Here is a 54,081-nt window from a genome sequence, read left to right as displayed (position 1 = left end):
CAAATATTTATAACGTAGTCGATCAACATTGATGCGACGCTGTAGGAGTCGTTAGTTTTTTTACGTTAGTGCTATAATCATTGAAATCCTTCGGGTTTACTCCAAACCTTCTATCGTTCGTATATCATCATCCAGACCCTATGGGAGAGAGCTGGCGACCTTTTCCTTTAAATCATATATTTTATGACCTCGATGAGGTCAAATATTTATAAAATAGGTAATTAACACTAATGCGACTCTGTAGGAGTCGTATGTTTTTTGTATGATAGTGTTATAAACATTGAAATCCTTCGGATTTACTCCAAGCCTTCTATCGTTCGTATATCATCATCCAGACCCTATGGGAGAGAGCTGGCAACTTTTTCCTTTAAATCATATATTTTATGACCTCGATGAGGGCAAATATTTATAACGTAGTCGATCAACATTGATGCGACGCTGTAGGAGTCGTTTTGGTTTTTTGTACGTCAGTGCGATAAACATTGAAATCCTTCGGATTTTTGTTTACGTCTTCTCAGTTAATACTTAATTATCTAACACTAATTCCATTTGTATATTGGCACGGGCATAAGGGGTAGCCCTACTCACTACCTTTTTAAAACCTAATTTATGATACAAATTGATCGCAGGCTTAAGCAAAGTGTTGCTTTCCAGATAAAGTTTTTTGCCACCTAGTTCTTTGGTGGCCTGTACAATGGCATTGCCCAACAACCAACCAATGTTTTTGCCTTGTGCTTTTGGCGAAACCGCCATTTTGGCCATTTCAAAATCGTAATCGGGATCGTCCATTTTGATCAGTGCGCAAACCCCAACGGGTTCATCCTTGTAAAGCGCCACAAAAATTTTCCCCCCTCTATCTAAAATATAAGTCTGCGGATTATCCAAGGCCTTGTAGTCAGCTTCTTCCATTTTGAAATAAGTAGAAATCCATTCCTCGTTCAAAGCTTTAAATGCCGATTGATATTGCTCCTCGTATTCCACAATGCGTACATCTTTACTTTCCCTTAATTTTTTCTCCTCGTTCACCCTACGTAAAAGCGATTTATGATCTAACAAAAACTCCCATTCTGCAATAGCCTCCCAAAGGTTGTGCCTGGCTTCGGCTGTTAAGGTTTCTACCGCGGCTTCTACATCCAGCAACTGTACCCGCAGTTTTTCAGAAAGTTGCTTGCCCTTTTCGCTCAGTTTCACCACGTTGGTACGCTTGTCTGTCGATTTCAAATTAGAAGCCACTAGTCCTTCGGCGGCCATTTCTTTAATTATTTTGGTTACCGATGGTTGGGAGTGACCTATTTCTTCGGCAATTTCTGTAATGGTTTTTTCATGCGCTTCGGTCAAGGTGAAAAAAACGGGGAACCATTTGGGCGATAAGGGTAGGTTGTAAAGTTTATAGATCTCTACACCATCATCGGTAAATCTCGAAGTGAGCATTCTTAACCTGCTTCCCAAGGCCATTTTTCCTGTTTTTTCAAAAAAACGATTCATTTGTATATCTAATTACATAACTGATTATGCAAATATCTGAATATTCTATGAATAATCAAAAAATGAATAGATATAGGACATCATTTTTAATACAGGAATAGTGTAGGATTTTATCCTGTTACGATGTACGATATTAGCCTGTTTTAAGTCCAAATTGCTTTTGGCCATCAAAATACATAAGTTCAACCAAGAAAAACTAAAAAATATAAATTGCTGTTTTATAGATATTAAGGCTGTTTTTGAAGGTTTGTGTAAAAAAAATGAGCGGTTAATTAATCCTTTCCAAAACTTTCAATGTCTTAAAGAAGAACTAGACCAAGAGATATGAAAAGTAATATTCGTAATTTTTACTTGTGCGTAATTTTATTCTGTTGCGCTATTGTGTTCTCCTCATTTGTGCGCATAATGGGAGCCGATAAGGTAGCAATGCCTTATAAAAAAGCCGGATTGACCACGGAGCAGGCTGCCGCCCATCTATTAAGTCGTTTTACTTATGGCGCTGAGCCCGGACAAGTAGAAGAACTTACTAAAATGGGTTTAGATAAATGGCTTAGAAAACAATTGGAAGGTAATTTGGAGGATAAAGAATTAGACCAAATGCTATCTAAATATGATGCCATCAATTTCACCAACAGCGAAGTGGAAGATGTATTTCCACAGGGATTCAGGATTAACCGTTGGGCAATAAAAGATGGTTATCTCCATAAAGATTCGCTAAACAACGGAAATAGCAAAGCACAACGCGAAGCTGTCCAAGCGTTCATGAAAGATAAAGGTTATCGCCCTTTGCAAGAACTTTACAGACAGTTTATCAGTCAAAAGATATTAAGGGCCGCTTATGGGCAAAACCAGTTGAGAGAATTAATGACCGACTTTTGGTTCAACCACTTCAACGTAGCCTTGAACAAAAACCAATGTGCCAGTTTTGTACCTGCTTACGAGCGTGATGTGATCAGGCCAAACGTATTCGGAAACTTCGAAGACATACTGTTAAAAACCGCCAAGTCTCCAGCAATGCTGATGTACTTGGATAACTTTTCTAGCTCAGGGGTGAATGTACCTATGGAAGATCAGGAAATGATGTTGATGGCGGATGGAAACAAGATGAACGTAGAGGAAAAAGCGAAGAATAAAGCCCGAATCAATAAGATCAAACAGCAAATTCAGCAAAAGAAAAAACAAGGTGGATTAAATGAAAACTATGCCCGTGAGGTGATGGAACTTCATACCCTAGGCGTTGACGGCGGTTATACACAGAACGATGTGACCCAGGCAGCCAGAGTGCTTACCGGTTGGACAGTTGCCCCACTTGGAAAAGAAGGCTATGGTGTCGGCAATAGAAATATCATTGAACGTTTGGGTTCAAATGGATTAAGAGATAAAGGTTTTGTGCTTGATGGCGATTTCTTCTTTAACGCCAATAGGCACGACAATGGGGAGAAAGTGGTATTGGGGAAGAAGTTCCCTGCGGGCGGCGGATATGATGAAGGCGTGGAATTATTGAAAATGTTGGCGCACCATCAATCTACTGCAAAATTTATCTCTAAAAAATTAGCCGTACGCTTTGTAAGTGATGCACCCCCAGCGTCGTTGATTGATAAAATGTCAAAAACGTTCATTTCTTCTAAAGGTGATATTAAAAGCGTATTGGTTACCATGGTCAACTCGCCTGAATTTTGGTCACAAGATGCGCTAAGAGAAAAAACAAAATCGCCATTTGAATTAGCCATGAGTGCGGTTCGTAGTTTGGATGCACAAATTACCCAACCTTACGAATTGTATACTTGGATCAACAGAATGGGCCAGCAAATGTACTACTATCAAGCGCCTACAGGTTTCCCGGATAACGGGCAATATTGGATCAATACAGGCTCATTGTTAAACAGGATGAATTTTGGTTTGGCATTGGCCTCACAAAGAATCCCCGGGGTTAGCTTAAACTTAGCGGCTTTAAATAATCATAAAGAGCCCGAAAGCGTAGAAGCGGCATTGCTCACTTACAGTAAGTTGATCATGCCCGAACGTGAGCTGGGACAAACCGTGGCAAGGTTAAAACCCATGCTTAACGATCCTAACTTACAGCAAAAAGTGGCCAAAGCGGCCGAGCAAAATAGTGCCAACAAGCAAAACGGGGAAATGGCCGATCAGCAAATGGACATGAAACCAGATAAAAAGGAAAAAATGAAGCTTGGAAATGGCAAAAAGGCCATGGAAAATCCCACAATTAAGGAGCAGAAAGGAAATAATACCATGCTAGCTCAAGTAGTTGGTGTAATTATTGGTTCACCAGAGTTTCAACGTAAATAGTTTAAGATATGGTTTCTAGAAGAGGATTTTTAAAAGCAGGTGGTTTAGCCTTATTTGGAATAGGGCTGGGCGGTATTCCTGGATTTTTAGCCGATGCGGTAGCAAGCACCGTAACGCCATCATTGTTTAAGAAAAAGAAAATTTTGGTTTGCATTTTCCAAAGAGGAGCAATGGATGGCTTAATGGCGGTAACTCCCTTTACCGATAATTTTCTGAAAGCAGCTAGGCCTTCATTGTTCATGACCGCCGCCAAAGGAAATGGGAACGAAAAACCTTTAATTGATTTAGATGGCAGGTTTGGTTTGCACCCCTCAATGGCTGCCTTTGAACCTATGTTCAGGGAGAAAAGACTGAGCATCGTACACGGAATAGGATCACCTAATAATACCCGTTCGCATTTTGATGCGCAGGATTTTATGGAATCGGGTACGCCATTCAAAAAAGGTACCAGCAGCGGTTGGTTAAATAGGGCAGTAGGTCTTTTGGGGCATGAGGCCGCTACACCCTTCCAGGGAGTAAGCATTACCTCATCGTTGCCCAGGTCATTTTATGGAGAGAATCCAGCGGTAGCGATCAGGAACCTTGCCGATTTCAATATTCAGATGCGAGGCAATGTGGCCGGTGCTAAAATGGCTTCAAAAAGTTTCGAAGATTTATATGATCAAACTTCTTCAAGTTTATTGAAAAACACTGGTAAGGAAAGCTTTGATGCCATCAAAATGCTTCAAAAAACGGATGTAAAGAATTACAAGCCAGAAAATAACGTGGTTTATCCAGCTTCTGCGCTTGGAAATTCCCTGAAACAAATAGCGCAGCTTATTAAAATGGATGTGGGCATGGAAGTGGCTTTTGCCGAGTCGGGAGGTTGGGATACACATTTTAACCAAGGAAAAGATACGGGAGTTTTTGCCCGTAACGTGAACGATTTAAGTAACTGTATAATGGCGTTTTGGAATGATTTGGTAAAATATCAGGATGAAGTAACCGTGATGACCATGACAGAATTTGGACGTACAGTAGCACAAAATGGTACGGGCGGCACTGATCACGGGCGTGGATCTTGCAATTTTATTTTGGGCAATGGCGTAAATGGCGGTTTGGTTCATGGCCTGGTTAATCCCTTGGCTAAGGAAAATTTGGAAGATGGCAGGGATTTAGCGGTAACTACCGATTTTAGAAGTGTATTTAGTGAAGTGGCCGATACCCACCTGGGAATTAACAATGACAAAGTACTTTTCCCTGATTTTGAGGGTAAGAAAATTGGTGTAATGAAAGCATAAATGATGTGCAAAGTATAAACATCGCAGCATCAAACGAGGCCCGAAAGAATATTTCTTTTGGGCTTTTTTATACCGGAAATAACTTGCGGAGCTCTTGATAATTTGAATTACTTTTGTCAAACAAAATTGGAAAAATGAGGAAATTCATCGTATCAATTCTTTTGTTGGTTTGTTGTTGCCAAGGCTTGCTGGCCCAGGTTTTTTCACAACAAATTGAAAGTGGTAGGCAAAATAGCGAATTGCAGCTCAAAAAGCCTTATGTCATCTTTATTTCGGCCGATGGTTTTAGGTTTGATTATGCAGAGAAATATCACGCTAAGAACCTGCTAGGATTAAGAGAAAAAGGGGTTAAAGCCGTGTCAATGAAACCTTCCTTTCCATCGGTTACTTTTTCCAATCACTATACCCTAGCTACTGGGATGTACCCTTCTAGGCACGGCATTGTAAACAATTCGTTTTACGACCCTCATAAAAAACAGCTTTATGTTAAAACAGACCCTAGTGCCATTAAAGATAGTACTTGGTACGGAGGTGTGCCCATTTGGGTGCTGGCCGAGCAACAGCAGATGCTCTCGTCCGCATTTTATTGGCTAGGTTCGGAAACTCCGATTTTGGGCATTAAACCCACATATTGGTATAATTTCAACAATCAAATCCCAATGGATACCCGCATTGAAGCCGTAAAGCAATGGTTGTTGCTACCCGACGAAAAACGGCCACACCTGATCAGTTTTTATTTCCCTGAGGTAGATGTAGCGGGCCATCATTTTGGGGCCAACTCAAAAGAAACCGAAGCTGCGGTTAAACTGATAGACGATTGTGTAGGGAAAATGGTTCAGCTTACAAAAGACACTGGTTTGCAAGTGAACTTTGTTTTTGTTTCAGATCATGGCATGACCAATGTAGATCATGTCAACACCCTGCCTCTGCCTTCAATTATCGACATGGAGAAGTTTATTGTCCCCAACGGTGATGCACTTTTACAGATTTACGCCAAGAACAAAAAGGACATCAAACCATTATACGAAAACCTGAAAAAACAATCTGCGGATTTTGAGGTTTACCTTGCCAATAAAATGCCTAAACGTTGGCATTACCGTGCAAAAGATAATAAAGCGGGTAGAATTGGAGATCTTATCCTGATCCCCCGGCTGCCGAAGATTTTCAACCTGACGGGAAGGCCAACCACCGTTGGTAAGCATGGTTTTGATAATGACATGCCTGATATGCAGGCCGTTTTTTATGCTTGGGGGCCTGCATTTAAAGAAGGTTTAACCATCCAGCCCTTTGAAAATGTACACGTTTATCCATTATTGGCAAAAATTTTGGGTTTGCCCTTTAGCCATAAGATAGATGGGGATATTAAGGTGCTGGCCCCCATTTTGAAATGATTGTTAACAATTTAGGATATTTTATAATATTACCCCCTTCGGGGCTATGGTCCATTGGCCACCAGCCTGTAGGCATCAAATAACCATCAGTATCAGTAACATTTTAGTGTTAATTAGGTGTTTGCCTTTCACTTTGCAGATATTTATGGACAACAACCTTAAACCTTATAAGAATGAAGAAAACCATTACCATCGCTAGCTTAGCATTGGTGCTGTCAAACGTGGCGTTTGCCCAAAGAACCCAACCACAAGGTACTCCTCCTCCGCAAAGGACTAACGCAGCAAATGCACAAGCCCCAAAAGAAGAACCTGCATTAAAAATCAACAACAATATCGCTTCCCGAAACATAGTGCCAGAAAGTGCCGTGGTAACTAACCATAGTGTAAACATCAACGGCAAGGCGGTGCCCTATAAAGCTACCGCTGGAACCTTGCCCGTTTGGGACGAAGAAGGCAAAACCCTGGCAGGTCTGTTCTATACCTATTACGAACGAACCGATGTTTCCAATAAAGACAGCCGGCCATTGGTGATTTCATTCAATGGTGGCCCGGGCTCTGCTTCAGTTTGGATGCACATTGCCTACACCGGCCCCGTAGTACTTAATATCGATGATGAAGGCTACCCCGTACAACCCTACGGCTATAAAGACAACAGTACATCCATATTAGACGTGGCAGATATCGTCTACATCGATCCCGTAAATACAGGCTATTCCAGGGCAGTAAGTAAAGACGTGCCCACCAACAAGTTTTTTGGAGTAAGGGCAGATATCAAATACCTCGCCGAGTGGATCAATACCTTTGTTACCCGTACCAACAGATGGGCCTCGCCCAAATACTTGATCGGGGAAAGCTACGGTACCACACGTGTATCAGGCCTAGCTTTGGAACTGCAAAGCAACCATTGGATGTACCTAAACGGTGTAATTTTGGTTTCACCAACCGAGCTCGGCATTGAGCGGGGAGGCGTAATGGATGCTGCCCTGCGCCTACCTTATTTTGCGGCAACCGCCTGGTATCACAAAGCTTTGCCTACAGATCTCCAAGCTAAAAAACTAACCGACATGCTGCCCGAGGTAGAAACATTTACCATCAACGAACTAATGCCGGCCATGGCCAGGGGAGGCTTTATCTCCGCCGATGAAAAAAAGAAAATGGCGGCTAAAATGGCCCGTTTCTCTGGGCTCCCCGAAAAAGTAATCCTACAGAACAACCTCAATATCTCCACCAATTTATTCTGGAAAGAACTGTTAAGAGACAAAGGTTTTACTGTTGGACGATTGGACTCCAGGTATAAAGGTATCGATAAATCGGATGCGGGCGATCGCCCCGATTATAATGCCGAACTCACTTCATGGCTGCACTCCTTTACACCGGCCATCAACATGTACCTGCGCAACCAGTTGAATTATAAAACCGATCTAAAGTATAACATGTTCGGCCCAGTGCATCCTTGGGACAGAACCGGCGACAATACCGGCGAAAATTTAAGGGCCGCCATGGCGCAAAACCCCTACTTGCACTTGCTGGTACAATCGGGCTATTACGACGGTGCCTGCGACTATTTCAACGCCAAATATAACATGTGGCAAATGGATCCAAGCGGTAAACTAAAAGACCGAATGAGCTGGGAAGGGTACGAAAGCGGCCACATGATGTATTTACGCAAAATAGATTTGGCCCTGGGAAATGACCACATCCGGGAGTTTATCAAAAAATCTACCCCTAAACAAGGACAGCCAGCCAAATTTTAAGCCTAGAAGCGCAATTACCGGGCTACTGTCCAAGGCAGTCCCGCTTTCCGTTACAATCTTTTTGTGATCGCCAATGCCTAACCCTCGCAGGTTTTCAAAAACCTGCGAGGGCTTTTTTTGTGGATGACCTGCAGCAAAAAGTATTTTCACTTCAATCGGGGCTATTTTGCAAGGCCTTTGCCCTAACAAAACAACAACCTTCAGGGCCACTTAAACTTTACCCTAAATTTTATTGTTAATTGTTTGCAGATAAATGCTTAATTTTACCGCCCCATATGCAACAACTGAAAACATCTTTTGATTTCGAAAAGCCTTTGTCAGATTTGTACCAACAAATCGACAAGGTGAAGCAAATAGCCGACAAAACCAAAGTTGATATGTCGGCAACGCTGACAGAGCTTGAAGAAAAGGCTGAGCAAACCAGTAAAGATCTTTATTCGAACCTAACCGGTTGGCAAAAAGTTCAAATGTCCCGCCATGCAGAACGCCCGCAAACATTGGATTACATCAATGCCATTTGCGACGATTTTATCGAACTTCATGGCGACAGAACGGTAAAGGACGATAAGGCCATTATTGGTGGTTTTGCCTCCATCGATGGACAAACCGTTATGATCATCGGTCACCAAAAAGGCAAAAATACCAAGGAGCGCCAATATCGGAATTTCGGTATGGCTAACCCCGAGGGCTATAGAAAAGCACTGCGCTTAATGCGCCTGGCCGAAAAATTCAATAAGCCAGTAATTTCGTTTATCGATACCATGGGTGCCTACCCAGGCCTTGAAGCCGAAGAACGTGGACAAGGAGAGGCCATCGCCCGTAACCTGCTGGAAATGTCGGTCCTTAAAGTACCCATCATTTGCTTTATCGTAGGTGAAGGCGCTTCTGGCGGTGCATTAGGTATCGGTATTGGCGATAAGGTATATATGCTCGAGCACACCTGGTACTCTGTAATTTCTCCTGAATCTTGTTCTTCTATTTTATGGAGAAGCTGGGACTTTAAAGAAAAAGCTGCCGAATGCCTGAAACTTACTTCCGAAGACATGTTCAAAAACAAATTGATTGATGGCGTAGTGAAAGAACCCCTTGGCGGAGCACATCAAAATCCGGAAGAAATGGCCCAAACGCTAAAGACACAGATTTTGGATGATTTAAAATCACTGAAAAAGACCGATACTGAAAAACTGATCGCCAAGCGGATTGATAAATTCTGCGCAATGGGCGTAGTAAACGAAGGATAAAAGAGTTATATCTCACTAAAAGAAGCACAATCAGCAATGGTTGTGCTTTTTTATGCAGGTCATTTGAGTTGAGGCTTTTTTTATCGCCTATCTATTGTTTTCTCTGGTTTCTGAAAGGACTTTAATGGTGTACAAAGGATAAAATCTACGATGCCATAAGTCATGTTGTTAAATTAAAGTGCCTTATCACGCTGAGCATAGCGAAGAATCTTCGACAATTACAGGGAGATGCCTCGTAATCTCGACATGATAGTGGTTTTCAGACGGTTTCATCTCGGATAACTTATCGCATCTGCACTCCGCCTTTATTCAGTATATCCGTTCCTTTCCATCGTCCCGGCCTTGCGGAGAGATCTTTGAACCATATCGAAAGGCTAATCGAAAAAGATTATGCCACACTAAAAAATCACCCAAATATAAAGCCGCTTGAATCATTTCAAGCGGCTTTATATCTCAGAAGACATTCATCTTATAGTTTCATAAAATCTGGAGGCAGCTCGCCTAGGTACTGGGCAAACCCCCCATGGTTAAACAATGTCATAATCTGTTTTTCTAAATCCTTGGCCAATTTAGGCTGGTGGTATTGTTCCGCAACTTTTGCCATGGGCATCAAACCGTAAAATAGCCCAATTTGCACGGCATCACGGCCGATCATTCTTTCCTTGCTTCTGGTTACATCACCTAAGTAGGTAATTTCCTTGCCAATATAATCCGAATATTTCTTGATCAGTTGGGTTGCTCTTTCCGTTTCGCCTAGGATATAGAGATTTTGTGCCATGGTTGCTGCACTCATAGCCGCACGCATGCTATAAATCTTGCTTGGGATCACCTCATCATATCTCTTCATCACCTTTTTGGCATCCTCAAGCCTTCCTGCATGGATAAGGCCGGTGGTTAAGCTATTAAAAATATTGTTGAAAATAGAGATGTCATCAGCAGATTGGATATCCAAATATTTCGCATTTTTAATGTTGCCCCATTTGAACTTGTTCATGACATGTTCATACATAGGCTCCAAATTAACTGGCTGTTCCTCTTCAATTCTTTTTGAAGGATCTAAAGGCAATAACCTTAAGGCTAAACCTTCACTGTACAAATATTTGTCCAATCCGTTAAATTGGTCTGAAGGAATGGTGCTTGCAAAATAGATAGGGCGTTTCCAGTTGTTGTGCGCCAAAATATCAAGCATGGCCAAAGTCCCTTTAGTTACGTAACCTTTGTTGAAAGTCCATTCAATACTTGGCACAATTTCTCCGGCACGGCTGGCAGGCAAGGTTTTGGTATTGATCACATCCTGTGGATTAACGGTGAGCTTAAACTTCTTGGTAGGGATAAAGTTGGTTGATGTACCATCCTGCAACGGAAGCTTATCCCCGGCATCATCAGACAATAGCAAGTCTACAATCTGTTTAAGTTCAACAGGTTCTGCAATGCCCATTTCTTTGTAGTACATTACATCCCTTACGCCAGAAACATATTGTTTTTCGGTCATCGAGATAGGCAAAGCTTCCGATTCATGCACCTTGCGCTTCATGCCGTTGATATACCAATCCGTGTCAAATAAACTTAAATTTACCAATCTAATGTCAGGTCTGATGCCTTCAACCTCCTGTGCATACCAAAGCGGATAAGTATCGTTGTCGCCGTAGGTGAAAAGAATTGCATTTGGCGCACATGATTCCATATAACTAATGGCAATGTCCCTGGCCAGGGTTTTGGTAGAACGATCGTGGTCGTTCCAGCCTTCTTTGGCCATTAATACCGGTGCAACGAGCAAACCAATTGCACTTGCGGCAATGGCCCCGGTTTTTGGATCTAATTTTTTAAATAACCACTCCCTAATGGCAATAATGCCCAAGCCTATCCAAATGGCAAAAGCATAGAAAGAGCCCACGTAGGCATAATCTCTTTCCCTTGGCTCTAAAGGCTTTTGGTTAAGATAAAGCACAATAGCGAGGCCCGTAAAGAAAAACAACAGCCCAATGATGCCTGCATCTTTAGGATGGCGGCCAAAGTGCCAAACCGCACCGATAACGCCTAATATTAAAGGCAGGAAATAAAAACGGTTGTATGAGTTGCTGTCTTTAATAGATGGGGGTAAGTTACTTTGATCACCGTATAGCATGGCATCAATAGGTTTTACGCCACTAATCCACTGGCCCTCGTAAAGGCTGCCCTGCCCTTGTTCTTCGTTTTGGCGGCCGGCGAAATTCCAAAGGAAATATCGCATGTACATAAACCCAACCTGGTGGCGCATAAAGAACCCTATGTTATCGAAAAAATTAGGGAAATGATTTTCGTCAAAGCCCATCATGTCTTGATAATACTCAATATGCCTCTGTTCATCGCTGTACATGCGAGGGAACAGCACTTCGTGCTGAAGCCTGCGGATACTGTCGGGGAAGGTTTCGTTCTCCCCATAGATCCGTTTGCTCCTAGTTCCCGAAACTTCATATTTGGTATCGCCTTTGCGATAGGTTTTGCCCGTTTCTACGTAGATAGGAGCTGAACCATCGTCCTTATATTTTGGGATCGAATTGTAATTTGGACCAAAAAGCAAGGGCCTATCCCCATACTGCTCACGGTTCAGATAGCTTAAAAACGAAAATGCGTTATCAGGGTCGCTGTTGTTCAGGTTTGGTTTCGCCTGTGCCCTAATCAAGATCATGGCAAATGAGCCATAGCCAAAAATGATCAGTACCGTTGACAATAGAGCTAGATTTAAAACTCGTTTTTGATGTTTGATGGAGTATCTAATGCCCCAAACCAAGCCTCCAATAAGTAAAATTGCAAAAAACAATACGCCCGTTCCAAAGCCCAAACCTAGCGTGTTTACAAAAAACAGGTCAAAATAGGCGCCAAATGAAACCAAATATTGGATAATTCCATATTGTACGAAAGCCAAAATCAGGATGCCTACACCTAAGGTTTTAAATATGCCTGCAGTGGTAGGCTGCGGTGTTTTTTTGAAATAATATACAAAAGCAATCGCTGGGATGGTTAACAGGTTTAAAAGGTGTATCCCGATAGATAAACCCATAATGTAGGCGATGAACAGTAACCAGCGATCTGATTTAGGTTCTTCGGCAACGGCTTCCCATTTCAGGATGCCCCAAAATACAATGGCCGTAAATAGCGATGAGAGTGCGTAAACTTCTGCTTCAACCGCTGAAAACCAAAAGCTATCAGAGTAGGCGTAGGCCAAAGCGCCAACCACGCCTGCGCCCATAATGGTGATTAGCGTGGCACTTGAAATCTCTTCGCCTTTTTTCACCAGTACTTTTTTGGCTAGGGCTGTAATGGTCCAAAACAAAAATAGGATAGTTGCGCCACTGGCCACCGCAGAACCAAAGTTCATAAAGTAGGCAATCTTGGTTTTATCGCCCATGGCAAGTAAAGAAAAAAAGCGCTCGATCATTAAAAATAAGGGAGCTCCGGGTTGATGTACCACCTGCATTTTATAGGCTGAGGCAATAAATTCGCCGCAATCCCAAAAGCTTACGGTTGGCTCTAGTGTTAAAACATAAGTAATAGTGGCAATCAGGAAACAGGCCCAGCCAATGATATTGTTTACTTTTGAATAGTTCATATTCTGATATGGTTTCTTAACCCTTGGTTTTGATGCATTAAATGCTGCCGAAAATAAAGAAATAGATTGATATAGAAGTTAGCGAATATTCTTATTTAACAAAAAATAACTAAATATATCTGACAATCAGTGGAGGTAGAAAATATTTTAAAAATTTTTGCGCAAGATGTTTGCAAGTATCAAAAATGTGCGTACATTTGCATTCCCTTTCAGCAATACGCTTGAGAGCGCCGCTGAAAAGGAAGATTGTCCGATAGTATAAGGGTAGTACAACGGTTTTTGGTACCGTTTGTCTTGGTTCGAATCCAGGTCGGACAACAAAATCACGTCGGGTTGTGAATGAAACCGCAACCCGATTTTTTATTAACAAGCATTGATACCCGCAAATCATGCCATTGCAATTTAACCCTGTTAAAATTTTTGCTGGAAGTGGAACCAAAGACCTTGCCAGTAAAATAGCTGAAGAATACGGTAAACCCCTCGGAAATGTTACCTTAAGTAAGTTTAGCGATGGCGAATTCCAGCCCTCATTTGATGAATCGGTTAGAGGTAGTGATGTTTTCCTAGTGCAATCTACGCACCAACCTAGTGATAATTTAATGGAGCTTTTGTTGATGGTTGATGCCGCTCGCAGAGCATCTGCGCATTACATTACCGCAGTAGTTCCTTACTATGGTTTGGCCCGGCAGGATAGAAAAGATAAGCCACGTGTGGCCATTGGCGCTAAATTGGTTGCTAATTTATTGAAAGCGGCGGGAATCCACCGTATCATGACCATGGACTTGCATGCGGCGCAAATTCAAGGTTTTTTTGATATCCCGGTGGACCACCTAGATGGAGCGGTGATTTTTGTTCCTTATATCAAAAGTTTGGGTTTAGAAAACCTAACCATCGCTTCACCAGATATGGGCGGTTCTTATAGAGCCAGAACTTTTGCCAAGTTTTTTAATGCCGAGGTGGTGATTTGTGACAAACGTCGTAAACGTGCTAATGAGATCGAATCAATGTCGATCATTGGAGATGTGACCGGACAAGATATTGTGCTGATTGATGATATTTGTGATACCGCCGGAACTTTAGCTAAGGCGGCCCAGCTGATTATGGATAATGGAGCGAAGAGCGTAAGGGCAGTATGTACTCATCCTGTACTTTCGGGTAAGGCCTACGAAACTGTCGAAAACTCGGTGCTTGAGGAATTGATCGTTACAGATACCATTCCATTGAAGCAAAGCAGCCCGAAAATTAGACAGCTGAGTACGGCAAAGTTATTTGCTAAAGCTATTGCCAGCGTAAATGAAAACGGCTCAATTAGTGAGCTTTTTAGAGTGTAATTAAAGGTGTAAGGTAAAAGGTTTAAGGCGTAAGTCTTGATACTCGATACCAAATACTTGATACTAATAAATAAATATATAAACATGAAAACTATCGCTATTAGCGGTTCTCTTAGGGAGAACGTAGGGAAACGCGATGCCAAAGAGCTTCGCTACGAAGGTAAGGTTCCCGCTGTATTGTATGGAGGTAAAGAGCAAGTGCATTTTGCTGTTACCAGAACTGATTTAAACGGAGCTATCTACTCGCCAGAAGCTAACTTTATTGAGATCAACCTTGATGGTAAAGTTGTAAAAGCTATCGTTAAGGATACTCAGTTTCACCCATTAACTGATTTGTTGTTGCACGTTGATTTTCTTCAATTGTTTGACGATAAAGAAATCACCATGGAAATCCCTGTGAAATTAACCGGAACTTCTCCAGGTGTTAAAATGGGGGGTAAATTAGTTCAAAAATTACGTAAACTACGTGTGAAAGCATTGCCTAAAAGCATGCCTCAAGTAGTTGAAGTGAGCATTGCTAAAATGGAAGTTGGGAACTTGTTCCGCGTTCGCGACCTTGAAAAAGGCGAGTACTTTGTAACCAACACTCCAGAGGATACTATCGTATCAGTAGGAATGTCAAGAGCATTGAAACAAGCAGAAAACGCCGCTAAAGGCGGTAAATAATCCAAAGATTTAGGTCTTTGATTGACAAAATAAGATGGCATTCCTTAACGGGATGCCATTTTTGTTTACAGGCATTTCGCTTACAACTTTTAACTCGTAACTTTCCACTTTTAACGGTTAACTGCTTACCTTTGCGCACATGAAATTCTTGATTGTAGGTTTGGGCAACATTGGTGCCGAATATGTAGGGACGCGTCATAACATAGGCTTTGATATTGCCGATGAACTGGTTGCTGGCTTGGAAGGTAATTTTGAGCACGGCAGGTTGGCCTATCATGCCGAAGTTTCCCACAGAGGCAAAAAACTACATGTCATTAAACCAACTACTTATATGAACCTGAGCGGGAAGGCGGTGAATTATTGGATGAAGGAACTGAAGATAGCCCCCGAAAATGTACTGGTTTTGGTTGATGATTTGGCTTTGCCGCTGGGCAAGTTGAGAATGAAACTACAGGGAAGCAGTGCGGGCCATAACGGCCTAAAAAGTATTGAGGAAGTATGCGGGGGCCAAAACTATGCCCGTTTGCGTTTTGGAATAGGCGATGATTTTCCAAAAGGTAGGCAAGCTGAATTTGTGTTGGGGCAATTTGATAAAAATGAGAAAAAAGAACTGCCCGTGCTGGTAAACAGGGCAGTAAGTATGATTAAAAGTTTTGTAACGATTGGTGCGGCCCAAACCATGACCTTGTTTAATAAATAGCCGGTTTACCTTTTGGTTAGCGTGCTAATTTTCTCATGCAGCGTGTCAATTTTAAATGGCTTGCCAATAATATCATCGGCACCAACTTCTTTGGCCGTTTCCTTGTCATGGTCCAGCACCCCGGCAGAGAAAGATATGATAGGTGTTTTTTCCTTGCCGGGAATGTGGCCAGCCCTAATCTTTTTGATCGCTTCCAACCCATTCATCACGGGCATGTAGGTGTCCATCAGGACCAAATCAAAGTGTTCTTTTTCCAAGGCATCCAGTGCTGCGGCACCGTTGGTTACCACCGTAGTTTGTACCTTCCAATCGTTCAGGATTTTTACGATAAGAAACACGTTGATCGAATTGTCTTCGGCTACCAAAACCTTTAACCCGGTAAGGGCGGCCAATTGCTCCGGTCCTTTGCCAACCTTTATCTTTTCCTCTTTCTCTACCACATTGTACCACTTGGTGAAAGAGAAGGTGCTGCCTTTTCCAAGCTCGCTTTTCACATCAAGCTCACCACCCTTAAGTTCCGCAAGTTTTTTAACGATGGAAAGGCCCAGTCCCGTGCCTCCGTAAACTCTGGTATGTACGTTTTCTACCTGCTCAAAAGAATGGAAAATGGTTTCTATATTTTCCTGCGAAATGCCAATACCAGTATCAATTACCGAAAAGCGAAGAAAAGCAGTGCTTGGTTTTTCGTCCAAAACCTCTACCTTAAAAATCACTTCACCCTCATTCGTAAATTTTACGGCATTGCTTAACAAGTTCATGAAAATTTGGTTAAGGCGCAGGGAATCAGCCATGATAAACCGAGGTACGTTATCGTCAATCAGCAGTTTTAGGCTAATATTCTTTTCAATCGCTTTAATGTTTAGCAGGTTGGCCGCTTTGGAGGCCAAATCCTTGATATCGGTTTCCGCAAAGCTGATGCTATATTTGCCAGCCTCAATTTTTGAAAGATCCAGGATGTCGTTAATTACACCCAGGAGGGAGTTGGACGATACATCAAGCAAATTGACGATTTCATTTTGCTCATCGCTAAGGGCCTCTCTTTTGAGGAGATGAACAAGGCCGATAATTCCGTTAATAGGCGTACGTATTTCATGGCTCATATTGGCCATAAAGTTCTCTTTGGCTCTTTTGCCTTGTTCGGCATCTTCCTTCGCCTTAATTAAATCAGATTGGATTTTTTCCAGCTGGAGATTTTTGGTCTTGATCTCAATCTGGGTCTTCACTAGCTGTATAAACGAATCAACTTTGGCCGAAGTGATATAGGGATCCAGTGGTTTGTATAGATAATCTACCGCTCCGGCGCTTAAACCTTTGATGGCATATTTGGGTTCCGTGGAAATAGCCGTCACGAAAATGATCAGAATATCTTGCGTACGGGCATTGTTCTTTAGGATTTCTACAAGCTCAAAACCATTCATTTCTGGCATTTGGACATCAACAAGAGCGATGGCAATTTCTTTTTCCCAGCAAATACGGAGCGCATCATTAGGCGAAGTTGTGGTAATAATATTGATGTCGTTCCTATTTAAAAGGGCTTCCAAAGCAATAATGTTTTCTTGCTTATCGTCTACAATTAAAAGGTTTATCTTGCTCATTTTAGGGAAATTAGTTAATTTTTTGGTAAATGTTGTTCTTTTTGTCGATAGCCTTGAACTTTTTGGCCAGGTGCGGGTCTCGGATGGTTTCTTTTCCCCCAAGGCAAAGAAAGCCAAAGTTGGCCAAGCTCTCGTAAAATAGGTTGATTACGCTTCTTTGCAGCTCCGGATTGAAATATATTAGCACATTTCGGCATGAAATAACCTGGAATTCATTGAATGGCCCATCGGACACCAAATTATGCATAGAGAACAGTACATTTTTTTTCAGTTGTCGGGAAATAGAGGCTGCGTCATATTGGGCAACATAATAGTTGGCCAAGGATTTTCCACCGCCCAATGCCAGGTAATTTTCAGAGTATTGCTTCATTTTTTGTAGGTCGTAAATGCCCTCTTTTGCGGTTTCTAGCACTTTATAGTTAATGTCTGTGCCGTAAAAAAAACTTCGTTTATACAAGCCCTGTTCTTCAAATAGTATCGCAAAAGAGTATAATTCCTCCCCTGTAGAGCAACCCGCATTCCAAATTTTTACATGTTGGTAGGAGCTGAGGTAGGGGATAACGTTTTCTTTAACCGATTTGAAGAATTTTGGATCACGGAACATCTCGGTTACGTTCACGGTCACCTCATTCAAAAAATCATGGAAAAAGTCCTTGTTGTTGGTTAGGGTACTTCTTAAATCAAAGAAATCCAGTCTTTTGAGCACCATGATCCTATTGATCCTTCTTTTTAAGGATGCCCTGGAATATCCATCAAAATCGAAGCCATAGATGTTTCTGGTTACCGAAATGATTTCTTCTAGTTGTTCGTCTGTAATCGCGTCTTTTGTCATGTTCTCTAGCTTAGCCAAACCCTCAACATCGAAAGTAGTTTGTCGATATCTACGGGTTTAGAAATGTAATCGCTGGCTCCGGCCTCTATACATTTTTCGCGGTCGCTTTTCATGGCTTTGGCAGTGAGGGCAATTACGGGCAGGTTGGCCAAATGTCGCTGCGCCCTTATTTTCCGCATGGCTTCATAACCGTCCATTTCCGGCATCATAATATCCATCAGCACTAAATCTATTTCCGTATGCTGTTCCAGTTTTTCAAGTGCCTCTATACCGTTATTCGCAATGAGCACTTTTATTTTATAATCCTGTAGTGCCGATGATAGGGCGAAAATATTTCGCATATCATCATCGGTAATCAAAATGGTTTTATTTTCAAGCGCTTTTTCGATGGTTGGAGCATAATTTTTGGGGGTTTTGGCAATTTTGGGCAGTTCTTCTCTGCTGGGAGCATCGGCTTGTAGCTTGTTCATAAAAAGGCTTACCTCGTCCAGCAGCCTATCATTGGATTTGTTGCTTTTTAACACCATCGCCTGCGAATACCGCATGATGCTGGACATTTTGTCCTTGTCAAGTTCCATGGCCGTGTTAATGATCACCGGAACCTCCTTGGTATCTGGATTGGATTTAATTTCGTCCAACAAGTCGAAACCAGAAATATCAGGCAGTTTCAAATCTAAAATGATGCAATCGAAAGTACTTTCTTCCAGCATTTGCCTAGCTTCGGCTCCGGTATATGCCTGTGACACCTTAGCGCCTTTTTTGATGAGCTGCTCGGTGAGCTCGTTACTTTGCAATACTTGGTCTTCAATAACCAGTACGTTATGGAAATCATATTTGTACTGATTGGAAAGCAGTTCAAAGGCATGATCAAGCTTTTCTTTCTCTACGGGTTTTTTAAGGAAACCGATAGCGCCCTCTTTTTTGGCTTTGGCGGGTTTTTCGTCGCCAGCCGACATCATGTGGATGGGGATGTGTTGGGTTGCCGGATTAGCCTTCAGTTTTTTAAGGATCGTCCACCCATCCATTACTGGCAGCATTACGTCCAATACAATTGCGTCGGGCAGTTCCGAAATGGCCAATTCAAGCCCTTTATCTCCACTGTGTGCTAAAATTGGCTCAAAACCTTTCTCAATGGCATAGGCTTTCAAAATTTCGGCAAAGTTTTCGTCATCTTCCACAATCAGCAGTTTGTTGCCATTACTCAGTTTCAGCGGAACAATCTCGATGTTTTCTGAGATACTTGCCGTTGCCGCTACGGCAAGGTCGATAATGTTATCTTTTTCAGTGGTTGTTTTTAAAGCGTTTTCCAGGGCCAAATCCTGCGGGATAAGTAGCGTAAAGGTACTGCCTACCCCAACTTCGCTGGTTAATTGTATTTCCCCGCCCAATAAATTAGCCAGCTCTCTGCTGATTGACAGTCCTAAGCCTGTGCCGCCATATTTTCTACTGGTTGATCCGTCTTCTTGTTGAAAAGCCTCGAAAATGATTTGTTGTTTATCCTTGGAAATACCTATTCCACTATCGTTAACGGCAAAATAAATCGGGCTTTTATCGAGCTCCAGAAGCGACTTGTTGTATTTGATCTGTTCTTTTTGCGCTAATCCAACCTCAACGCTCACTTTTCCTCCTTTCCGGGTAAATTTAAAGGCGTTGGATAGGAGGTTTTTGACCACTTGTTCAAGCCTCGTTTGATCGGTAGCTATAGTGCTGGGAATGTTATCCTTGATGTTAAAATTAAACTGTATCTCTTTCTGTTTGGCCAGTTCGTTGAACAGCGACTCAATTTGTGCCTTTATTGCCGTAGGCTTAACCTGTTCGATCACCAGATCTACCTTGCCCGATTCAATTTTTGATAGATCTAAAATATCATTGATGAGCGCCAATAAATCTGAGCCGGCGTTATGGATTACCCCCGCATACTTGATTTGTTCTTCTGAAAGATTGTTGAGCTTATTTTCTTTTAAAATCCTGGCCAAGATGAGAATACTGTTGAGCGGCGTACGCAATTCGTGGCTCATGTTTGCCAAAAACTCAGATTTGTACCTGCTGCTTAACTCCAGTTCGGCCGCTTTTAATCCAATGGCTTCCTTAGCTTGGTTAATGGAAGCATTTTTTTCCTCAAGTAATTGCGCTTTTTCCTCAAGTTCTGAATTGGCTTGCTGCAGTTCTTCTTGTTGTACTCTTAGTTCTTCTTCAGAAGCCTGTAGTTCTTCAGTTTTATGGATGAGGTCTTCATTGGTTACGCGAAGCTCTTCTTGCTGGCTGATCAGCTCCTCGGCCTGTTGCTGGGTTTTTTCGAAAAGCTCTTGCAATTTTACCTTAGCTACCATGCTATTTACAGCAATGCCGATATCGGTGGCAATTTTCTCTAAAAAAATGAGGTGTGCTTCAAGGGGCTCATGAATTAGGCCAATTTCTAAAACGGCAATCGTTTCCTCTTCAAACAACACCGGTAGACATAAGATATGGCTTGGGTTGGCATTGCCCAAAACCGAACTGATTTTGATATAGCCATCTGGAACCGGACTAAATACCCTTATCTTTTTTTCCAGAGCAGTTTGTCCGGCCAGGCCTTCTCCAAAATGATATTTCCTGCCGGCTAAATTTTCGTGGATAGCAAAGGTGCCTCTAACAGATAGTGTTTTTTGCGAGCGGTTTGCCAAATAAAAAACCCCAACTGGGAAATTTAATATGTTGCAAATGGATGAAATGATGTTCTGCGCCAATTGGTCCATGTTAAACTCGCCCCTCATCACATCATTTACCCTTGCCTCGCTGCTTAACAGCCAGTTGTGCTGCTCATTTTTTGCAGATAACTCCTGCAACTCCGCATTTGTCAGGAGAATGTGTTTCTCCGTTTCCTTTTGCTGGTCAAAAGTTTTTCTAATATACCTTAACAGGAATAAAATCAAGCCGAAAATAATGAGGGCACTTAAGCTAACAATAATAATGGTTTGATTGCTTCTGGCCGCCATTACCGCCCTTCTTTCACCTAGCAAACGATATTCTTCCGCCGTCATCAAATCGGCAAATTGCAATAGTTTATTTTTATAGATGCGGCCTTTGTCGGTTAAAATATGCTGTTTTGCGGCTTCAAAACCAAGCGTACCTGTTTTGGTCATGATTTGCTTCATGTCCGCGGTTTTAAGCCCTGCATACATGGCCATACTATCAATTTTCGCTTCCTGAACGCTATTATCGCCTACCAAATTCTGTAGTTTTTCAACTAAAGGCATTATTTTATCAATGCTTTTTACGTAAGGCTCGCGATAGTATTCTTTCTCGGTAAGCACGTACCCCCTCAGGCCGGTTTCCGCATTGAGCAGTTCAATTTCCAAACGCTCGGCGGTTTTAGTAACCTCTTGTGTATGTTCTACCCAATTATAACTATCGTTTAAAGATTTGAAACTTAGATAAGAAGCAACAGCAGAAATGAAAACAAAGACGAGGGAAACCGCAAATCCGGTAAGTATTTGCTGTTTAAAGGACAGTTTTAGCATAAGCCACTTCTTTTAAAAATATGGCTAAGATAGTTATAAATGGAATATTGCTATAATGTAAAATGAATTCCACAAAATATAGCTATCCAACAAAGCCACGGTTTTGTTAACTTAGCCAGCTAATGCAAATAAAATGATAAAACTATACGGCATCCCCAATTGTAATACAGTAAAGAAAGCGCAGGATTGGCTGAAAAATAATCAGGTTGAATATGAATTTCACGACTTTAAAAAGAATGGAGCTGATCCGGCCAAGCTTACCGAGTGGTTTAATATTTTTGGCTGGGAAAAGGTGATCAACAAAGCTGGACTTACTTTTAAGAAATTAAGCAAGGAAGAACAGGCCAATATTAATTCGCCAGATCGGGCCATTGCTTATTTGTTGGCCAATACCAGTGCTATCAAAAGACCAATTGTTGAAGTAGATGAACAGGCGGTTTTGCTTGGTTTTAAAGAAGATGAATATCAGCATTGCTTTAAAAAGTAATTTGCGTGTTAAATTTTGTTAAAAGGATTAGTTAGTGCGTAAAGCACCTTAAATTTGAATATGTTAAAGAAATTATCTTTATTGGCTTTTTTATTATTGCCGTTTTTTGTGCAAGCGCAAACTTATATGACGGGAAACGTTTTCGATAATGAACAGCGTAGTACCGCATTACAGGGCGTAGCTGTACGCAATCTTGCTACAAAAGCGGTGGTATTTACCGATAAGGATGGCCACTATGCTATTCCTGCTAAAACGGGCGACTTGCTTACTTATGCACTGGTAGGGTATCAAACAGATACTGTTTATTTGGTCAATCTTTTCCCCAAGAATACTTACTTAAGAATGGCGATAAATAATTTGAACCCCGTAAACATTACCACCACTAAAGTTTCGCCATTTTTAGATGCCAAAGATGCAGAAGCTACCCCCGCCCGTAGGGTAGATTATTCCAAAAACAGGGGCGGACTGCGTTTGGGCCTAGGTTATGGTAAATGGCGCAGGCAGCAGGAAAAAGAGCAGAAATTGGAAGAAGCAGCAGATATTAACGAAGAAATTTCCAAGAACTTTAATAAGGAAGTGATACAAAAGCTAGTAAAGTACAAAGAGAAGGACCTGGACGATTATATTGGCATGTACAGGCCAACCATAGATCAGGTTAAGGCTGAAAAGCCATTTAACTATACGCTTTATATTGCCACTACTTTCAGCGAGTGGCAAAAGTTGCCGGCAGATGCCCGTAAGTTGCCCCCGTTGCCTAAATTAAAAGGAAATAACTAAAAAAGTTTAGAATCCCGAACTTACCAGAAACAGATGTGAAAACTGTAACTCTGGTGTTGGGATAAGCTTTGGCCTGGCTACCAAACAAGCTCCTAAAAAAGTACGTGTTATGTTAAAACCGGCTCTCGGTAATATTCGTGTGCTATTTTTGCATATTACTTCTTTTAGGATAACTTAGCATTATAATATCAGACATAAACATGCGGAAAACATTTTCTAAAACCTTAGTGGTACTGCTTACCCTTTTATGCGGACAATTAAGTTTCGCCCAAGATAAGCCAGTAACCAAGTACGTGCCAGAAGAAGCTTTTGGACCTCTTTTTTATACCCAAAACGGTAACGAATACCGCTCGGCAAGCGGGGCTCCAGGGCCTAAATATTGGCAAAACCGGGCCGATTATAACATTAGTGCCAGCTTGGATGAAGCAACTAGCCGAGTAAAGGCCACTATAACAATTACTTATAGAAACAATAGCCCGGAGAAACTACCCTATTTATGGTTGCAGTTAGATCAGAATTCTTTTGATGGAAAATCAAGAGGACTTGCCATTACCCCAGCCCGTAGCAGGTACGGCGCCCAAGGGGAGAAATTTAAAGGTGGTTACGAAATCAGCAATGTTTCTGTTTCACAAAAAGCAAAGCCCGTAAAATTTACTTCGTTGGTAGAAGATACCCGGATGCAAATTCGCTTAGACCAACCTATGGCTGCCAACGGAGACATTGTAGTGATCAAAATGGATTATGCGTATACAATTCCAGTGCTGGGCTCAGATAGAACTGGGCACTTGGCAACCCAAAATGGAGAAATATTTGCCATTGCCCAGTGGTTTCCTCGGATGTGTGTTTTTGATGATGTGCTGGGATGGAATACCCTTCCTTACTGGGGAGCTGGTGAATTTTATTGCGAGTATGGCGATATTAATTTTGACGTGACTGTGCCGGCAAGCCACATTGTGATGGGGTCAGGCGAATTGTTGAACCCTCAGGAAGTGTTTACCGCCGAACAATTGAAGCGCTGGAACGAAGCTAAAAATAGTGATAAAACAATCCATATCCGATCAGAAGCCGAAGTGACAGATCCCAAATCCCGTCCAGCAAAAGATAAATTAACTTGGAAATTTAAAATCAACAATACCCGCGATGCCGCTTGGGCTTCCTCAAAAGCATTTGTATTGGACGCCGCCAGGATTAACCTGCCAAGTGGCAAAAAATCTTTAGCCGTTTCTGCCCATCCAGTTGAAAGCAATGGTGCTGATGGCTATGGAAGGGGTGTTGAATATGTAAAAGCCTCCATTGAGCACTACTCTAAAATGTGGTACGAATATCCATATCCAATGGCCGTAAACGTGGCAACCAATATTGGCGGTATGGAATATCCTGGTATCGTGTTTTGTGGTTGGAAAGCGAAAAAGGCAGATGCTTGGGGAGTAATTGATCATGAGTTTGGCCACATTTGGTTCCCCATGATTGTGGGCTCTAACGAACGCAAATTTGGATGGATGGACGAGGGTTTCAATACCTTTATCAATGATCTTTCAAGTACTGAATTTAACAATGGTGAATATAAGCCGCGTCAAATGAATATGAACGCTATTGGTAAACAATTTATCGGAAACCCTAAATATGAAAATATGATGCTTATGCCCGATGGAATGGCCGAGGCTAACATTGGGGTTAACCTATATTTTAAGCCAAGTTGGGCATTACATATTCTAAGAGACCAGATTTTGGGCAAAGACCGGTTTGATTTTGCGTTCAGGCAATACATTCACCAATGGGCTTACAAGCACCCAACGCCTTATGATTTTTTCCGTACGATGGAAAATGCCGCAGGCGAAGATTTAAGCTGGTTCTGGAAAAGCTGGTTCCTTAATAACTGGAAAATGGATCAGGGTATTGCAGAAGTAAAACAAGTGAATAGTAACGGATTTGCAGGTTATACGATCAAAGTTGACAACCTAGATAAAATGCCCATGCCAATTATTTTGGGCATTAAAACCAAAAGTGGTAAAACAGATGTTGTAAAAGTCCCTGTAGATGTTTGGATGAAAAACACAAGCTGGATCGTAAGGTATCCAACTACTGACGAAGTTGTTGAAGTGGTGATAGACCCTCAGCAAGTTTTCCCTGATAGTAATGTAGAAAATAATAAGTGGACTGCCGGCAATTAATTAAAGCAGTTAAACAATCTGTTAAATCCCGTAAGTTTACTTGCGGGATTTTTTTATTAAAGATTTCATAACCGGGAGCGCAATTGAACTTCATTCGATTTGTTTAGTATTGCACCCACGAAATAAAGAATATGAGAAATAAGATTTTTGGCATTTTAATGCTGCTAACGGCCCAGTTTAGCTATGGACAACAAAAAAATAACGAGATAGCCGCCGTTTCGAAACTGCTTTTTGAACCTAAAAGTAAAGAGGTATTGGTTGTAGTGCATAGGGGCGATTGGAGAAATGCTCCCGAAAATTCAATCAAAGCAATTGAAAATACCATAAAAATGGGAGCAGATATGGTGGAGATCGATATCCAAAAAACTAAAGATGGCCATTTAGTTTTAATGCATGACAAAACCTTAAATAGAACCACGAATGGAAAGGGAAATGTTGCGGATCTTACCTTGGAAGAAATTAAAAAGCTTCATCTCAAAAGCGGAATAGGGATAGAAACCCACCACAAAATACCTACGCTCGAGGAAGCCATGCTGGTGGCTAAAGACAGGATCTTCGTGAATATTGATAAGGGTTACAATCACTTTGAGGAGGTTTATAAAATATTGGAGCGCACCGGCACCTTGAAACAAACCGTAGTAAAAAGTGGAGGCAATTATGATAAAGTGATCTCTGAAAAAGGTAAAGCATTCTTTGACCAGGTTGTTTTCATGCCAGTGGTAAATTTAGACAAGCCCAATGCCGCCACCATTATCCGTAATTATAGTGCTAAAATGAAGCCTGTAGCATTTGAATTGGTATTTAGCAGCGATACCTCGAAAATCATCAACCAGTTTGAACAGCTCAAAAACACCGGTTCCAGAGTTTGGGTAAATACCTTATGGCCAAGTTTAAATGCAAATCATCATGATGATTTGGCCGTTGACGAAGGGAATTTAAAAGACAGCTGGGATTGGATTATCGCTAAAGGCGTAAATATGATCCAAACCGATAGGCCGCAGGAATTATTGCAGTACCTTAGAGGGAAAAAACTGCATCGATAAGTTGGTTTAACGAGTGGCCAGTACTGAATGTGACAGCTTTTTGAAATTATTTTCAAAAAAACTGTCACATTTTGTTTCCCGCTGCGTCTTGTACATGAAGGTTGCGATAGCCCCTTTATTAACCAAAAAACTTTAATGAAAAAGAGCTTATTTTTTATCTTCTGCTGCCTATTAACTACGAAAGTCTTCGCACAAAATCATCGTTTGAGCGGTAAAGTCCTATCTGCGGCAAATAACGAGCCCATCGGCTATGCCGCCGTATTACTAACCGAACAATCAGATTCGACCAAAAGAAACGGAGCGCTTACCAGCCATAACGGAGACTTTTTGCTTAAGGATTTGAAAAATGCTAAGTATCAGCTAAAAATATCGGCCTTGGGCTATAAGACAATTGTAAAACCTATCGAAATTAACGGTAAGGATTTGGCATTGGGCACTTTAACCATGAGCGAGGATGCAGTATCGCTAAAGGAAATAAATGTAACCGGGCAACAGGCCAACGTAAAAATTAAAGCAGATACCATTGAATATAATGCCGGGGCGTTTAAAACCCAGCCCAATGCCGCAGTGGAAGAGCTGTTGAAGAAATTGCCAGGCGTAGAAATAGATCGAGATGGCAATATCCTGGTGCAGGGGCAAAAAGTTTCCCGATTAACGGTTGATGGAAAAGATTTTTTTGGTACAGACCCTAAAACCGCCACCAAAAACCTGCCTGCAGATGCTATTGCTAAGGTACAGGTAATTGATAGTAAAACACAAGAAGCAAAAGCTACGGGGATAGATGACGGACAACGTGAAAAAGTATTGAACCTAACCATTAAGGAAGATAAAAAGCGAGGTTGGTTTGGGAACGCTAACTTGTACGGGGGCACTACAGATAGGTATAACGGCTATTTGAGCGCAAACCATTTTAACAAAAACCTACAGTTTGCCATATTGGGGATGAGCAACAACGTGAGCAATTCAAGTTTCCAATTTGAAGATCTTAACAGCTTTACAGGTGGAAACATCGGCAATATTTTTGCCCCGCCTGCAGGCGGTAGCTTTTCTGTGAGTGTAAACAACGGCCGTACAACCATTGGAGGCTCAGGTGTATTTGACAATAGTGCCATTGGCGAAGTGACCACGCATAGCGGAGGACTTAATTACAGCAATAGTTGGGGGAAAAATAATAAGTTGGCCATTAGTGGCAGCTATTTCACCTATTTCTCCAAAGGGATAGGCAACAGGATATCAAGTATCCAGGATATTAACCAGGATGATGTACTGCGAACCCAGGAAGCTTTAAACCGCAACTCGGATAATGAAGCGCATCGTTTTAACTTCAAATTGGAGTATCATCCCGACTCGCTTACGGACATCACGTTCAGGCCGAATGTAATCCTCAATTACACCAGGAATATGAACATCAAAAACTTTAATTCAAACTTTGATGCCGCTGGCAAAAATAACGATGGCAACCAATATTTTAACCAGAAAAGCAGTACGCCAGCACTTTTTGGAGAATTTTCCGCACTGCGTCGTTTTGGCAAAGGTTCTATTTCCTTAAGGTTAAATGGAACTCAGAATACCTACAACACCAATTGGACCAATAAATCTTTGATCAATGCCTATACCAACGGTGTGCAGGATGCCAAAACGATAGATCAGCTGGCCGACCAAGAAAACGTAGCCAAAACTTATACCGCTAACCTTAATTATATGCGTCAGCTAAATAAAAAATGGAGCGCCAATGTAGGCTATATCTACAACCAAAGTGTGGTTGATGCCCAGCAGTTTACCTTAGATTATAACGACGTTACAGCTCGATATGAAATTGTTGTTCCCGATTTGTCGAACAGCATAGATAATAAGAACTGGTTGCAGGCTGCAAGGTTTGGCCTTATTCATACCCGCACACAGTGGACCTACAATTTTGGCTTTGGATTGCAAGAAACAGGTTTGGATGCCACAACTTATAATGTTTTGGGAAATAGCACAAATCATTTGGATAAAAAGTACTACAATATTTTGCCCAGATTGAGCATTAATTTTAAAAATAAAGCCAACCATACCATACAGCTCAATTATAATTCTTCCGTAAATCTACCTTCGGTGACTGATTTACAGCCTGTACAAAACAATACCAATCCACTTTACCAACGAATGGGCAATCCAAATTTAGCCGCAGCTAAAAACCATCGGATGTCCATCAACTTTAATACATTTAGTGCCGATAACAATAAATATTGGAATGGATATTTCCTGATCAATTATGCTTTTGACGATATTGGTAACAGTGTGAGCTACGTAGACGGCGTGCAGTATGTGCAACCCAAAAATGTAGATGGCAACTACTTTATCAGGACCGGAACTTTCTTTGGGCAGCCTACAAAAATAAAAGGTTTGAGAATGGGATATGGGCTTAACTTATTTATGTCGCATACTTCTTCGTTTATCAGTGCAGAAAAAAATATTACCAATAGGTACAATGTTGGGCCAAATACCAACTTTAGTTACGATATAGACAATAAATTGAACACCGGCATTTATCTGGGCGTGCAATACAGCAGAGTGAATAATTCGCTGCCAGCGGCAATTGATAATAAATATTTCAGTTTTTTCAACAACGCAGTCTTAAGTTGGGAGTTTGTGAAGAACCTGCGCATTAGCGCCGAGCTGCAACATAATGGCACGGCGGGCAGGGCCGATGGTTTTAATAACCATGTTTTTTTACTAAATGCTGGCCTTGAACAGTACCTGATGCAGCGAAAAATAACCTTGGCAATTAGAGGTTTTGATATCCTGAACCAAAATACAAATATTGATAGGATCGTAAATGCTAGCCGTATGGAAGATGTTCGTTTTAATACAGTTACACGTTATTTTTACTTTTCGTTAAACTATAAGATATCCAGAGCGGGAGCTACCACTACTCGTTCAAACCCTCGTAATACGGTTGGATAGTTACAATTGATTAAAAGGATTGGCCAATGTAGCTTTGCAATTACGCCAATCCTCTTAACTTTGTGCATGGACCATATCCAACAAAAAAATAATCCATTGCACGGCAAGACACTAGCGCACGTGGTAACCCGCCTGAGCGAGCATTACGGCTGGGCAGAGCTTGGCTATCTTTTACGTTTCAACTGTTTCATCAAAGATCCCAGCGTTAATTCCAGCCTAAAATTTCTGCGCAAGCAAGCGTGGGCCCGCAAACAGGTTGAGCAACTTTATATCGACACCTTTAATCACTAAGCAAATGAAATTTGTACTTGCCACAGTTCTAGCCTTTACGCTGTTTTTTTATCCCAAGGAATTAAACGCAAAAAGCAAAAAGGAAAATAAGTTGCTTATTTTTTCATTGACCAAAAGTTATCGCCACAAATCCATTAAGGATGGCATCGTGGCCATTAGGGCGCTTGCGGCAAATAATGGATTTGAAGTAGACACCACCGAAAGCGTAAATAGCTTCACCTTGGAGAATTTGTCAAGATATAAAGCATTGATTTTTTTAAACCCAACCGGTTCCAATGTTTTTACGGAAGAACAAAAACAAGCACTCAAAAGCTATATCAATAAAGGAGGAGGTTTAGTAGGCATACATGCCGCTACAGATTTCTGTTTTGAGTGGGAGTGGTATGGAAATATGATAGGGGCTTTTTTCACGGATCACCCAAAAGTGCAGCAAGCTAAACTGGTTGTGGTGAAACCAAAAGATAGGCTCATGAAAGATATTCCCCAAAGCTGGCTGCACACTGATGAATGGTATAACTTCAAGTCCTTTAATCCTGAGGTGAAGGTATTGATGAGGGTAGATGAAAGCTCTTATCAAGGCGGAAAAATGGGCGAATTTCATCCTATAGTTTGGTATCATAAATTTGAAGGCGGGCGGATATTCTATACCGGGCTTGGCCACACGCCCGAAGCCTACACCGATCCATTGTTTTTAAAGCAACTTTTAGCCGGCATTAAATGGGCAATGCGCAAATAATTTATATTTTTGGGCAATATAAACCCTTCAAAACAATGTCTTTCCGTTCTTGCCGATTGCTAAGCCATGTCACGCTGCTCGTATTTGTGATCGGCGTGTTTACCGTTAGCGCTCAAAACAATGCGCATAGTTTAGAGTTGAACCTGCAGCGATCTATTGATAATTTCAGTGCCAACAAAAATTTTCTACAGGGAAGTGCCTATGGCGGGGAGCTTATTTACCACTATAACGTGAACAGAAAGCCACAAAAATGGTCAAGTGACTTGGGGATAAAAAGCATTGATGTTATTTTCAACTACAAGCGCATGGGCAATGTAACCCGAACTGCAAATCCGCAAAAGGGCGAGTTTGGAGACACCTATGGTTTACTTGGCGGGCTAACTTTCCCGCTGCTCCAGGTAAGTAAGGCTGAGCTGGCATTTACCCCAGGTTTTGGCATATTGTATGCTGGCCAATCTTGGTTTAGCAACCAAAACCCTATTGTAGGTAGCCGCCTTAATTTTGGGCTCAAAGCCGGTTTAAAGGCCAGTGTGCCTATCGGCGAAAAAACGGCTGTTTCAGCAAATCTTGATGTGCTGCACTATTCGAACGGAGGTAGTAGGGTGCCAAATAATGGATTGAATACCGTGAGTATAGGCTTGAGCGTAACCCGGGCGTTAAACAATAATGTTGAAGCAGAAGCACCTTCGTTTGCAGGCGAGGACTACAAAAAGCACACTTTTGATTTGGGAATCAATGTTGGCCGAAGAGGGGTATTTCAAAGTAGGGATGGTTTGTATCGGACGGGTATTTACGGCGGATATAACTATCGTTTAACCTCATATCTAGGTTTAGGCGCAGGTGTGGATGCCGTTTATTATCATACAATATACGACCCCCAACGTAATCTGGAAACTTATCAGTCGAAGGCCTCGTCTTTCGACAGATGGCGTGTGGGGGCTGCCATTGGACCAGATTTATGGATGGGCAGGCTCGCCTTTATGGCAAAATATGGCTACTATATACACTACAATAGCTTATTGCCCGTTAAAACCTATTGGACTGCCGGGGCCAAATATAAATTGAACAGCTGGTTGGGCCTACAATCAAAAATATACATTCATCAAACCGAAGCCGATTATGTAGGCTTTGGATTAATGTTTACCAAATAAACAATGATTAGACTGACCGAAGAAACCCCCTCAGAAGTGCTTAACGATATCAAAGAGGGCGACCTGGTAACCGATACGTTTAGCAAAACCGGCTTGGTAGAAAGTATATCCATGGTTGATGATGGTTTATACCGTATCTACAGCTTTACCCTGGTTACCGGCCGAGTGATTACGATCAAGAAATGATTAAACCAGCGTAGGAATTTTTACAGAAAACGTACTTCCTACACCATTAGCAGAATGCACATTGATTTCTCCATCTAATTTATTGATCATTTCTTTAACCAAGTAAAGCCCTATGCCACTACCCTTGTTGTGATGGGTGGTTACGTAAAACATATTGAATATTTTAGCTTGGTGCTCCTGCTTAATTCCAATGCCGTTATCTTCAAATGTTAAGCGCAATATGCCGTGGGCAACTTCACCAGAAATGCTGATAAATGCTTTTTCTTTATTGGGATCTGCGTACTTAATGGCATTTGAAATCAGATTTCTGCAAATGATGTCCAGCCTAAAGGCATCAATAGAGATAGTCGTGTCTTCCACATCAAGCTTAAGGTCAATCTTGATGTCGCCACTATGTTCAAGGTCTTGGGAAAGATGCAGGAAAAAGGAGGGTAAATGTATTTCCTCGATGTGTAGGTCTGTCCTGTTGTTTTTGGAGAACTGAATGATTTTTAGGATGAAATCATCCTGTCTGAAAAGGATCCGCTTCATCAACGAAAAGTATTGATGGCGTTGCTGTGGGTCCTGTTCTACTTCGGCCAATGCAATAATGCCCATTAGCGAAGTAATGGGCGACCGCAGGTCGTGCGAAACGCTATGGGTAAAAAGGTCCAGCTCCTCATTGGTTTTAATAAGCGCCTTGTTTTGGGCCATGGTATCTTTTTGTAACACCGAAAGTTTGTGGATGTACTTTACGGAAATACCTACAATGCAGATAAAGACAATGAAGGCCATCAAGGTGTTGATGGTAAGTACCGTTTTATTTACCAATCTTGAGTTTTCCGTTAAAGTTTCGTCAAACTCGTTTCCTTTTTGAGTAAGCAGTTTGCAGGTTTCATCAATGGCAAGTGCCAGTTGTTCCTTTTCGTACAAACTGAGGATAGTTTTGTGCTTGATGAGCCGGTCTATGTCTTTTCCCTGTTTTTCAAGGCTGATCACAAGCTGGTCGGCCGCTTTCCAAATAGTAATAGCTTTTTCGAACTGCGATAGCGATTTGAAGTTCCTGTAAACCCAAATGATATTGTCCACATCTTCGGGGATATTTTTGCCAAGCAATAAATGTTTTTTTACAATGGCTTGATTCAGGTTCCTATCCAGGGAAATTCTCGCCAAACTATCGTTGATAGGGACCTGAAGCTGTGCTAAGAAATTGGCGTAGTAGGATGGGTTTGAGGTAAAGACATAATTGGTGAGCTGTCTGGAGGCCTCTTGCTGCGCCTTCATGTAAATAGACTCTCCTGAGGTAAAGGCCCTAATCCCATCTATGGCCTTAAGTCCATAATGGTTCAGGCTAACAATTAGGGCAATAGAAATAAATATGCATATTACATAATTATATATAATACGTTTGGTTGGTTTTACAACAACATTCATCTGAGCGTAGTAGGAGAGCGGTTTTAGGTTTATAAGTTAAATATATAAAAAGTAACCGTTTCATTCCCAAAAGTATTGCTAAATCTTTTGAGACGTTTGAGATAGATCAAGCGTATTGTTTTAAACAGATGAAAAGAATGAAAAATACACTTGTTTTGGATAGGATTTGCCATGGCGGTTTCTAAAAAGGATGGAAATGCCGACGTGGGGGAGATAGGTTACGGAACCTCTTTTGGCATGTGCACTGATTATTGTGTTAACGACATTGCCCTGGATGCAACGGAAGTAAAGTTTACTAAAAAGGCATGGAATTAGCCTGGTTGGCAAAGAACTACAGCCATTGTTTCGCCTTTAAAATGCGCCGCTGTTTTAAGTTGAGGCAAAATTTATGTTAAGTGATTTTTAAATTGGAAATTTTTTGCCGTAACCTCTTGATAGTTAAAAGAAATTGTTCTACTTTTGCAGTCCCTTAATGTAGGCTAGTTGTAAACTGCTAACGGCAAGGAAATTAAACAAATAATAGAAACAAAAAGCAAGAAATGCCAACCATTCAACAATTAGTTAGAAAAGGTAGAGTAGCACTGGAGTTTAAGAGTAAATCTCCAGCGTTGGACAGCTGTCCACAGCGAAGAGGCGTGTGTACCCGTGTATACACCACTACCCCTAAGAAACCAAACTCTGCAATGCGTAAAGTTGCCCGTGTACGTTTAACCAATGGTAAAGAGGTGAATGCCTACATTCCAGGTGAAGGCCACAACTTACAGGAGCACTCTATCGTATTAATCCGTGGTGGTCGTGTGAAAGATTTACCAGGTGTACGTTACCACATCATCCGTGGTGCGCTAGATACATCAGGTGTAGCTGGTCGTAACCAACGTCGTAGTAAATATGGTACTAAGCGCCCTAAACCAGGACAGGCAGCTGCAGCACCAGCAAAAGGTAAAAAGAAATAATTTAGGAGGACAATAGAAATGAGAAAAGCAAAACCAAAGAAAAGAATCATTCTTCCTGATCCTAAATTTAATGATGTTCAGGTTACAAGATTTGTAAACAACATGATGTTTGATGGTAAAAAATCTATCGCTTATGCGATTTTTTACGATGCTGTAGAATTGGCAGAGAAAAAATCTGGAGAGAATGGATTAGAAATCTTCAAACGTGCATTAGCAAACATCAGCCCTGCTGTAGAGGTTAAATCTCGCCGTGTGGGTGGTGCAAACTTCCAAGTGCCTACAGAGGTGCGTCCAGAGCGTAAAACTGCTTTAGGGATGAAATGGTTGATCAACTATTCGCGTAAGCGTGGTGAAAAAACCATGAAGGAAAAATTGGCAGCTGAAATGGTATCAGCGGCTAAAGGCGAAGGTGCAGCAGTTAAGAAAAAAGAGGATACGCACAAAATGGCTGAAGCTAATAAGGCGTTTTCACACTTCAGATTCTAAGAAAAATAAATTGATTACACTGGTTTTCGGATTACACTGATTGATATCTGTGAAATCTTTTAATCGGTGTAATCATATATCAAAACAAGATGTCAAGAGATTTAAAATTTACAAGAAATATTGGTATCGCTGCCCACATCGATGCTGGTAAAACAACTACTACCGAGCGTATTCTTTATTATGCTGGTGTAAACCACAAAATTGGCGAGGTACACGAGGGTGCATCAACCATGGACTGGATGGTACAAGAGGCTGAACGTGGTATAACCATCACTTCTGCTGCTACCACCGTTTTCTGGAACTACCGTAATAACAAATACCAAGTAAACGTTATCGATACTCCTGGACACGTGGACTTTACCGTAGAGGTAAACCGTTCTTTACGTGTACTTGATGGCTTAGTGTTCTTGTTTTCGGCCGTTGATGGTGTTGAGCCTCAATCTGAAACCAACTGGAGACTAGCGGATAACTACAAAGTGCCTCGTATTGGTTTCGTTAACAAAATGGACCGTTCAGGTGCTGATTTCTTAAAAGTTGTTAAGCAAGTTAAAGACATGTTGGGTTCTGATGCGGTTGCTTTGCAATTGCCAATCGGATCTGAAGATGCTTTTAAAGGTGTGGTTGATTTGATCAACAACCGTGGTATTGTTTGGAACGAGCACGATAAAGGTATGACCTTTACCGAAGTGCCAATTCCTGATGATATGGTAGACGAAGTTGCTGAATATCGTGAGAAATTATTGGAAGCAGTAGCTTCTTATGACGAGTCTTTGATGGAGAAATTCTTCGAAGATCCGAACTCATTAACTGAGCGTGAAATTTTGGACGCATTGCGTGCGGCTGTTTTGGATAATGCTATCGTTCCTATGGTTTGTGGTTCATCTTTCAAAAACAAAGGTGTACAAACAATGTTGGATCTGGTAATGGAGCTATTGCCTTCGCCACTAGATCAAGAAGCGGTAAAAGGTACCAACCCTGATACTGGTGCAGAAATTTCTCGTAAACCTTCTGTAAACGAGCCTTTTGCAGCATTAGGTTTCAAAATCGCTACTGACCCATTCGTAGGCCGCTTATGCTTTATCCGTGCTTACTCTGGTAAATTGGAAGCTGGTTCTTACGTGTTGAATACCCGTTCAGGTAACAAGGAGCGTATTTCCCGTATCTTCCAAATGCACGCCAACAAACAAAACCCAATTCCTTTTATCGAGGCTGGTGATATTGGCGCTGTAGTAGGCTTTAAAGATATCAAAACAGGTGATACTTTATGCGATGAAAAACACCCTATCGTGTTAGAATCAATGACTTTCCCTGAGCCAGTTATCGGTTTAGCGATTGAACCAAAAACTCAAGCTGACGTAGATAAATTGGGTATTGCTTTAGGTAAATTAGCTGAAGAGGATCCAACTTTCGTAGTAAAAACAGATCAAGAAACTGGTCAAACAGTAATTTCAGGTATGGGAGAGCTTCACTTAGATATCTTGATTGACCGTTTGAAACGTGAGTTTAAGGTAGAAGTTAACCAAGGAGCTCCTCAAGTAGCTTACAAAGAATCTATCAATGGTTCTACCGAGCACCGTGAGGTTTACAAAAAACAATCAGGTGGTCGTGGTAAGTTTGCGGATATCAAAGTGGTGATTTCTCCAGCAGACGAAGATTTCGATAACTCTAAATCTCCGCTTCAATTCGTTAACGAAATTGTAGGTGGTGCTATTCCTAAGGAGTACATCCCTTCAGTTCAGAAAGGTTTCGAAGGTTCAATGAACAACGGTGTGTTAGCTGGTTATCCATTGTCGGGAATGAAAGTTCGTTTAATTGATGGATCTTTCCACGCGGTTGACTCTGATGCTTTATCTTTCGAATTAGCTGCTAAAATGGCTTATCGTGAGGCATTGCCTAAGTGTCGTCCAGTATTGATGGAGCCAATCATGAAGATTGAAGTTTTAACTCCAGAAGAAAACATGGGTGATGTAATGGGTGACTTGAACCGTCGTCGTGGACAAATGCAAGGTTTGGATACCCGTAACGGAGCACAGGTAATCAAAGCTCACGTGCCACTTTCGGAAATGTTTGGTTATGTAACTCAGTTGCGTACCATCACTTCGGGCCGTGCAACTTCTACAATGGAGTTTGATCACTACGCAGAAGCTCCTCGTAACGTACAAGACGAGGTTGTAGCCAAATCTAAAGGTAGAGTTAAAGCTATCGAAGACTAATTAAGGTATTAGGTAAAAGGTGTAAGGTAATAGGTTTTAAACCCTAGGCCTTATACCTTAAACCATTAACCTTTAAAAAATAAATCCACCGCTAGTTATTAATAGCTCTAACTATCGGTTTAATTAAATAAATAAAATGAGCCAAAGAATTAGAATCAAATTAAAATCTTACGATTATAACTTGGTAGATAAATCTGCTGAGAAAATCGTAAAAACTGTAAAGCCTACAGGCGCAGTAGTTAGCGGACCTATTCCGTTGCCAACAGAGAAAAAAGTTTTCACTGTATTGCGTTCACCACACGTAAACAAAAAAGCTCGTGAGCAGTTCCAATTGTGTGCTTATAAACGTCTTTTAGATATTTATAGCTCAAACTCAAAAACAGTTGATGCTTTAATGAAGCTTGAATTGCCTAGCGGTGTTGAAGTAGAAATCAAAGTTTAATGATTTTAATACAACGCTAAAAAAGAAGCCCCGATTGAATGTCAATCGGGGCTTCTTTTTTATAAATGCTTTTTGCCTTATTCAAAGAGCCTTCAGTAAATGATGATTATAGTAGAAAGTATTTTAAGAAGGGAGAAGTTTGTGTTTTTGTGTAAGTGTTTATTTATTAGCTTGTTATGTTTCTTGTTAAAAATCTTTATATTTATTATTCTAAAACATAATATTATGGAAAAACACAAAGAACTCCCTTTTTTACAGTTAACTGAATTATCTAGGGAAGAACAAAGAAGAATAACAGGTGGAACCGGAAACACGGGTTTCCACGCTGAAGAGAATGATGATGAGGTTGAAATTTTTGGCTATAAAGTTGGTCAGGGAGGTGCTAACAGTGGTAGCGGAATGAAATAGACTTATTAAGTTGAACGAACAAAGCCTCAAGATTCTTGGGGCTTTTGTTTTTTCATTCAGCATTAAAATAATCTGATTCATCCTGTATAAAGATTAATGATTTAAAATGCTTATACAGGATGAATATTGATTTTCTTTTTAATTCAAGCTTAAGATTTATGAAATTAAAATGAGGTGTTCAGATGTATTTTGAAATATTGGGCCATCACTTCTACAAAAGCTTTAGCAAATGCTGGTCGGCCAGCGGCATCACGTACCCCCTTAAAATTGCTCTCTATTTGCCAGCCAAACACATTCGGATATTTGATTGAAGTGTATCGTCGGGTATTGTACCCGCCGCTAAAATATTTGTCTTCCTCCAAAGGAGCTATATCTTGTTTAGCGGGCACAGCGTCAAATCCAGCGGAAGTAATTAATGTTCCAAATGCGGTTTCCCCAGTAAGTAGTTGAACCAGGTCCAGGTTTTTTTGGGATGCCAACAGGTTAGCCACTGAAGATTTTTCTGCCAATTGATTTTTTTCAACATCTGGCTTTCTTAGATCGGTTGCCGTTAAATTATATCCCAGTTCCAACCTTTGTTTGGTATGCCCGTGTCCGTGTAGGTCAATGTATATCGCTTTGCCAAATTTTTTGGTGGCCAGGGCAATAGCGGTATCTATATTATCATGAAATTGGTGCCAGGTTTTTTCCAATGCCTTATTACCGCAAGTGGCTTCCTCTATATCCCGGTTTTGATCCAGGTGTTTTCTGGAGAGGTTAGATAGGATAATAAATGGCCTGGCATGGTACTTTTCTAAAAATACCTTTTCAATTTCCTTGGCCAGTTCAATAGTTTTTGAATCGGTAACCGTAACAGCGCCTTTGCAATCACGAGCGGCTTCATGGGGAAGTGTAATAATTCCTCCGTGTGGCACGCTGATAATCAACGGTATATTGCCAACCGTAAATTCTGTCCATTTCTCATCGTCGGTATAGGTTTTACCAACTTCCCATTTTTGTGCGTAAGCAAAGCCCGAAATCAATAAAAACAGCAGGCTTAATTTTAAAAATCTCATTTGATATAGTTTTGTGATCAGGTTGAAAAGCGTATCGCTTTTAAGATAGACTTTCGTGATTCGAAAACGTACCGAAATTAATCCCCAATTTGTTGATTTTATATCTCCTTAAAAAAAAATCATATAAAAGTGGTCCTGTTGTATTTTGTAACAGTCTATCTTATAGTTTGAAAGAAAAGCTCGCTATCGATAGCGGGTTATCCCTTTAAACGGCCTAACAACTAACAAACTAGCAATTCATATGAAGAAACTTTACTTATTGCTTATTTTCTTTCCACTATTGGTTGGATTTGATGCGATAGCGCAAACAATTAGGTATGTAAAACCTGGTGGCACGGGCGACGGTTCCACTTGGGCGGCTGCATCGGGGGATTTGCAGGCCATGATTAATGCCTCGGCGGCCGGGAATGAAATATGGGTAGCAGCTGGTACTTACAAGCCAAACCGCAAGGCCGATGCGCTAGCAACCATTACGCTAAATGATAGATTTAATGCTTTTGTACTTAAAAAGGATGTTGCCATATACGGTGGTTTTTCTGGGACAGAAGCCGTTAGGGACCAAAGAAACTTTGCGGCCAATGTGACGGTTTTAAGCGGTAATTTGGGTGACGAAACCATTGATACAGATAATGCCTACCACGTGGTGGTGGCTTCTGGTGATTTGGGTACGGCTAAATTGGATGGGTTTACCGTAACTAAGGGCTATAGCAGCGGTACGGGAACTGGCGGCGGTGTTAGCGTAAATGGTTATACGATTCCGCCAAGTCGCTCGCCAGGAATTATCAATTACTATAGCAGCGCTACCTATGAGAACCTCGTGATCAGGGATAACGTAAATGGTTCAACAGACCAGAGCGCCGGAGCCATCTATATATTCTATGGATCGCCAATTTATAACAAGGTAAAGTTCATCAATAATAAAACATTATCAACAAGTGGAGGGGCTATTTTTATATTTAGTGCTGCCGCCACGCCTTCTAAGCCAGTTTTTACCGAGGTAGAGTTTATTGGCAATGAAGGAAGTTCTGGAGGAGCGTTGGCAATATCCACTGCAGGATCACCTGTTTTTACCAAATGCAAATTTGAGGGCAATGAAGCTACGACAACCAATGGTGGGGCAATTTTAATGAATTCGGCCTCAGCTTCGGCAACTTTTAGTGAATGTACATTTACTGCCAACTCGGCCTTGACCAACGGCGGAGCAATATACAATGCTTTGGGTACAACCATCAACATCAGTAACTCCACATTTAACAATAATACCTCGGCAAGTAGTGGTGGTGCCATTTATTTCAGCACGGGAACGATTAATATCACCGAAAGTACCTTTACCGCGAATAAAGCCAACTCTTCGGGTGCGATATATTTGGGCACCAGTACCCTTCCATCGGTATTAAATGGTCTAACATTCATCAATAACGAAGCCACTACAACGGCAGGAGCACTCTATTTGAATGCCAACAGCCCTGAAATGCACAACAACAAATTTTTGGGTAATAAGGCTATTACCAGTGGCGGTGCAATTTACCTTTTTGGCGTGGCGGGTAATTTGGCAAGCCCTGTACTTGTCAATAACTTATTCTATAATAATGAGGCTGGAAGCAGCTCCGGTGGTGGTGGTGCAATCTATGTTTCTACCAATGCGGCGCCAGTTATTCACAACACTACTTTTTACGCTAACAAAGCCACTGCATTTAAAGGTGGTGCCATTTATTTAACAGCCTCGGGGCAAGCCACGGTTTACAATAGCATTTTGTATAAAAATGAAGCCACTGATGCAGCTACAGTAGATTTCTTGGCTACAACAGCGGCCAATTTAACCGTGCGGTCTTCTATGACAGATGTTTATGGCACCAGTGGTGTAGACGATAACATCGTAGGCCAGGACCCGGTATTTGAAAGCGAAGACCCTAATAGCCCCGATTTCTTGCGTTTGCAGGATTTTAGCCCAGCAATAGATGCCGGACAGAATAATCTTTTGCCATTGGGCATCAGTACCGATTTGGCCGGAAACTCGAGAGTTAACAACCTTATTTTGGATTTGGGCGCTTATGAGTTTGATGGCGCTGCCCCAGTGCCACCGCTACAGATATCTATTAACGAGAACGCTCCAAATGGAACCTTTGTGGCAAAACCTGTTTCAAGTTTGCCGGGCGTACTTTCCAATTGGACCATCATGAGCGGTAACCTTAATGATGCTTTTGCGATCAATGCCGCCACCGGAAATATCACGGTTAACAAAAGCACCGAGATTGATTATGAGAAAGTAAGGAGCTTTACCTTAACCGTTAAGGTTTTTAACGATATAGGCGATGATCAGGTGATGCGTGTAATTATTTCTTTGGTGAACCTGATGGAAGACCCACAGGCACCGGTGGTTGCTAATGTGGCAAATGGAGTATTAACCAGCTACAGGCCAAAGCTAAGTGGGCTGGCCGAACCGGCAAGCGTAATTACCATTTATGTCGATAACAAAGAACATCCGGTTACGGTAATGTCTAACGATAAAGGAGAATGGGCCTACACTTTTACAGAGGAATTGGCTCCCGGACCTCACACGTTTCACGTAGTGGCTAGCAATAGCTTGGGTACAAGTAACCCAAGCCCTCAAACAACGGTTAACCTCAGGTTATATACAGGAACAATAGTAGCCAATAATATCCTTACGCCAAATGGCGATGGGAAAAACGATTTATGGATTGTTACGGATTTGAGTTTGATGTATCCAAAAAATGAAGTGATTGTTTATGATAAAACGGGGAAGACAGTGTTTAAGAAGGCAAATTATCAGAATGATTGGGATGGCAGCTACAATGGCAGCCCTTTGAACACGGGCACCTACTATTACGAAATTAATATTGGTGCTGGTTTAAAGCCAATTAAGGGCACGCTAACTATTTTGAAAGGAAGATAACAAGTACTGTTTGCTTTAAAAATTAAGAATTTGCTTAACCAAACAACAATGAAAACTAAACAAATTACATATATCATTACCACCGTCATCTTATTTTTTGCTTCTTCTCCATTAAAGGCCCAGGTAAGTCCGCCGATGTCTATGTACTATCTCAATGAATACCTGTACAACCCTGCGGCGGCAGGAAAAAGGGCAGGCTTAAATGTGGGACTTTCTTATAAAAACAATCTTACTGGAAGCAATGGTCAAAATGTGGCAAACACCGTTACCATTGATTACGGATGGAACAAAAATGGCTTTGGGCTATCGGTAGTTACCGATAAGGACGGCCTTTTGAATGTGAATAGATTTTCCGCTTCTTATGCCTATCATGTTGAAACATCCGAAACTGGTAATTTAAGATTTGGATTGTCGGCTGGAATATCTTCCTTAAAAGTAAATATGGCCGATATCATTGGCGATGGAACAGATCTGGTGCCCCAGCAGTTTAATGACCAAGGTTATGTTTTTGATGGTGATTTGGGTGTAAATTATGAGGATGGCAAGCTAAGCTTAAGTGCGGTAGCACCAAATTTGCGTAGCCTCATCTATACTGAAAATGTTAATGATGGCTATAACTACAGCACATTTTATGTTTCTGCGGCGTATCAGGTATTAGATGGCCCGATAAGATTGACTCCAAAATTATTTTACCGCGGACTTGATGGCTATGATAACGTAATTGACGTAGGTGTTAACGCACAATTTGCTGAAGATAAATTTAATCTTCTCGCTTTTTACCACAGTAGCAACAGCCTGTCCTTTGGATTAGGTTTTAACATACTAAAAAAATACCAAATGCAGGCATCGTATTCGTTGCCGATAAATAACAACCTGAAAAAATACACTTATGGCAGTGTAGAACTGGGTTTAAAAATAAATCTATCTAAATAATAGCTCTATGGAGAGCCTCATTTCGATGAGGTTCTCTTTTTTTTGTGAAAATCATTTGAGTAGTCAGGGCAATCTGTCTGCTTTTTTGCGTTTTTATCAAAAAAGTTATATAAGTAACACAAAAATGTTTTGGATAGTGAGCGAGGAATGCTAATTTTATAATAACCTAACCGACAAACTAGCTGATAAACTTTTCTAAAGTATATCGGTTCATATTTTACTTTATGGCCTTGTACGATTTAACAGCAGAAAAGCTATTGTTAAAGCAGATTTATGATGGAAATTCTTTGGCATTTAATAAAATGTTCAATCTTTATAGGGGCAAAATTTTGGCTTTTGTAGATTCCTTTGTCCATAGCAAGGCTGATGCTGAGGAGATTGTTCAGGAGACATTTTTAGTCATCTGGCAAAACCGTGAAAAACTGCTTTCCATCGAACACCCACGTAACTATATTTACACTATTGCTCGTAACAAAACCTACGATTATCTGAGCAAAGTAAGCAGAACAGAGAAAACGATCAGCAACGCATGGATCAATACTTCGGTAAGTTTAAATAATATCGAAGACCAGATCAATCTCAAAGAGAGCGTTTTTTTAATCAATAAAGTTTTGCAAACGCTGTCTCCACAAAAGCAGGAGATATTTAACATGAGCCGCAACCAGCACATGAGCCACGAAGAAATTGCCCAAGCTGTTGGGCTTTCCAAAAGTCGCGTTAAAAATGTAATTGTTGAGGTGCTCAAGCATCTTAAATACCATATTTCCAAGCATCATATCGTGGTGTCTCTACTATTGCTCTGGAAGTTGTTTTTCTAAAAATTCATTCTTTTTTGATCTGTTTTGTTCATCAAGCTAACCATTCAATAATTTTTTTTCAAAAAGTTGGTTTTTAACGGTCCATTGTTAAAGATGGGCAGTCTATATAGGACAAACAACAAACCTAACCAACAATTTATGAAGAAATTTTACTTACTACTTCTAATTGCGCTCAGTTGCCATTCTATTTCAGCACAAACAATACGCTATGTTACAGCTGGTGGTACCGGCAATGGCACTAGCTGGGGCAGTGCTTCAGGTGATTTGCAGCTAATGATAGATGAGTTGGCAGCACTTGACGAGGCTACATTTCCCAATCGTCAGGTTTGGGTAAGCGCAGGTACTTATTTGCCAACCCGTAGGGCGGATGCTACAGGAACAATCACGCTTAATGATAGAGGTAATTCTTTTGTGATGAGAGCAGGCGTTAAAATTTATGGTGGCTTTGCTGTGGGGCAAACTTCGCTATCTGCCAGAGATTTTGCAATAAATCCTTCCATATTGAGTGGTAACATAGGCAATGCAGCTATTGATACGGATAATGCTTATCATGTGGTAATTGCCGCCAATGATATGACTGGAGCCGTTTTGGATGGTTTTACCATTACCAAAGGCTATGCCACAGGCACAGGTACTAGCAGTAGTGCGGTAGTTGTAACTGTAAATACACGTAACATTCCGAGCTCTAGGGCTGCCGGCATTATTTTGTATTACGCTAACAATGCTACATTCAATAATCTAAAAATAGAAGACAACTATAATAGCTCATCAGATCAAAGTTCTGGCGCTATTTATTTGTTCTATAGTGGCTCGTTATCTTTTACTAATGTCGAATTTAAAAATAATACCTGCGCTAACGGTAATGGAGGTGCTATATACAGTTTTGGATCAACCACATTAGGCATAGTTAGTGCCACATTCAAAAACGTTTCTTTCACAGAAAATGTATCGGGTGCGGCTGGAGGGGCTATTTATGCTTCTAGTTTGAGCAGGTTGAACTTTTTTAACTGTAGATTTATCGGTAATAGTTCTACGGGTAATGGCGGTGCCGTATTTTCTTCTGGTTCTACAACCGCCGGAGAACAAAATGACATTAAGATATTGAACTCCGTATTCTCGGGTAATGAGTCAAATGGTACATCAGGGGGAAGCGCCTTTTACAATTCATCAGGTTCTATACTTTCTATTTCAAACGCTACTTTTTACGCAAACGATGTAAAAGCAGGAACCGGCGGAGCTGCCCTATATTTGGCTAATTCTGCTTCATCAAGCGTTAAATTATACAACAGCATTTTTAATTCAAATACGGCTGTAGCTGGAAATGGAGATATCTTCAGAAACACTGTTACCTTCAGTATGAAAAACTCGCTTAGCCAAGTGTATGGTACTGATGGTGTAGATGGAAATATCGTTAATCCTTCACCAGTTTCTTTGTTTGCTAGCACTGTTCCTACTGATCCGAATTTTTTAAATTTAATACAGGGAGCTGCGACAGAAAAAGGCAGTAAAGTTTTGTATAATGAAATAGGTGATGTGACTAATGATACAGATTTGGCGGGAAATCTTCGCCTTAAACATAATGAAATCGATTTAGGGGCTTATGAATATCAAGGAACTTTGCCCATAACGCTGATCTCGTACGCCGCTACAAAAAACGGTTCGTCCGCTTTGCTAACCTGGAAAACAGCCAGCGAGCAAAACAACCAGAAATTTGTGATCGAAAGAGGTACTTCAGCAAGCAATTTTACTTTTTTTAAAGAAATTGCTGGCGCAGGAAATAGTGCTACTACCTTGAGCTATTCCGTAACAGATTATGCACCTTTATCTGGGACTAACTATTATCGCCTAACCCAGTACGATCATAATGATACGCCGACGATTTTAGGCGTTGAAGCCGTAAATTTTGGATTAGCTTCAGAAAAAACCACCGTATATCCTAACCCAGCCAAAGCCTATATTTGGGTAGATCCATCTTCATCAAATGAGATCACTTCCCTAAATCTAATATCTTTGACGGGAAAAACCTTATTAACCAATAATTACGCTCAAACAGCAAAGCAAGAGAACGTGAAGTTCGATTTGGCTAACATCCCAGCCGGAACTTACATCTTGTGGATCAACAAAGGCAAGCCCAATGCAGAAAAGCAAAAATTATTGGTTGTGAAATAAATTAACGACAATAATTGTAAACATGAACAATCAAGCGCATCAGATGACACCAGAAGCTCATAGCAGACTGACCGAATTATTCCAAAAGTATGTTGATAAAAGCATTACCGAGGAGGAATATTTGGAACTGTTTGCCTACATCAACAATCCAGAAACCAAAGCGCAAGTACTTGCCTTTATGGATGAGCACAATAAAAAGGTGCAGTCTGATGCGTTGGTGCATGAAGTAGACTGGGACGGCATGTACGCTAATATTACTGGCCCAAAAAAGTCGGATGGCCGTAAGCGCCCATCTTTTTGGAAATATGCCGCCGCAGTGGCATTGTTAACGCTTGGAAGTTATACGCTTTACCATGCCTTTCAAGATAACTTAGTCAAAAAGGCACCTTTGGCCTATCATAATGATGTTTTGCCGGGAGGCGATAAAGCTATATTGACTTTGGCAGACGGTTCTAAGATAACCCTGGACAATAGCCCGGGCGGAAAGCTGGCTACCCAGGGAGATATTTCTATTGAAAAAGATGCTAAAGGCCAAATTGTTTATCTGGTTAAAGGCGGGCATGAAGATGAAAGCCAAAAAATCAACACCTTGGCCACGCCAGCAGGTGGGAAATTCAGCGTGGTATTGTCTGATGGCAGTAAGGTGTGGCTCAATGCTTCATCTTCAATTAAATTTCCGGTAGCTTTTACTGGTGAAGCCCGGAAAGTTGAGATCAAGGGCGAAGCATATTTCGAAATTGCGAAGGATCAGCGCAGGCCATTTTATGTAACCAATGGCAGTGCCGAAATTAAAGTGCTGGGCACCCATTTCAATGTCATGGCCTACCCTGATGAATATCGATCGGAGCTTACCCTGTTGGAGGGCTCGGTGCAATTTAGCAAACACGGCCAATCTGAACTGCTTACACCCGGTAAACAAATTCTTTATACCGAAAGCAGCGAAGATACCAAACAGCGTGTGGCCAATATTGAAGAAGTGATGGCCTGGAAAAATGATCTATTTGTATTCAACAATACCAACATCGACGAAATTATGAAAGAGCTAACCAGGTGGTACAACGTAAAGGTGAAATACGAAGGGGAAAAGCCCGACATTTCTTTTACCGGTGTAATTCCCAGAAATGCTAATGTTTCCAAGGTGCTAAAATCTTTGGAACTTACCGGCGACGTAGTTTTTGGAATAGAAGATAATGTAATTACCTGTCAAAAGAAAATGATGAGATAGCAGATATAGCCAAAAAGCTTTTCCCGGCGGCAACCGAGAAAAGCAACGGGCCAAACAAATAATAAACTAGAACGAACACTATTTATTCAAATCCCTTATATACAAATGTATGAAAGAAAAAATACATTGTAGATTGTCGTGGGCTATTTTTAGCAACGATTTTTCGACCAAACAAAACCAACTATTTAAAAAAGCCTTACTGGTTATGAGAATCATTGCCGTAATTGTGTTTGTTTTTAGCTTGCATGTAAGCGCCAAAACCCTAGGGCAAAACGTGAGCATCAAAAAGCAGAACATTACCTTGAAGGAAGTGTTCAAGGAGCTGAGATCGCAAACCGGCTACTACTTTATTTACAACAGTAAAGAAGTGGCCGACGATAGGAAAGTTTCCGCCAATTTTTCAAATGCACCCTTGGATGTGGTGTTGAGCTCGGTATTGAAAGGGATGTCGTTGAGCTATACCATCGACGAGAAAATCATCTCCTTGCAGCCAACTGCTGCGGGGCAGGAAACCAGACCCTTGGGAACCCAGGTACAGCAGGACCGTACCATAACGGGTAAAATTACCGATGCCGAGGATGGCACGCCGCTTTTGGGTGTTTCCATAAGGGTTAAAGGCTCTACGGTAGGTACAATGACCAATGCCGATGGGAATTTCTCCATCAACATAAAAGCTAACGATAAAGTATTGGTATTAAGCTATGTTGGATACGTAACCAAGGAAGTGCCACTAACAGCGCTCAATAAATACGACTTGGCCCTAACCAAAGACAGTAAGCAGTTAGATGAAGTAGTAATTGCCTTCGGTACTACAACCAGAAATGAATTGACTAACTCTGTGACAAAAATCTCTGCAAAAGACATTGAGCAAAGACCAATCAGCAATCTTAATTCGGCACTGGTTGGCGCCTCGCCAGGTGTGCAAACTACAGCTGGCAATGGCCAGCCAGGGGAAGGTCCAGAAATCCGTATCAGAGGGTTTGGCTCGGTAACCGGCGATAATGCGCCATTGTATATCTTAGATGGAGCACCATACGAGGGGATAATCAGTAACATCAATCCAGAGGATATCGACAATATCTCTATCCTGAAAGATGCTTCGGCTACGGCCTTGTACGGATCCAGGGCCGCCAATGGTGTAGTGCTTATCACCACCAAAAGAGGAATAAACAACGGCAAGAGCAATATTAGCGTAAAGCTAACCCACGCTTTTTCTGAAAGGGGGCTTCCTAATTACGAAACCCTGGATGCCTACCAATATTTCCCTGTAGTTTGGGAAGCTTTAAAAAATGGAAGTTCGGGTAGCGCTGCAGCCGCAACCAAGGATCTAAAAGGGTATGTAGGTTGGAATCCTTTCAACGTGGCCGACGATGAAATTGTACTCGAAAACGGTTTAATAAACCCACACGCCAAGTTGCTCTATCCTGATGATGTACGATTTAGGAATGAACTGCAAAGATTGGGGATGAGAACAGATTTGTCTGTATCCTTGAGTGGTGGTGCTGGAAAAACAGACCATTATGTTTCCTTAAACTATTTAGATGAAAATGGGTATGTAATTGGATCTGATTTCAAACGCTTTTCTGGAAGACTGAGACTCAATTCAAGCCCAATGAACTGGTTGAAGTTTGGTTTAAACCTATTTGGCACTTACACCAAATCTGATCAGGCCAATGAAAGCAGTGGTATTAACGAAAATCCATTTTACATTGACCTCCTGTTGGCCCCAATTTATCCGGTATTTAAACATGATGCCGTAACCGGTGCATATATACTCGATGCCAATGGAAACAAAATATATGATCCAGGAGATTATAGGCCGCTTTTTACAGGAAGAAACGTAGTTTACGAAACATTGTACAATATCAACCAGGTACGAAGAAACTCTTTGAATGGTGTGGCCAATGTTGAAGCCAACTTTTGGAAAGATTTCAAGTTCACTTCCAACTTTAGTTTTAACCTGGGCAACAACCGTAGCAATATTTACGACAATAGTGTAATGGGCGATGCCGTGGGCGTAGGAAGAACAACCAGGACCAACACTTCAACCAACTACCTGAACTTTAACCAGCTTTTAACTTGGAGCAAAACCATAGACAAGCACAAGATTTCGATTTTGGTTGGACATGAAAACTACTTAAACTACTACGACTACCTTTCCGGCTCCCGAAGAAACGAAGGAGTTTCGGGCCAACCCGTATTAGATAACATGACCACTACCACTGCGTTAAGCTCTAACGACAGAAACTACAAGACCGAGGGCTACCTTTCTAAAATAGACTATAGCTACAAAGGGCGTTATTTGTTCTCGGGATCATTCCGAAGAGATGGCTCCTCCAGATTTTATCAAGCAAGCCGATGGGGTAACTTTTGGTCGGTAAGTGGCGCTTATAACATCGATAGAGAACCGTTCTTTAAAGTTAAATGGGTTAATGCACTTAAAATTAGAGCTTCTTATGGCGAAGTGGGTAATGACCGTACAGGTAGTTACTTTACCTATAAGCGGTTGTACGACCTGGGCTACAACAACGGGACTGAGCCAGGGGCATTACTGATCCAGGCAGGAAACAATGATTTAGTTTGGGAAGCCAATCAGAATGCTGACGTAGCGGTGGAGTTTTCGGTGCTCAAGAACAGGTTTGGTGGAACCGTTGAGGCTTTTCGCCGCCAATCCAGCAATCTGTTGTTTGCCGTAACCTTGCCTTTAACTTCGGGCTTGCTTACCTACAATGATAATTTTGGAAGCATGCGGAATGAGGGAATAGAAGTTGAATTGAACGGCGTACCTATCAAAACCAAAAGCTTTAGGTGGAATATTGACGTAAACTGGAGCACTTTCAGGAACAAAATCATTTCGCTTCCAGAGTCTTATCAAGGCAGGGTGAGCGGCACCAAAAAATTTGAAGCCGGAAAATCGCTTTATGAGTTTTGGCTGAGGGATTGGGTTGCTGTAGATCCGAGAACGGGAAGCAATTTGTATGTACCCGTTGATAAAACCGTTTCTGCGGTAACTTACAATGATCAAACTTACACCACGTCAATTAGCAATGCTGCTTATTATTATGCCGGTAGTGCCATCCCTGATTTCTTTGGTAGTATCAAGAATACTTTCACTTATAAAAACTGGTCGTTGCAGGCCTTGGTAATTTATCAGGTAGGTGGATACACCTTTGACAATGATTACCGTTCGCTGATGTTCAGGGGCGGAACTACCACCAATGGTAGGGCTCTACATGTGGATATGTTAAAACGTTGGCAGAAAGCGGGCGATGTAACCGATATTCCGGCATTGAGTACCGCTACCACCATTTCCGATACCGATAGATGGTTAACAAAATCAGACTACCTGAACTTGCGTACCGTTTCACTAACCTATAATTTCCCAAAAAAGCTATTGAGCAGGTTAAAGCTTAGCAACGTTAAAGCTTATGTAAATGGCGAAAATTTATTTATTACCTCTGCGAGAAAAGGGATGGACCCAACGCAAACCTACACCGGGGATGCTGAATATACCTACGCACCTTCTCGTATCGTAAGTTTTGGTTTAAACGTAACATTATAGAATTTATCAGTAATGAAAAGATATTTATCAGCTTTAACAGTCTTTTTATTTTTGCTAGCCTTGGGCTCATGCAAGAAAAGCTATTTAGATACTACGCCATCTGATCAGATAGATGCCAGCAAGATCTTCGATAATCTTAACAACGTAAAAGTAGCACTTAACGGGATTTATCGGGCCATTTACATGCAATATTCAGATCAGGAACAGGATGGGCATCCGGCTATCATGATTGTGATGGATTTTATGGGCGAGGATATTGTGCACACCGCTACAGGCACGATCTATTTCAGGGGTGCTTACCGATGGACTGACCATCGCTCAGAATTGAATGATTTACCGTATTTTGCCTATAGGCTTTATTACAGGATCATTGCCAATGCCAACATTCTTTTAGAAGGCATTGATAGCGTGCCAAACGCCCCCGAGGCACAAAAAAACGTAATTAAAGGCGAGTGCCTGGCATTGAGGGGCTGGGCTCATTTTATGCTGGTACAGTTATTTGCCAAACGGTACAGCGTAACCGAGCAAGGTGTACCAAACAATTTTGATGCCGAAGGTAAGCCAAATTTGGGAGTGCCTGTAGTCACAAAATATTCGTTAGATCCCCAGCCAAGAAATTCGGTGGAAGAAGTGTATGCTCAAGTGAATAAAGATTTGGACCAAGCCATGCAGCTTTTGGATGGTGCTCCGCCAAGAGGCTTGTATAGGACCCATATTGATAAAAGTGTTGCCCAAGGACTTAAGGCTCGTGTGGCTTTAACCCAGAGTAAATGGACTGATGCAGCCTACTATGCGCAAGAGGCACTGAAGGGCTACCAATTAATGTCCAACACTTCATATCTTGACGGATTTACTGACATGAAGAACTCCGAATGGATGTGGGGGGCGCACCAATTGCCAGAGCAGTTGCCGGCCTATGGCTCTTTTTATGCTTATATGTCCTCAAACTTCAATTCGTCGCACACCAGGCCAAACCCCAAAAAAATCAGTATCTCTCTTTATAATTCTCTATCCAATACAGATGTCAGGAGAAAACTATTCTGTGATAATGTTAACGATTACGTTAATTTCCCAGGGGTGATAGATGCTTCTACGGGGCAGCCGGCAGGTTCTCAAACAAGAGCACTTTATATGCAGAAAAAGTTTGTAGTGTCTGATCCAGCGGTTAGTGCAGGAGACATCCCCTACATGCGTGTGGCCGAAATGTATCTGATTGCCGCTGAGGCCAAAGCAAAGGCCGGGCTGATCAACGAAGCAGCAGATATTATCGATGTTTTGGCCAAAAATAGAGACCCTAACTACACCCGTCCGGATAATATCTCTGATATTGACAATGACAAAAACGGTTTGATCATGATGCAAAGGAGGATAGAACTATGGGGCGAGGGATTCCGTTTCTTAGACCTTAAAAGGCTTAAACTGCCTTTGGACAGGAGCGGGACTGGTTCAACAGCAGCATTGGCTAATGTAGCTGTTAATACCCCAATAGATCCGGATAATGTCCGTTGGCAGTTCGTTATTCCGCGACGCGAAATGCAGGCCAATCCGTACATGGTGCAAAATCCTTAAAGCCGCTTAATATTTTAGTCAAATATGTTTTAACAAGGGGGAGCGAAATGCTCCTCCCAGTTATTCCTTTGCCTAATTCCTGCGCTCATATTAGTGTTTAAATCTCAAAAAATCACCTTAAAACCGTAGCGAATGAAAAAAATAGGACTTCTGCTGTTGATTATTTTGGCATTGCTGGCCGCCAATATTTTCGCAGTACCATCATCCAATAGCTTAAAAAAACAAACCGCCGAGTTTAGCCTCGATGTTTCCTATACTGTAAATGAAGATGCAACAGTCCCGCAAAGCTTTGCCGATACGCTAAAAAAGGCGCAGCAGTTATTGGAAAAGGTTTTCCGTTCAAAGGAATTTAGGGCGGCTATGTTCAAGCAAAGTTATCATGACTCGGCCTATAGCAAATCAAAAATGGCTTGCTTTCCTATGGTTTATGACCCGAAAACTGGCCGTATCAGCGGAGCGTCCGTTTATCAAAATCTGCTAAAGGAAAAAGAAGTCAAGCTTTTTATCAATATCAAGAACAATGGCCCCAAAAGAACCACCATGGGCGCTTCCTATGCCTGCAACTATAAATTTACAACCTATGATTTTTGGCTGCAGGAGAAAGGCGAGTTGGCTCGGCGATTAGCCCGCCATATCGCACATGAGTTTACGCACATCAAAGGTTATAGGCACGACAACAAAGTGTCGGCAAGGTTCAAATGGGGGAGAGATGTAAAAGAAGATCCGGCCTATGGCGTGGGAAATATAGTGGGAGAGATTTTAACGGAGTGGAGCAAAAAATCGATTATTTAATTTAAAGTATCAAAGCAATGAGAAAAATTAGCCTGTTACTATACATCACGGCATGCTTGCTTATCGTGTCTTGTAAAAAGGGAAACACTAGCAATGAAGATAAAGAGCCGCCCGTAACAACTAGCTATGAGCCTAACACTACGGTTTATGGTTCCAACAACTATGTAAAATTTATTGTAGGAGATTTAAAGTCGCCAATTATTTTGGCTTCTCCGCATGACGGCACAATTATCCCCAATAACTGGCCGGAAAGAGACCACCCTGATGCCGTAACGGTTAGGGATTTGTATGTTTCGGCCCTAACCACCGAGATCGCCAATGCGCTCTATGCTAAAACGGGCTTGCGTCCACATGTGATTATCAATGATGTAGCAAGATCAAGGATGGAGCCCAATAGGTCATTGGAAGAAGCCTATCATAAAACGGAGGCCGCAAACCAGCTATGGCGGGAGTATCATGCTTTTTTAAAAGGCGCACACGATATGGTGCAAAAAAATGTAGGTAAGGGCTTGTTTTTAGATATGCATGGACACGGCCATAGTATTCATCGGGTAGAAGTGGGCTACATTGTATCTAAAGCTAACTTGAACGGTACCGATGCCACGCTGAACGGCCTGGCCACAACTTCAAGTATTTACCATCTTTCAACCATTTCTGCATATCCTTTTTCCCAATTAATTAGGGGCGATTATGCCTTTGGAACACTGTTGGAAAACGAAGGCATCAGAGCTGTGCCCAGCAAGCAAGATCCAAAACCCAATGCCGATGACTATTTCAATGGGGGTTATTGTACCTTAACCTACGGCTCCAAAAATGGCGGAACAGTTTCGGCAATACAACTGGAAACCCACGGGCCCGATTTAAGGAACAATCCAACGGAGCGGAAAGCATCGGGAGCAAAAATTGCCAACGCAATCATCAAATACATGCAAAATCACTACGGATTGTTTTTGGGCAAATAAAGTTAGGCGATAACAGCTCGCTAGCGCCTGCCATTGGTCAGTTCCTCCAATTTATTCCGCTCGTCCTGAAGTTCCCGTGCCAATTTACGTTCCTTTTCTACCGCTTTTGACTTGTAGGCCTGGTATTCTTCGGCAACCTCGTTGTATAGTTGTGTGCGGTGTTTGGCTTCGCTGCTGTTTTTTCCAGATCTGGCAATGATGATGACCAATGCGAGAACCAAAGCCCCGATGATGCTCCAAACGATGATGTTATAAGTGCCCTTATCAAACGAGATCCCCAAAAATTTAATTTCATTTAGTTTGTTGGTGTTCTCGCTTAGCGAAGCATCCTTGCCGGAAATCTCAGTTTTCAGATAGCTAACTGTTTTTCCCTGTTCGTTAAATTTTTGTTGGAGGCTCTTCCTTTCGGCCCGCTCTTTTCTGAGTGTATCATTTACATTTTTCCAAAGTTGGTCCAATCGATATCTGGCTACCATTTTATAGCCATCGGGCGAAGTCCTGGTACGCGACAACATGAACTGATACTGCCCATTTAGACTTGGGTCAGTGTTTTTTACAGAATCGCGTTCCCAGGTTCCTGTTTTAACAGCAGTGGTAGTTGGTTTTTGAGGAGCATTGGTGGTGGTGGTTTGGGCAAAGGCGCTGCCAAAACAAAAGGTGAAAGATAAAATGCTAGCGATGGAAAGTATGGTTTGTCTCATAATCTAG

The 54,081-nt window shown here is 41.5% G+C and carries 40 protein-coding genes; 32 read left to right on the top strand and 8 right to left on the bottom strand.

All coding sequences use genetic code 11. From position 1 onward, the window contains the following. Nucleotides 1-525: 525 nt before the first annotated feature. Entirely contained in the window at nucleotides 526-1,485 is a 960-nt protein-coding gene (locus DUT71_RS08005) for a bifunctional helix-turn-helix transcriptional regulator/GNAT family N-acetyltransferase (RefSeq protein WP_113662003.1), read from the bottom strand. Nucleotides 1,486-1,809: 324 nt separating this feature from the next. On the opposite strand from DUT71_RS08005, the gene DUT71_RS08000 reads away from it, so the two are divergent. The 5 genes from DUT71_RS08000 (at nucleotide 1,810) to DUT71_RS07980 (ending at nucleotide 9,458) form a co-directional block, all read left to right on the top strand. Then, nucleotides 1,810-3,792 carry a DUF1800 domain-containing protein gene (locus tag DUT71_RS08000; protein WP_113662002.1) on the top strand — a complete coding sequence of 661 codons (1,983 nt, stop codon included), beginning with the start codon at nucleotides 1,810-1,812 and terminating at the stop codon, nucleotides 3,790-3,792. 8 nt (nucleotides 3,793-3,800) lie between these two features. After that, nucleotides 3,801-5,072, top strand: coding sequence for a DUF1501 domain-containing protein (locus DUT71_RS07995; RefSeq protein WP_113662001.1), 1,272 nt, complete (start codon nucleotides 3,801-3,803; stop codon nucleotides 5,070-5,072). A 134-nt stretch (nucleotides 5,073-5,206) separates the two neighbouring features. Then, nucleotides 5,207-6,463: an alkaline phosphatase family protein gene (locus DUT71_RS07990; RefSeq protein ID WP_113662000.1), complete on the top strand. Its 1,257-nt coding sequence runs from the start codon at nucleotides 5,207-5,209 to the stop codon at nucleotides 6,461-6,463. Nucleotides 6,464-6,636: 173 nt separating this feature from the next. Next, entirely contained in the window at nucleotides 6,637-8,217 is a 1,581-nt protein-coding gene (locus tag DUT71_RS07985) for a S10 family peptidase (protein ID WP_113661999.1), read from the top strand. 275 nt (nucleotides 8,218-8,492) lie between these two features. Continuing rightward, on the top strand, nucleotides 8,493-9,458 hold the full coding sequence (locus DUT71_RS07980; RefSeq protein WP_113661998.1) for an acetyl-CoA carboxylase carboxyltransferase subunit alpha: 966 nt from the start codon (nucleotides 8,493-8,495) through the stop codon (nucleotides 9,456-9,458). 469 nt (nucleotides 9,459-9,927) lie between these two features. Here DUT71_RS07980 and DUT71_RS07975 read toward each other — a convergent pair whose 3' ends face one another. Beyond that, nucleotides 9,928-13,047 (bottom strand): protein O-mannosyl-transferase family, encoded by a 3,120-nt coding sequence (locus DUT71_RS07975; RefSeq protein ID WP_113661997.1) that lies wholly within the window; start codon nucleotides 13,045-13,047, stop codon nucleotides 9,928-9,930. Nucleotides 13,048-13,436: 389 nt separating this feature from the next. On the opposite strand from DUT71_RS07975, the gene DUT71_RS07965 reads away from it, so the two are divergent. The 3 genes from DUT71_RS07965 (at nucleotide 13,437) to pth (ending at nucleotide 15,744) form a co-directional block, all read left to right on the top strand. Continuing rightward, nucleotides 13,437-14,378, top strand: coding sequence for a ribose-phosphate pyrophosphokinase (locus DUT71_RS07965; protein ID WP_113661996.1), 942 nt, complete (start codon nucleotides 13,437-13,439; stop codon nucleotides 14,376-14,378). A gap of 84 nt (nucleotides 14,379-14,462) precedes the next feature. After that, nucleotides 14,463-15,044, top strand: coding sequence for a 50S ribosomal protein L25/general stress protein Ctc (locus DUT71_RS07960; RefSeq protein ID WP_113661995.1), 582 nt, complete (start codon nucleotides 14,463-14,465; stop codon nucleotides 15,042-15,044). Nucleotides 15,045-15,183: 139 nt separating this feature from the next. Beyond that, nucleotides 15,184-15,744, top strand: coding sequence for an aminoacyl-tRNA hydrolase (pth, locus tag DUT71_RS07955; RefSeq protein WP_113661994.1), 561 nt, complete (start codon nucleotides 15,184-15,186; stop codon nucleotides 15,742-15,744). 5 nt (nucleotides 15,745-15,749) lie between these two features. Here the strand turns inward: pth and DUT71_RS07950 are convergent, their stop codons facing one another. Genes DUT71_RS07950 through DUT71_RS07940 form a run of 3 tightly spaced genes read right to left on the bottom strand, consistent with a single transcriptional unit; the run spans nucleotide 15,750 to nucleotide 21,671 of the window. After that, a complete protein-coding gene (locus DUT71_RS07950; protein ID WP_113661993.1) occupies nucleotides 15,750-17,339 on the bottom strand; it encodes a response regulator in 1,590 nt (529 codons plus the stop codon). Nucleotides 17,340-17,349: 10 nt separating this feature from the next. Continuing rightward, a complete protein-coding gene (locus DUT71_RS07945) occupies nucleotides 17,350-18,171 on the bottom strand; it encodes a CheR family methyltransferase (protein WP_113661992.1) in 822 nt (273 codons plus the stop codon). Between the two features lie 5 nt (nucleotides 18,172-18,176). Beyond that, on the bottom strand, nucleotides 18,177-21,671 hold the full coding sequence (locus tag DUT71_RS07940) for a response regulator (protein ID WP_113661991.1): 3,495 nt from the start codon (nucleotides 21,669-21,671) through the stop codon (nucleotides 18,177-18,179). Between the two features lie 133 nt (nucleotides 21,672-21,804). On the opposite strand from DUT71_RS07940, the gene DUT71_RS07935 reads away from it, so the two are divergent. From DUT71_RS07935 to DUT71_RS07895, 9 genes are all read left to right on the top strand, one after another. Continuing rightward, nucleotides 21,805-22,158, top strand: coding sequence for a Spx/MgsR family RNA polymerase-binding regulatory protein (locus DUT71_RS07935; protein ID WP_113661990.1), 354 nt, complete (start codon nucleotides 21,805-21,807; stop codon nucleotides 22,156-22,158). 60 nt (nucleotides 22,159-22,218) lie between these two features. Continuing rightward, complete coding sequence (locus DUT71_RS07930; protein WP_113661989.1) at nucleotides 22,219-22,935, top strand: hypothetical protein; 717 nt, start codon at nucleotides 22,219-22,221, stop codon at nucleotides 22,933-22,935. A 200-nt stretch (nucleotides 22,936-23,135) separates the two neighbouring features. Continuing rightward, nucleotides 23,136-25,106 (top strand): M1 family metallopeptidase, encoded by a 1,971-nt coding sequence (locus DUT71_RS07925; protein WP_113661988.1) that lies wholly within the window; start codon nucleotides 23,136-23,138, stop codon nucleotides 25,104-25,106. 131 nt (nucleotides 25,107-25,237) lie between these two features. Beyond that, on the top strand, nucleotides 25,238-26,149 hold the full coding sequence (locus tag DUT71_RS07920; protein ID WP_113661987.1) for a glycerophosphodiester phosphodiesterase family protein: 912 nt from the start codon (nucleotides 25,238-25,240) through the stop codon (nucleotides 26,147-26,149). A gap of 135 nt (nucleotides 26,150-26,284) precedes the next feature. Further along, nucleotides 26,285-29,095 (top strand): TonB-dependent receptor, encoded by a 2,811-nt coding sequence (locus DUT71_RS07915; protein ID WP_113661986.1) that lies wholly within the window; start codon nucleotides 26,285-26,287, stop codon nucleotides 29,093-29,095. Between the two features lie 66 nt (nucleotides 29,096-29,161). After that, complete coding sequence (locus DUT71_RS07910; protein ID WP_113661985.1) at nucleotides 29,162-29,386, top strand: VF530 family protein; 225 nt, start codon at nucleotides 29,162-29,164, stop codon at nucleotides 29,384-29,386. A 4-nt stretch (nucleotides 29,387-29,390) separates the two neighbouring features. Further along, nucleotides 29,391-30,122: a ThuA domain-containing protein gene (locus DUT71_RS07905; RefSeq protein ID WP_113661984.1), complete on the top strand. Its 732-nt coding sequence runs from the start codon at nucleotides 29,391-29,393 to the stop codon at nucleotides 30,120-30,122. A 35-nt stretch (nucleotides 30,123-30,157) separates the two neighbouring features. Next, nucleotides 30,158-31,273: an acyloxyacyl hydrolase gene (locus DUT71_RS07900; protein WP_162795981.1), complete on the top strand. Its 1,116-nt coding sequence runs from the start codon at nucleotides 30,158-30,160 to the stop codon at nucleotides 31,271-31,273. Nucleotides 31,274-31,276: 3 nt separating this feature from the next. Then, nucleotides 31,277-31,459, top strand: a complete 183-nt coding sequence (locus tag DUT71_RS07895; protein ID WP_113661982.1) for a hypothetical protein — start codon at nucleotides 31,277-31,279, stop codon at nucleotides 31,457-31,459. Here the strand turns inward: DUT71_RS07895 and DUT71_RS07890 are convergent, their stop codons facing one another. After that, a complete protein-coding gene (locus tag DUT71_RS07890; protein WP_113661981.1) occupies nucleotides 31,460-32,872 on the bottom strand; it encodes a sensor histidine kinase in 1,413 nt (470 codons plus the stop codon). A 150-nt stretch (nucleotides 32,873-33,022) separates the two neighbouring features. On the opposite strand from DUT71_RS07890, the gene DUT71_RS20185 reads away from it, so the two are divergent. The 6 genes from DUT71_RS20185 to DUT71_RS20180 all read left to right on the top strand — a co-directional run bounded on the left by DUT71_RS20185 (nucleotide 33,023) and on the right by DUT71_RS20180 (nucleotide 37,374). Continuing rightward, nucleotides 33,023-33,187, top strand: coding sequence for a hypothetical protein (locus DUT71_RS20185; RefSeq protein ID WP_162795980.1), 165 nt, complete (start codon nucleotides 33,023-33,025; stop codon nucleotides 33,185-33,187). 224 nt (nucleotides 33,188-33,411) lie between these two features. Next, entirely contained in the window at nucleotides 33,412-33,825 is a 414-nt protein-coding gene (rpsL, locus tag DUT71_RS07885; protein WP_010599925.1) for a 30S ribosomal protein S12, read from the top strand. An 18-nt stretch (nucleotides 33,826-33,843) separates the two neighbouring features. Further along, on the top strand, nucleotides 33,844-34,311 hold the full coding sequence (gene rpsG / locus DUT71_RS07880) for a 30S ribosomal protein S7 (protein ID WP_113661980.1): 468 nt from the start codon (nucleotides 33,844-33,846) through the stop codon (nucleotides 34,309-34,311). A gap of 89 nt (nucleotides 34,312-34,400) precedes the next feature. Further along, nucleotides 34,401-36,524, top strand: coding sequence for an elongation factor G (gene fusA, locus DUT71_RS07875; protein ID WP_113661979.1), 2,124 nt, complete (start codon nucleotides 34,401-34,403; stop codon nucleotides 36,522-36,524). A 136-nt stretch (nucleotides 36,525-36,660) separates the two neighbouring features. Beyond that, the gene (rpsJ, locus tag DUT71_RS07870) at nucleotides 36,661-36,966 is read left to right on the top strand and encodes a 30S ribosomal protein S10 (RefSeq protein WP_084237698.1); all 306 of its coding nucleotides are present in this window, start codon (nucleotides 36,661-36,663) and stop codon (nucleotides 36,964-36,966) included. Between the two features lie 225 nt (nucleotides 36,967-37,191). Continuing rightward, entirely contained in the window at nucleotides 37,192-37,374 is a 183-nt protein-coding gene (locus DUT71_RS20180; protein ID WP_162795979.1) for a hypothetical protein, read from the top strand. Between the two features lie 164 nt (nucleotides 37,375-37,538). Here the strand turns inward: DUT71_RS20180 and DUT71_RS07860 are convergent, their stop codons facing one another. Then, on the bottom strand, nucleotides 37,539-38,429 hold the full coding sequence (locus tag DUT71_RS07860; RefSeq protein ID WP_113661977.1) for a hypothetical protein: 891 nt from the start codon (nucleotides 38,427-38,429) through the stop codon (nucleotides 37,539-37,541). A 241-nt stretch (nucleotides 38,430-38,670) separates the two neighbouring features. On the opposite strand from DUT71_RS07860, the gene DUT71_RS07855 reads away from it, so the two are divergent. The 9 genes from DUT71_RS07855 (at nucleotide 38,671) to DUT71_RS07815 (ending at nucleotide 53,373) form a co-directional block, all read left to right on the top strand. After that, nucleotides 38,671-41,343 (top strand): T9SS type B sorting domain-containing protein, encoded by a 2,673-nt coding sequence (locus DUT71_RS07855; protein WP_113661976.1) that lies wholly within the window; start codon nucleotides 38,671-38,673, stop codon nucleotides 41,341-41,343. A 48-nt stretch (nucleotides 41,344-41,391) separates the two neighbouring features. After that, complete coding sequence (locus DUT71_RS07850) at nucleotides 41,392-42,276, top strand: PorP/SprF family type IX secretion system membrane protein (RefSeq protein ID WP_113661975.1); 885 nt, start codon at nucleotides 41,392-41,394, stop codon at nucleotides 42,274-42,276. 224 nt (nucleotides 42,277-42,500) lie between these two features. Next, nucleotides 42,501-43,094 (top strand): RNA polymerase sigma factor, encoded by a 594-nt coding sequence (locus DUT71_RS07845; protein ID WP_113661974.1) that lies wholly within the window; start codon nucleotides 42,501-42,503, stop codon nucleotides 43,092-43,094. Nucleotides 43,095-43,232: 138 nt separating this feature from the next. Further along, complete coding sequence (locus DUT71_RS07840) at nucleotides 43,233-45,263, top strand: T9SS type A sorting domain-containing protein (RefSeq protein WP_162795978.1); 2,031 nt, start codon at nucleotides 43,233-43,235, stop codon at nucleotides 45,261-45,263. Between the two features lie 22 nt (nucleotides 45,264-45,285). Then, entirely contained in the window at nucleotides 45,286-46,488 is a 1,203-nt protein-coding gene (locus DUT71_RS07835; RefSeq protein ID WP_113661972.1) for a FecR family protein, read from the top strand. Between the two features lie 205 nt (nucleotides 46,489-46,693). Further along, entirely contained in the window at nucleotides 46,694-50,050 is a 3,357-nt protein-coding gene (locus tag DUT71_RS07830; protein WP_162795977.1) for a SusC/RagA family TonB-linked outer membrane protein, read from the top strand. Nucleotides 50,051-50,062: 12 nt separating this feature from the next. Continuing rightward, entirely contained in the window at nucleotides 50,063-51,619 is a 1,557-nt protein-coding gene (locus DUT71_RS07825; protein ID WP_113661970.1) for a RagB/SusD family nutrient uptake outer membrane protein, read from the top strand. 132 nt (nucleotides 51,620-51,751) lie between these two features. After that, a complete protein-coding gene (locus DUT71_RS07820; protein WP_113661969.1) occupies nucleotides 51,752-52,411 on the top strand; it encodes a hypothetical protein in 660 nt (219 codons plus the stop codon). A 17-nt stretch (nucleotides 52,412-52,428) separates the two neighbouring features. Next, on the top strand, nucleotides 52,429-53,373 hold the full coding sequence (locus DUT71_RS07815) for a hypothetical protein (RefSeq protein WP_113661968.1): 945 nt from the start codon (nucleotides 52,429-52,431) through the stop codon (nucleotides 53,371-53,373). 20 nt (nucleotides 53,374-53,393) lie between these two features. On the opposite strand, the gene DUT71_RS07810 is transcribed toward DUT71_RS07815, so the two are convergent. Continuing rightward, nucleotides 53,394-54,074 carry a hypothetical protein gene (locus DUT71_RS07810; RefSeq protein WP_113661967.1) on the bottom strand — a complete coding sequence of 227 codons (681 nt, stop codon included), beginning with the start codon at nucleotides 54,072-54,074 and terminating at the stop codon, nucleotides 53,394-53,396. Nucleotides 54,075-54,081: the final 7 nt, after the last annotated feature.

Origin of the sequence: Pedobacter nanyangensis (assembly GCF_003313505.1) — a bacterium.
GTDB lineage: Bacteria > Bacteroidota > Bacteroidia > Sphingobacteriales > Sphingobacteriaceae > Pedobacter > Pedobacter nanyangensis.
This window is presented reverse-complemented; position numbering and strand designations above follow the sequence as displayed.

What these genes read in the sequence shown, in the direction of transcription:
- DUT71_RS07930 (WP_113661989.1), top strand. Translation starts at nt 22,219, where the DNA reads ATGTTAAAGAAATTATCTTTATTGGCTTTTTTATTATTGCCGTTTTTT.
- DUT71_RS07910 (WP_113661985.1), top strand. Translation starts at nt 29,162, where the DNA reads ATGGACCATATCCAACAAAAAAATAATCCATTGCACGGCAAGACACTA.
- DUT71_RS07820 (WP_113661969.1), top strand. Translation starts at nt 51,752, where the DNA reads ATGAAAAAAATAGGACTTCTGCTGTTGATTATTTTGGCATTGCTGGCC.
- DUT71_RS07915 (WP_113661986.1), top strand. Translation starts at nt 26,285, where the DNA reads ATGAAAAAGAGCTTATTTTTTATCTTCTGCTGCCTATTAACTACGAAA.
- DUT71_RS08000 (WP_113662002.1), top strand. Translation starts at nt 1,810, where the DNA reads ATGAAAAGTAATATTCGTAATTTTTACTTGTGCGTAATTTTATTCTGT.
- DUT71_RS07840 (WP_162795978.1), top strand. Translation starts at nt 43,233, where the DNA reads ATGAAGAAATTTTACTTACTACTTCTAATTGCGCTCAGTTGCCATTCT.
- DUT71_RS07835 (WP_113661972.1), top strand. Translation starts at nt 45,286, where the DNA reads ATGAACAATCAAGCGCATCAGATGACACCAGAAGCTCATAGCAGACTG.
- DUT71_RS07830 (WP_162795977.1), top strand. Translation starts at nt 46,694, where the DNA reads ATGAGAATCATTGCCGTAATTGTGTTTGTTTTTAGCTTGCATGTAAGC.
- DUT71_RS07985 (WP_113661999.1), top strand. Translation starts at nt 6,637, where the DNA reads ATGAAGAAAACCATTACCATCGCTAGCTTAGCATTGGTGCTGTCAAAC.
- DUT71_RS07925 (WP_113661988.1), top strand. Translation starts at nt 23,136, where the DNA reads ATGCGGAAAACATTTTCTAAAACCTTAGTGGTACTGCTTACCCTTTTA.
- DUT71_RS07850 (WP_113661975.1), top strand. Translation starts at nt 41,392, where the DNA reads ATGAAAACTAAACAAATTACATATATCATTACCACCGTCATCTTATTT.
- DUT71_RS07810 (WP_113661967.1), bottom strand. Translation starts at nt 54,074, where the DNA reads ATGAGACAAACCATACTTTCCATCGCTAGCATTTTATCTTTCACCTTT.
- DUT71_RS07890 (WP_113661981.1), bottom strand. Translation starts at nt 32,872, where the DNA reads ATGAATGTTGTTGTAAAACCAACCAAACGTATTATATATAATTATGTA.
- DUT71_RS07960 (WP_113661995.1), top strand. Translation starts at nt 14,463, where the DNA reads ATGAAAACTATCGCTATTAGCGGTTCTCTTAGGGAGAACGTAGGGAAA.
- DUT71_RS07845 (WP_113661974.1), top strand. Translation starts at nt 42,501, where the DNA reads ATGGCCTTGTACGATTTAACAGCAGAAAAGCTATTGTTAAAGCAGATT.
- DUT71_RS07860 (WP_113661977.1), bottom strand. Translation starts at nt 38,429, where the DNA reads ATGAGATTTTTAAAATTAAGCCTGCTGTTTTTATTGATTTCGGGCTTT.
- DUT71_RS08005 (WP_113662003.1), bottom strand. Translation starts at nt 1,485, where the DNA reads ATGAATCGTTTTTTTGAAAAAACAGGAAAAATGGCCTTGGGAAGCAGG.
- rpsG (WP_113661980.1), top strand. Translation starts at nt 33,844, where the DNA reads ATGAGAAAAGCAAAACCAAAGAAAAGAATCATTCTTCCTGATCCTAAA.
- DUT71_RS07920 (WP_113661987.1), top strand. Translation starts at nt 25,238, where the DNA reads ATGAGAAATAAGATTTTTGGCATTTTAATGCTGCTAACGGCCCAGTTT.
- DUT71_RS20180 (WP_162795979.1), top strand. Translation starts at nt 37,192, where the DNA reads ATGGAAAAACACAAAGAACTCCCTTTTTTACAGTTAACTGAATTATCT.
- rpsL (WP_010599925.1), top strand. Translation starts at nt 33,412, where the DNA reads ATGCCAACCATTCAACAATTAGTTAGAAAAGGTAGAGTAGCACTGGAG.
- DUT71_RS07965 (WP_113661996.1), top strand. Translation starts at nt 13,437, where the DNA reads ATGCCATTGCAATTTAACCCTGTTAAAATTTTTGCTGGAAGTGGAACC.
- pth (WP_113661994.1), top strand. Translation starts at nt 15,184, where the DNA reads ATGAAATTCTTGATTGTAGGTTTGGGCAACATTGGTGCCGAATATGTA.
- DUT71_RS07825 (WP_113661970.1), top strand. Translation starts at nt 50,063, where the DNA reads ATGAAAAGATATTTATCAGCTTTAACAGTCTTTTTATTTTTGCTAGCC.
- DUT71_RS07815 (WP_113661968.1), top strand. Translation starts at nt 52,429, where the DNA reads ATGAGAAAAATTAGCCTGTTACTATACATCACGGCATGCTTGCTTATC.
- DUT71_RS07935 (WP_113661990.1), top strand. Translation starts at nt 21,805, where the DNA reads ATGATAAAACTATACGGCATCCCCAATTGTAATACAGTAAAGAAAGCG.
- DUT71_RS07900 (WP_162795981.1), top strand. Translation starts at nt 30,158, where the DNA reads ATGTCTTTCCGTTCTTGCCGATTGCTAAGCCATGTCACGCTGCTCGTA.
- DUT71_RS07990 (WP_113662000.1), top strand. Translation starts at nt 5,207, where the DNA reads ATGAGGAAATTCATCGTATCAATTCTTTTGTTGGTTTGTTGTTGCCAA.
- fusA (WP_113661979.1), top strand. Translation starts at nt 34,401, where the DNA reads ATGTCAAGAGATTTAAAATTTACAAGAAATATTGGTATCGCTGCCCAC.
- DUT71_RS07945 (WP_113661992.1), bottom strand. Translation starts at nt 18,171, where the DNA reads ATGACAAAAGACGCGATTACAGACGAACAACTAGAAGAAATCATTTCG.
- DUT71_RS07905 (WP_113661984.1), top strand. Translation starts at nt 29,391, where the DNA reads ATGAAATTTGTACTTGCCACAGTTCTAGCCTTTACGCTGTTTTTTTAT.
- DUT71_RS07975 (WP_113661997.1), bottom strand. Translation starts at nt 13,047, where the DNA reads ATGAACTATTCAAAAGTAAACAATATCATTGGCTGGGCCTGTTTCCTG.
- DUT71_RS07950 (WP_113661993.1), bottom strand. Translation starts at nt 17,339, where the DNA reads ATGAGCAAGATAAACCTTTTAATTGTAGACGATAAGCAAGAAAACATT.
- DUT71_RS07980 (WP_113661998.1), top strand. Translation starts at nt 8,493, where the DNA reads ATGCAACAACTGAAAACATCTTTTGATTTCGAAAAGCCTTTGTCAGAT.
- DUT71_RS07855 (WP_113661976.1), top strand. Translation starts at nt 38,671, where the DNA reads ATGAAGAAACTTTACTTATTGCTTATTTTCTTTCCACTATTGGTTGGA.
- rpsJ (WP_084237698.1), top strand. Translation starts at nt 36,661, where the DNA reads ATGAGCCAAAGAATTAGAATCAAATTAAAATCTTACGATTATAACTTG.
- DUT71_RS07895 (WP_113661982.1), top strand. Translation starts at nt 31,277, where the DNA reads ATGATTAGACTGACCGAAGAAACCCCCTCAGAAGTGCTTAACGATATC.
- DUT71_RS07995 (WP_113662001.1), top strand. Translation starts at nt 3,801, where the DNA reads ATGGTTTCTAGAAGAGGATTTTTAAAAGCAGGTGGTTTAGCCTTATTT.
- DUT71_RS07940 (WP_113661991.1), bottom strand. Translation starts at nt 21,671, where the DNA reads ATGCTAAAACTGTCCTTTAAACAGCAAATACTTACCGGATTTGCGGTT.